This window comes from Nocardia sp. CY15 (genome assembly GCF_009829295.1).
GTDB classification, from domain to species: domain Bacteria; phylum Actinomycetota; class Actinomycetes; order Mycobacteriales; family Mycobacteriaceae; genus Nocardia; species Nocardia sputi.
In genome coordinates, this window is sequence record NZ_VUOT01000039.1 from 1 (window position 1) to 54,156 (window position 54,156).

Annotated in this window: 51 protein-coding genes and 1 pseudogene; 20 read left to right on the plus strand and 32 right to left on the minus strand. The window is 69.4% G+C overall.

Annotation, left to right across the window (positions count from 1 at the left end; translation table 11 throughout):
- The 3 genes from GVY39_RS29155 to GVY39_RS29165 all read left to right on the plus strand — a co-directional run.
- The coding region (locus GVY39_RS29155) for a non-ribosomal peptide synthetase (RefSeq protein ID WP_159930124.1) at nt 1-7,100 on the plus strand (7,100 nt) is incomplete at its 5' end.
- Between the two features lie 134 nt (nt 7,101-7,234).
- The gene (locus GVY39_RS29160) at nt 7,235-7,804 is read left to right on the plus strand and encodes a Uma2 family endonuclease (protein WP_159930170.1); all 570 of its coding nucleotides are present in this window, start codon (nt 7,235-7,237) and stop codon (nt 7,802-7,804) included.
- An 86-nt stretch (nt 7,805-7,890) separates the two neighbouring features.
- Nucleotides 7,891-8,490 (plus strand): Uma2 family endonuclease, encoded by a 600-nt coding sequence (locus GVY39_RS29165; RefSeq protein WP_159930125.1) that lies wholly within the window; start codon nt 7,891-7,893, stop codon nt 8,488-8,490.
- A gap of 28 nt (nt 8,491-8,518) precedes the next feature.
- On the opposite strand, the gene GVY39_RS29170 is transcribed toward GVY39_RS29165, so the two are convergent.
- The 3 genes from GVY39_RS29170 to GVY39_RS29180 are packed head-to-tail and all read right to left on the minus strand — an operon-like array spanning nt 8,519 to nt 10,166.
- Nucleotides 8,519-9,133, minus strand: coding sequence for a YHS domain-containing protein (locus tag GVY39_RS29170; RefSeq protein WP_159930126.1), 615 nt, complete (start codon nt 9,131-9,133; stop codon nt 8,519-8,521).
- Nucleotides 9,130-9,579, minus strand: coding sequence for a DUF1772 domain-containing protein (locus GVY39_RS29175; protein WP_159930127.1), 450 nt, complete (start codon nt 9,577-9,579; stop codon nt 9,130-9,132). The genes GVY39_RS29170 and GVY39_RS29175 overlap by 4 nt, the downstream gene beginning before the upstream one ends.
- Nucleotides 9,580-9,608: 29 nt before the next feature.
- Complete coding sequence (locus GVY39_RS29180; RefSeq protein ID WP_159930128.1) at nt 9,609-10,166, minus strand: peroxiredoxin-like family protein; 558 nt, start codon at nt 10,164-10,166, stop codon at nt 9,609-9,611.
- 128 nt (nt 10,167-10,294) lie between these two features.
- Between GVY39_RS29180 and GVY39_RS29185 the strand changes: the two genes are divergently transcribed.
- Nucleotides 10,295-10,852, plus strand: coding sequence for a TetR/AcrR family transcriptional regulator C-terminal domain-containing protein (locus GVY39_RS29185; RefSeq protein ID WP_370523837.1), 558 nt, complete (start codon nt 10,295-10,297; stop codon nt 10,850-10,852).
- A gap of 36 nt (nt 10,853-10,888) precedes the next feature.
- Here the strand turns inward: GVY39_RS29185 and GVY39_RS29190 are convergent, their stop codons facing one another.
- Nucleotides 10,889-12,025 carry a GDSL-type esterase/lipase family protein gene (locus GVY39_RS29190; protein ID WP_236565735.1) on the minus strand — a complete coding sequence of 379 codons (1,137 nt, stop codon included), beginning with the start codon at nt 12,023-12,025 and terminating at the stop codon, nt 10,889-10,891.
- A 106-nt stretch (nt 12,026-12,131) separates the two neighbouring features.
- Here GVY39_RS29190 and GVY39_RS29195 point away from each other — a divergent pair, with 106 nt between their 5' ends.
- Entirely contained in the window at nt 12,132-12,605 is a 474-nt protein-coding gene (locus GVY39_RS29195; protein WP_159930131.1) for a MarR family winged helix-turn-helix transcriptional regulator, read from the plus strand.
- Nucleotides 12,606-12,608: 3 nt separating this feature from the next.
- On the opposite strand, the gene GVY39_RS29200 is transcribed toward GVY39_RS29195, so the two are convergent.
- Complete coding sequence (locus GVY39_RS29200) at nt 12,609-13,262, minus strand: TetR/AcrR family transcriptional regulator C-terminal domain-containing protein (RefSeq protein WP_159930132.1); 654 nt, start codon at nt 13,260-13,262, stop codon at nt 12,609-12,611.
- Between the two features lie 90 nt (nt 13,263-13,352).
- On the opposite strand from GVY39_RS29200, the gene GVY39_RS29205 reads away from it, so the two are divergent.
- Nucleotides 13,353-14,363: an NAD(P)-dependent alcohol dehydrogenase gene (locus GVY39_RS29205; protein WP_159930133.1), complete on the plus strand. Its 1,011-nt coding sequence runs from the start codon at nt 13,353-13,355 to the stop codon at nt 14,361-14,363.
- A 13-nt stretch (nt 14,364-14,376) separates the two neighbouring features.
- On the opposite strand, the gene GVY39_RS29210 is transcribed toward GVY39_RS29205, so the two are convergent.
- Nucleotides 14,377-15,153, minus strand: coding sequence for an SDR family oxidoreductase (locus GVY39_RS29210; RefSeq protein ID WP_159930134.1), 777 nt, complete (start codon nt 15,151-15,153; stop codon nt 14,377-14,379).
- An 87-nt stretch (nt 15,154-15,240) separates the two neighbouring features.
- Entirely contained in the window at nt 15,241-15,804 is a 564-nt protein-coding gene (locus GVY39_RS29215; protein ID WP_236565737.1) for a CGNR zinc finger domain-containing protein, read from the minus strand.
- Nucleotides 15,805-15,834: 30 nt separating this feature from the next.
- On the opposite strand from GVY39_RS29215, the gene GVY39_RS29220 reads away from it, so the two are divergent.
- The gene (locus GVY39_RS29220; RefSeq protein WP_159930135.1) at nt 15,835-16,236 is read left to right on the plus strand and encodes a RidA family protein; all 402 of its coding nucleotides are present in this window, start codon (nt 15,835-15,837) and stop codon (nt 16,234-16,236) included.
- Nucleotides 16,237-16,242: 6 nt separating this feature from the next.
- On the opposite strand, the gene GVY39_RS29225 is transcribed toward GVY39_RS29220, so the two are convergent.
- Entirely contained in the window at nt 16,243-17,193 is a 951-nt protein-coding gene (locus GVY39_RS29225) for a YafY family protein (RefSeq protein ID WP_159930136.1), read from the minus strand.
- A 62-nt stretch (nt 17,194-17,255) separates the two neighbouring features.
- Between GVY39_RS29225 and GVY39_RS29230 the strand changes: the two genes are divergently transcribed.
- The gene (locus GVY39_RS29230) at nt 17,256-18,410 is read left to right on the plus strand and encodes an epoxide hydrolase family protein (protein ID WP_159930137.1); all 1,155 of its coding nucleotides are present in this window, start codon (nt 17,256-17,258) and stop codon (nt 18,408-18,410) included.
- A 43-nt stretch (nt 18,411-18,453) separates the two neighbouring features.
- Here GVY39_RS29230 and GVY39_RS29235 read toward each other — a convergent pair whose 3' ends face one another.
- The 4 genes from GVY39_RS29235 to GVY39_RS29250 all read right to left on the minus strand — a co-directional run bounded on the left by GVY39_RS29235 (nt 18,454) and on the right by GVY39_RS29250 (nt 23,496).
- On the minus strand, nt 18,454-20,523 hold the full coding sequence (locus GVY39_RS29235; protein ID WP_159930138.1) for a 5-oxoprolinase/urea amidolyase family protein: 2,070 nt from the start codon (nt 20,521-20,523) through the stop codon (nt 18,454-18,456).
- Nucleotides 20,520-21,140, minus strand: coding sequence for an urea amidolyase associated protein UAAP2 (locus tag GVY39_RS29240; protein WP_159930139.1), 621 nt, complete (start codon nt 21,138-21,140; stop codon nt 20,520-20,522). Before GVY39_RS29240 ends, GVY39_RS29235 begins: the two co-directional genes overlap by 4 nt.
- Nucleotides 21,137-21,889: a DUF1989 domain-containing protein gene (locus tag GVY39_RS29245; protein ID WP_159930140.1), complete on the minus strand. Its 753-nt coding sequence runs from the start codon at nt 21,887-21,889 to the stop codon at nt 21,137-21,139. The genes GVY39_RS29240 and GVY39_RS29245 overlap by 4 nt, the downstream gene beginning before the upstream one ends.
- A 71-nt stretch (nt 21,890-21,960) precedes the next feature.
- On the minus strand, nt 21,961-23,496 hold the full coding sequence (locus GVY39_RS29250) for an amino acid permease (protein WP_159930141.1): 1,536 nt from the start codon (nt 23,494-23,496) through the stop codon (nt 21,961-21,963).
- A gap of 220 nt (nt 23,497-23,716) precedes the next feature.
- Here GVY39_RS29250 and GVY39_RS29255 point away from each other — a divergent pair, with 220 nt between their 5' ends.
- Nucleotides 23,717-24,382, plus strand: a complete 666-nt coding sequence (locus GVY39_RS29255) for a TetR/AcrR family transcriptional regulator (protein WP_223520572.1) — start codon at nt 23,717-23,719, stop codon at nt 24,380-24,382.
- A 3-nt stretch (nt 24,383-24,385) separates the two neighbouring features.
- Here the strand turns inward: GVY39_RS29255 and GVY39_RS35150 are convergent, their stop codons facing one another.
- The 4 genes from GVY39_RS35150 to GVY39_RS35405 all read right to left on the minus strand — a co-directional run bounded on the left by GVY39_RS35150 (nt 24,386) and on the right by GVY39_RS35405 (nt 27,432).
- On the minus strand, nt 24,386-25,744 hold the full coding sequence (locus tag GVY39_RS35150; protein WP_159930172.1) for a TerD family protein: 1,359 nt from the start codon (nt 25,742-25,744) through the stop codon (nt 24,386-24,388).
- A gap of 76 nt (nt 25,745-25,820) precedes the next feature.
- Nucleotides 25,821-26,351, minus strand: coding sequence for a hypothetical protein (locus GVY39_RS29265; protein ID WP_159930143.1), 531 nt, complete (start codon nt 26,349-26,351; stop codon nt 25,821-25,823).
- Nucleotides 26,352-26,453: 102 nt separating this feature from the next.
- A complete protein-coding gene (locus GVY39_RS29270; protein ID WP_159930144.1) occupies nt 26,454-27,254 on the minus strand; it encodes a family 1 encapsulin nanocompartment shell protein in 801 nt (266 codons plus the stop codon).
- A gap of 16 nt (nt 27,255-27,270) precedes the next feature.
- Nucleotides 27,271-27,432, minus strand: a complete 162-nt coding sequence (locus GVY39_RS35405; RefSeq protein WP_369412181.1) for a Cys-every-fifth RiPP peptide CefA — start codon at nt 27,430-27,432, stop codon at nt 27,271-27,273.
- Between GVY39_RS35405 and GVY39_RS35410 the strand changes: the two genes are divergently transcribed.
- The gene (locus GVY39_RS35410) at nt 27,373-27,549 is read left to right on the plus strand and encodes a pentapeptide repeat-containing protein (protein ID WP_369412182.1); all 177 of its coding nucleotides are present in this window, start codon (nt 27,373-27,375) and stop codon (nt 27,547-27,549) included. The two genes, GVY39_RS35405 and GVY39_RS35410, sit on opposite strands and share 60 nt — an antisense overlap.
- 22 nt (nt 27,550-27,571) lie before the next feature.
- Here the strand turns inward: GVY39_RS35410 and GVY39_RS29275 are convergent.
- The 4 genes and pseudogenes from GVY39_RS29275 to GVY39_RS29290 form a co-directional block, all read right to left on the minus strand.
- Nucleotides 27,572-28,414: pseudogene (locus GVY39_RS29275) on the minus strand (Dyp-type peroxidase); the annotation flags it as partial.
- Nucleotides 28,415-28,468: 54 nt separating this feature from the next.
- A complete protein-coding gene (locus tag GVY39_RS29280; protein ID WP_159930146.1) occupies nt 28,469-28,795 on the minus strand; it encodes a cupin domain-containing protein in 327 nt (108 codons plus the stop codon).
- A gap of 197 nt (nt 28,796-28,992) precedes the next feature.
- On the minus strand, nt 28,993-29,493 hold the full coding sequence (locus GVY39_RS29285) for a dihydrofolate reductase (RefSeq protein WP_159930147.1): 501 nt from the start codon (nt 29,491-29,493) through the stop codon (nt 28,993-28,995).
- Complete coding sequence (locus GVY39_RS29290) at nt 29,490-30,317, minus strand: thymidylate synthase (protein WP_159930148.1); 828 nt, start codon at nt 30,315-30,317, stop codon at nt 29,490-29,492. The genes GVY39_RS29285 and GVY39_RS29290 overlap by 4 nt, the downstream gene beginning before the upstream one ends.
- Nucleotides 30,318-30,426: 109 nt before the next feature.
- On the opposite strand from GVY39_RS29290, the gene cobF reads away from it, so the two are divergent.
- Nucleotides 30,427-31,170: a precorrin-6A synthase (deacetylating) gene (cobF, locus tag GVY39_RS29295; RefSeq protein ID WP_159930149.1), complete on the plus strand. Its 744-nt coding sequence runs from the start codon at nt 30,427-30,429 to the stop codon at nt 31,168-31,170.
- Nucleotides 31,171-31,231: 61 nt separating this feature from the next.
- Nucleotides 31,232-32,101 (plus strand): Fpg/Nei family DNA glycosylase, encoded by an 870-nt coding sequence (locus GVY39_RS29300; protein WP_159930150.1) that lies wholly within the window; start codon nt 31,232-31,234, stop codon nt 32,099-32,101.
- Nucleotides 32,102-32,110: 9 nt separating this feature from the next.
- Here GVY39_RS29300 and GVY39_RS29305 read toward each other — a convergent pair whose 3' ends face one another.
- Genes GVY39_RS29305 through GVY39_RS29320 form a run of 4 tightly spaced genes read right to left on the minus strand, consistent with a single transcriptional unit; the run spans nt 32,111 to nt 36,704 of the window.
- Entirely contained in the window at nt 32,111-33,619 is a 1,509-nt protein-coding gene (locus GVY39_RS29305) for a carboxylesterase/lipase family protein (protein WP_159930151.1), read from the minus strand.
- A 13-nt stretch (nt 33,620-33,632) separates the two neighbouring features.
- Nucleotides 33,633-35,069, minus strand: a complete 1,437-nt coding sequence (locus GVY39_RS29310; RefSeq protein WP_159930152.1) for an NAD(P)/FAD-dependent oxidoreductase — start codon at nt 35,067-35,069, stop codon at nt 33,633-33,635.
- Between the two features lie 8 nt (nt 35,070-35,077).
- Entirely contained in the window at nt 35,078-35,323 is a 246-nt protein-coding gene (locus tag GVY39_RS29315; RefSeq protein WP_159930153.1) for a DUF2630 family protein, read from the minus strand.
- A gap of 10 nt (nt 35,324-35,333) precedes the next feature.
- On the minus strand, nt 35,334-36,704 hold the full coding sequence (locus GVY39_RS29320; protein ID WP_159930154.1) for a PLP-dependent aminotransferase family protein: 1,371 nt from the start codon (nt 36,702-36,704) through the stop codon (nt 35,334-35,336).
- A gap of 81 nt (nt 36,705-36,785) precedes the next feature.
- On the opposite strand from GVY39_RS29320, the gene GVY39_RS29325 reads away from it, so the two are divergent.
- Nucleotides 36,786-37,460, plus strand: a complete 675-nt coding sequence (locus GVY39_RS29325) for a pyridoxamine 5'-phosphate oxidase family protein (protein ID WP_159930155.1) — start codon at nt 36,786-36,788, stop codon at nt 37,458-37,460.
- A gap of 190 nt (nt 37,461-37,650) precedes the next feature.
- Here GVY39_RS29325 and GVY39_RS29330 read toward each other — a convergent pair whose 3' ends face one another.
- From GVY39_RS29330 to GVY39_RS29340, 3 genes are all read right to left on the minus strand, one after another.
- Nucleotides 37,651-38,388, minus strand: a complete 738-nt coding sequence (locus GVY39_RS29330; protein ID WP_159989373.1) for an MspA family porin — start codon at nt 38,386-38,388, stop codon at nt 37,651-37,653.
- Nucleotides 38,389-38,677: 289 nt separating this feature from the next.
- Nucleotides 38,678-39,919, minus strand: a complete 1,242-nt coding sequence (locus tag GVY39_RS29335; protein ID WP_159930157.1) for a hypothetical protein — start codon at nt 39,917-39,919, stop codon at nt 38,678-38,680.
- A 5-nt stretch (nt 39,920-39,924) separates the two neighbouring features.
- Nucleotides 39,925-40,686, minus strand: a complete 762-nt coding sequence (locus GVY39_RS29340; RefSeq protein ID WP_195070917.1) for a crotonase/enoyl-CoA hydratase family protein — start codon at nt 40,684-40,686, stop codon at nt 39,925-39,927.
- A 65-nt stretch (nt 40,687-40,751) separates the two neighbouring features.
- On the opposite strand from GVY39_RS29340, the gene GVY39_RS29345 reads away from it, so the two are divergent.
- Nucleotides 40,752-41,402: a TetR/AcrR family transcriptional regulator gene (locus GVY39_RS29345; protein WP_159930159.1), complete on the plus strand. Its 651-nt coding sequence runs from the start codon at nt 40,752-40,754 to the stop codon at nt 41,400-41,402.
- Nucleotides 41,389-43,008 (plus strand): acyl-CoA dehydrogenase family protein, encoded by a 1,620-nt coding sequence (locus GVY39_RS29350; RefSeq protein ID WP_159930160.1) that lies wholly within the window; start codon nt 41,389-41,391, stop codon nt 43,006-43,008. The genes GVY39_RS29345 and GVY39_RS29350 overlap by 14 nt, the downstream gene beginning before the upstream one ends.
- 10 nt (nt 43,009-43,018) lie before the next feature.
- Here the strand turns inward: GVY39_RS29350 and GVY39_RS29355 are convergent, their stop codons facing one another.
- On the minus strand, nt 43,019-43,420 hold the full coding sequence (locus GVY39_RS29355) for a nuclear transport factor 2 family protein (RefSeq protein ID WP_159930161.1): 402 nt from the start codon (nt 43,418-43,420) through the stop codon (nt 43,019-43,021).
- 144 nt (nt 43,421-43,564) lie between these two features.
- Between GVY39_RS29355 and GVY39_RS29360 the strand changes: the two genes are divergently transcribed.
- Entirely contained in the window at nt 43,565-44,248 is a 684-nt protein-coding gene (locus tag GVY39_RS29360) for a nucleoside/nucleotide kinase family protein (protein WP_223520610.1), read from the plus strand.
- Between the two features lie 177 nt (nt 44,249-44,425).
- Nucleotides 44,426-45,001, plus strand: a complete 576-nt coding sequence (locus GVY39_RS29365; protein ID WP_159930163.1) for a potassium channel family protein — start codon at nt 44,426-44,428, stop codon at nt 44,999-45,001.
- Here GVY39_RS29365 and pgi read toward each other — a convergent pair.
- Nucleotides 44,973-46,610, minus strand: a complete 1,638-nt coding sequence (gene pgi / locus GVY39_RS29370; protein ID WP_159930164.1) for a glucose-6-phosphate isomerase — start codon at nt 46,608-46,610, stop codon at nt 44,973-44,975. The genes GVY39_RS29365 and pgi overlap by 29 nt on opposite strands.
- A 229-nt stretch (nt 46,611-46,839) precedes the next feature.
- Between pgi and GVY39_RS29375 the strand changes: the two genes are divergently transcribed.
- Complete coding sequence (locus GVY39_RS29375) at nt 46,840-48,297, plus strand: NAD-dependent succinate-semialdehyde dehydrogenase (protein WP_159930165.1); 1,458 nt, start codon at nt 46,840-46,842, stop codon at nt 48,295-48,297.
- A gap of 88 nt (nt 48,298-48,385) precedes the next feature.
- Here the strand turns inward: GVY39_RS29375 and GVY39_RS29380 are convergent, their stop codons facing one another.
- On the minus strand, nt 48,386-48,679 hold the full coding sequence (locus tag GVY39_RS29380; RefSeq protein WP_159930173.1) for a chorismate mutase: 294 nt from the start codon (nt 48,677-48,679) through the stop codon (nt 48,386-48,388).
- A 384-nt stretch (nt 48,680-49,063) separates the two neighbouring features.
- Here GVY39_RS29380 and pcrA point away from each other — a divergent pair, with 384 nt between their 5' ends.
- Both pcrA and GVY39_RS29390 read left to right on the plus strand, forming a co-directional pair.
- Nucleotides 49,064-51,649 carry a DNA helicase PcrA gene (pcrA, locus tag GVY39_RS29385; protein ID WP_159930166.1) on the plus strand — a complete coding sequence of 862 codons (2,586 nt, stop codon included), beginning with the start codon at nt 49,064-49,066 and terminating at the stop codon, nt 51,647-51,649.
- 57 nt (nt 51,650-51,706) lie between these two features.
- A complete protein-coding gene (locus tag GVY39_RS29390; protein WP_159930167.1) occupies nt 51,707-52,132 on the plus strand; it encodes a hypothetical protein in 426 nt (141 codons plus the stop codon).
- A gap of 191 nt (nt 52,133-52,323) precedes the next feature.
- On the opposite strand, the gene GVY39_RS34760 is transcribed toward GVY39_RS29390, so the two are convergent.
- Nucleotides 52,324-52,701 (minus strand): hypothetical protein, encoded by a 378-nt coding sequence (locus GVY39_RS34760; RefSeq protein WP_159930168.1) that lies wholly within the window; start codon nt 52,699-52,701, stop codon nt 52,324-52,326.
- 42 nt (nt 52,702-52,743) lie between these two features.
- On the minus strand, nt 52,744-53,646 hold the full coding sequence (locus GVY39_RS29400; protein ID WP_159930169.1) for a hypothetical protein: 903 nt from the start codon (nt 53,644-53,646) through the stop codon (nt 52,744-52,746).
- Nucleotides 53,647-54,156 lie beyond the last annotated feature (510 nt).

The window sequence follows — 54,156 nt, forward strand, 5'->3', positions numbered from 1 at the left end:
GTGTCGAGCGTGTCGGTGCGGATGATGATTTCTTCGCTTTGGGTGGTAACTCGTTGTTGGCGACGCAGGTCGCGGCGCGTATCGGCGCGGCGCTGGATGCGCGTGTTCCGGTGCGGGTGCTGTTCGAGGCCTCGACTGTGGCTGGATTGGCGGCGAAGGTCGAGCAGCACGCGGGTGCTGGTGGCCGTCGCGAGCTGGTCGCTGGTCCGCGTCCGGAGCGGATTCCGTTGTCGCTGGCCCAGCAGCGCATGTGGTTCCTCAACCAATTCGACACCGCCTCGGCGGTGAACAACATCCCGGTGGCCGTGCGGCTGACCGGCGAGCTGGATGTCGAGGCGCTGCAATCGGCGGTCGGGGACGTCATCGGCAGGCACGAGACGCTGCGCACTATCTACCCCGAACAGAACGGCACGGCGTACCAGGTGATCGTGCCCGCCGAGCGGGCCGTGCCGGATCTGACGCCGGAAGCGGTCGCGCCCGAGGACATCCGTCACCGGATCATCGAGGTGATCTCGGCCGGATTCGACGTGACGACCGAAGTTCCGTTGCGGGCGAAGCTGTTCCGCGTCAGCGAAACCGAATACGTGCTCGTGTTCGTCGCGCATCACATCAGCGCGGACGGCTGGTCCATGAGCCCGCTGACCCGCGACGTGATGCTCGCCTACGCGGCCCGTTCGGCCGGCGTGGAACCGGGCTGGGCGCCACTGCCGGTGCAGTACGCCGACTTCAGCCTCTGGCAGCGCGAGGTGCTCGGCTCCGAGGCCGACCCGGAGAGCCTGATCTCGCAGCAGGCCGATTACTGGCGCACCACCTTGGCCGGGCTGCCCGACGAGCTGAACCTGCCCGCCGACCGTCCGCGTCCGACGACGCAGTCGTTCGCAGGCGGGCGCGTGCTGTTCCCGATCTCCGACGAGCTGCATCGGAACCTGACCGCGATCGCCAGGGAGCAGAACGCGACGCTGTTCATGGTCGTGCACGCCGCGCTGGCGCTGTTCCTGGCGCGCATGTCCGGTACCGACGACATCGCGGTCGGCACCCCCATCGCGGGCCGCGGCGAAGCCGAGCTCGACGACATGATCGGTATGTTCGTCAACACGCTGGTGCTGCGCTCGCACGTGGACGGCAACCTGACGTTCGAGCAGTTCCTCGCCCGGACCAAGGAAACCGACCTCCAGGCCTTCGCGCACGCGGACCTGCCCTTCGAGCGGCTGGTGGAATTGCTCAACCCGGAGCGCTCCACCGCGCGGCACCCGCTGTTCCAGGTGGCGCTGTCGTTCGAGAACCTGCCCGAGAGCAGCTTCGAACTGCCCGGATTGCACGTGGGCGCGGTCGAGTTCGATGTCGACACCGCCAAGTTCGATTTGTCGCTGACCATGCGCGAGGCTGGGGAGAACCCCGACGGCACGGGCATGTACGCGGAGTTCTCGTTCGCTCGCGACCTGTTCGACGAGGAGACGGTGCACGTGTTCGCCGAGCGCTTCACCAGGCTGCTCACCGCGATCACCGCCGACCGCGAGACCCCGATCGGCGACCTGCCCCTGCTGGACGCGGCGGAGCACCATCTGCTCACGCACGTGCAGGGCAAGGACGTCATGACCACCGGCCTGCTGCCGGACCTGTTGCAGCGCGGCGCGCATCTGGACCTGGAACAGGTGGCGGTGCGTTACCAGGGCCGCTCGATCACCTACCGGGAGCTGGACGAGTACTCCTCTCGCCTGGCGCGGGTGCTCATCGAGCGCGGGGTGGGACCGGAGCGAATCGTCGCGCTGTCGTTCCCGCGTTCCTACGAGATGGTCGCCGCGTTCTGGGCGGTGGCGAAGGCCGGCGGCGCGCACGTGCCGATCGACCCGACCTACCCTGAAGACCGCATGCGGCACATGGTCAACGACTCCGGCGCGGTCATCGGCATCACCGCGAGCGAGTACGTGGATCGGCTGCCGCGCGACGTCGAGTGGCTGCTGATCGACGATCCGGAGTTCGGTGCGCTGGTCGAGAGCCGGTCTCCGGCGCCGGTCACCGACGCGGACCGGATCTCGGAGCTGGCCATGCGCCACCCGGCGTACGTCATCTACACCTCCGGTTCGACCGGTATGCCCAAGGGCGTCACCGTGACCCACGCGGGCATGGGCGGGCTGGTCGGCGTCGCGACCGACCTGTACCAGCTGGAATCGCACCACCGGTTCCTGCACATCTGCTCGCCGAGCTTCGACCCGTCGGTGCTGGAATGGCTGTGCGCCGCCCACACCGGCGCGACGCTGGTGGTCGTGCCGTCGACCATCATCGGTGGTCCGGACCTGGCCGAGCTGCTGCGCACCGAGCGGGTGAGCCACACGATCATCACCCCCGCGGTGCTGGGCACAGTCGATCCCGAAGGCATGGAAGCGCTCGAGGTGGCCTCCGTCGGCGGTGACGTCACCACGCCGGAACTGCTGGCCAAGTGGTGGCCGGGCCGCAAGTACTTCAACGCCTACGGCCCGACCGAGGCCACGATCATCTCGTCCTACGCCCAGCTCACCCCCGGCAGGCACATCACCATCGGCCGCCCGGTGCGCGGTATGTCCGCGCTGGTGCTGGACAACCGGCTCAACCCGGTGCCGCCGGGCGTCGCGGGCGAGCTGTACCTGGCCGGTGACGCGCTGGCGCGCGGCTACCACAACCGTCCCGACCTCACCGCGGACCGGTTCGTCGCCAACCCGTGGGGCGACGAGGGCGCGCGGATGTACCGCACCGGTGACGTGGTGCGCTGGTTCGCCGAACCCGGCGAGCGGGCGGGCAACGCCGCGGTGGCGTCGGTGCGCTGGGAGCTGGACTACGTGGGCCGCTCGGACTTCCAGGTGAAGATCCGCGGCTTCCGCATCGAACTCGGCGAGATCGACACCGTGCTGGCGAGCCACGAGGACGTCGAGTACGCGATCACCATCGGTCGCAAGACCGATGCGGGCGCGACGATTCTCGTGTCCTACGTGCTGGCCGCGCCCGGTCGCGCGATCGACACCGCACGGCTGACCGAGTACACCGCGCGCAGCCTGCCGCCGCACATGGTGCCCACGGCGATCGTGGTGATCGATGAGATCCCGCTGACCCCGGTCGGCAAACTGGATCGCAAGGCGCTGCCCGAGCCGGAGCTGGCCCCGCGCGAGTTCCGCGCGCCGGCCAGCGAGATCGAGGCCCTCATCGCCGAAGTGTTCGCCGAGGTTCTCGGCGTCGAGCAGATCGGTTTGGACGACTCGTTCTTCGCGCTCGGCGGCGACAGCATCCTGTCGATCCAGCTGGTCTCGCGGGCCAAGGCGCGCGGCGTGCTGTTCACTCCGCGTGACGTGTTCGAGCGGCGCAGCGTGGCCTCGCTGGCCGAGATCGCCGCGCTCGGCACGGGCACGGAGCAGGTGCGGCTGGAGGAACTGCCCGGCGGCGGTGTCGGCGAGATCCCGCTGACCCCGATCATGCGGCAGATCCTCGCCAGCGGCTCGTCCTACCAGCGGTTCTCGCAGACCATGGCGCTGCGGCTGCCCGAAGGCATCGACCGGGAGACTCTGGTCGGCACCATCGCGGCGGTATACGAGCACCACGACGTGCTCCGGTCACGGCTGCGCCGTACCGGCGCCGACTGGACGTTCGAGGCGCTGCCGCACGGCGCGGTGAACGTCGACGCCCTGGTGCACCGGGTCGACCTGGCCGCCGACATCGACGAGGCGGAGCTGTCCCGTGTCGCCTCCGATGCGCTCGACGGCGCGCTGGGCAGGCTCGATCCGGCTGAGGCCGCGATGGCGCAGTTCGTCTGGTTCGCTTTCTCGGCCGGAGCGAAGGGCGCCACGGAGGGGTCTGCGGAGGCCGACGTCGAGCACCGCGAGCGGCGGGATGTGCTGTTGATCGTCGCGCACCACTTCGTGGTCGACGGCGTGTCCTGGCGCATCCTGATCCCGGATCTCGCGCTCGCCTGGTCGCAGCTGGTCGCCGGTCAGCCGGCGACGCTGCCCGCGGGCGGCACGTCGATGCGGCGCTGGGCGCACAGCCTGGTCGAGGCGGCGAGCGCGCCGGAACGGGTCGCGGAACTGTCTTTCTGGCAGCAGGTCTCGGCCACACCGGACCCGCTGCTCGGTGAGCGCGCGTTCGACCCGGCGGTGGACACGTTCGCCACCGTCGAGCGAGTGGAGATCACCGTGCCCGCCGAGGTCACCGACGCGGTGCTCACCGCGATCCCGGGCCTGTACCGGGGCGGGGTGAACGACGGGTTGCTCTCGGCGCTGGCCATGGCGGTCGCCCGCTGGCGCGGGGACGGCTCGCAGGCCGCGCTGGTCAAGCTGGAAGGCCACGGCCGCGAAGAGGAGGTCGTGCCGGGCGCGGACCTGTCACGCACCGTCGGCTGGTTCACCTCGGCATACCCGGTCCGGCTCGATCTGGCCGACGCCGACCTCACCGACGCCTTCGCCGGTGGAGCCGCGCTGGGCGAGATCGTGAAGTCGATCAAGGAGCAGTTGCTCGCGGTGCCCGACAAGGGTCTGGGCTACGGCCTGCTGCGGCAGCTCAATCCGGAGACGGCGCCGAGCCTCGGTGGCGCGGGCGGGAGCAGGGCGGGATCCGACGCAGCGCAGATCAGCTTCAACTACCTGGGCCGGATGTCGGCGGGGGAGATCCCCGAGCAGCTCGCCGAGATCGGCTGGGCGCCGGTGGCCGATCTAGGGCAGCTGGACGTCGACATGGACCTCGACATGCCCGCCAACGCGACGATCGACATCAACGCGATCGTCACCGACTCCGACGAGGGACCGCGGCTGGGCGCGTCGTTCGCCTTCCCGACCGGTCTGCTGAACCGGGACCGGGTCCAGGAGTTCGCCGAGCTCTGGGTCGAGGCGCTCACCGCGCTGGCCACCCACGCGCGGCGGCCGGACGCGGGCGGCTTCACGCCGTCGGATATGCCGCTGGTGCGGGTGGGGCAGCAGGACATCGAGCAGTGGGAACGGGCCTACCCCGCCTTGACCGAGGTGTGGCCGCTCTCGCCGCTGCAGTCCGGTCTGCTGTTCCACGCGATGATGACCCAGTCCACCGTGGACGTGTACACCATGCAGGCCGTGGTGGACCTGGGCGGCGCGCTGGACGCGGCGCGGTTGCGGTCGGCGGCGCAAGGCATCGTCGACCGGTACCCGAACCTGCGCACCGCGTTCGTCACCGACTCCGACGGGCAGGCCGCGCAGGTGGTGCTGGGTCGGGTCGAGGCGCCGTGGAGCGAGGTGGATCTCACCGATCTGCCCGCCGAGGAGCGGATCGCGGAACTGCGCAGGCAGGTCGCGGCCGAGCAGGCGACGCACTTCGACATGGCGACCCCGCCGCTGATCCGGTTCACGTTGTTCCGCAGCGACGAGACGCAATGGCACCTGGCCATCACCACCCACCACATCCTGTTGGACGGTTGGTCGATGCCGCTGCTCATGCGGGATCTGCTGGTGCTGTACGCGGTGCGCGGCGACCAGACGGCGCTGCCGCGGGTGGCCTCCTACCGCAACTTCCTCGGCTGGCTGGCCGGGCGCGACCGGGACGCCTCGCTGCGCGCTTGGGCCGCGGCGCTGGAGGGCGTCGACGAGCCCACCCAGCTCGCGCCGCAGCCGCGGGCCACGGAGAACTACGAGATCGGCAAGGTCGTCACCGAGCTCGACGCCGACCGCACGCGCCGGATCAGCAAGCATGCCGCCGAGCTCGGCGTCACGGTGAACACGCTGGTGCAGGCGGCCTGGGGCATCCTGCTCGGTCGGCTCACCGGTCGCGGCGACGTGGTGTTCGGCGCGACGGTGTCCGGCCGCCCGGCCGAGCTGCCCGGCGTCGAGTCGATGGTTGGTCTGTTCATCAACACGCTGCCGGTGCGGCTGCGTATCGATGACCGCCAGACCATCGGCGAGCTGCTGGCGCGCCTCCAGGGCGATCAGGCCGGGCTGCTCGAGCACCACTACGTGGGGCTCACCGACATCCAGCGGGTGGCGGGCACCGGCTCGCTGTTCGACACACTGCTGGTGTTCGAGTCGTATCCGATGGACAAGGAAGCGATCTCGGCCGCCAGCTCGATCGACGGCATGTCGGTGACCGGCGTCGGCGTCAACGACGCCACGCACTACCCGATGACGCTGCTGGTGATCGCGGAATCCACGATCGAGCTGACCCTGAAGTACCTGGGCAGCCGGTTCACCGCCGAGGAGGTCGAGACCCTCGCCGAGCGGCTGGTGCGGGTGCTGGAGGCGCTGCTCGGCGATCCGGACGCCCTCGTGGGTGACATCGACATCCTGGACGAGGACGAACGGGCCCGGTTGCTGGTCGAATCCGGTATCGCGGCAACAGGTTCCGCGCCGGAGCCGGTGGGCCGGGTCGGGGCGCGCACGGTGGCCAAGGTGCTCGCCGAGGTCGTGGAAGAGGATCCGGAAGCACCCGCCCTGCTGGCCGGGGACGACGAGGTCGCTTTCCACGCGCTGGATCGGCGCTCCTCGCAGCTGGCTCGGGTGCTCATCGACCGCGGCGCGGGACCGGGCGACATCGTCGCGGTGACGCTGCCGCGTTCGGTGGACGCGGTGGTCGCGGCCTGGGCGGTGCAGAAGGCCGGCGCGGCGTGCCTGTTCGCGGGCGACCTCACGGCCGAGGACCTGACCGCCGCCGGCGCTGCTTACGCGATCACCGCCGAACCGGTCGCCGACAGCGACATCCGCTCGGTGGCGCTCGGGGACGCCCGGGTGAAGCAGGACATCGCCGCGGCGGCGTCGCATCCGGTGTCCTACGCCGACCGGGTCCGCCCGCTCGGCGAGGAACACCCCGCGTTCGTCGTCACCACGGCGGCCGGGGTGGTCGCGATCACCCAGTCCGAGGCGCTCGCCGAAGCCGAACGGATCCGCGAGGAGAACGGGATCGACTTCGAGTCGACCACGTTCACCACCGCTGTGTCCGGCCGCGCCGCAGTCCTGGAGTTCCTGACCTCCGCCACGGCCGGCGCCCTCTCGGTCCTCCCGACCGGCGACCTGGAAACCGACCTGGCCGAGGGCGAGGTCACCCACTGGTTCGCGACGCCCGGCGAAGCGACCGAGGCGGCGGGCGACGAGATCACGATCGTGATCGCGGAGCGGGTATAGCCGAGATCCGCCGGTGAAGTGCGTCGATTCGCACTTTCACCGGCGGGTTCGGATCGGTGGGTCGCCTAGACTCGAACAGAGTCGGCGGCGACTTGACGCCGTCGTTCGCCGAGGTTGGAGGTGGTTTCGTGGCGATGCCAGTTCCGCACGCCGATGGTTGGACGGCTGCCGACCTCGATCACATGCCCGAAGATGAATTGCGCTACGAGGTCTTGAATGGTCAGCTCGTCGTAAATGCCGCACCGAAACCTCGCCATCAGTTGTTGGTCAGATGGCTGGGGCGTGCCCTCGACGCGGTGTTGCCAACAGATCGCTTGGTGTTGGAAGGCGTCGGCGTGCTGATCGGCGATGACGAACCGATCCCCGATCTCATGGTGGTGGCCGAGCCGATTGATCTGGACGCCAGGGGCGTTCCCGCTCACCAAGTCGAACTCGTTGTCGAGGTCGTGTCCGAATCCACGACGTTGCAGGACCGCATGGTCAAACCAGTGGTCTATGCGGAGGCCGGGATCCCGAACTACTGGCGATTCGAGCCCAACCCGTTCAAAGGACAGTTGCCAGGGGAGTCTCTTCCTGTTCTGTTCGCCCACGAGCTCGGCGACGACCATGCTTACGAGCTGACCCACCGGGTGGCCGCGGGCAATGCGGTCACCCTGCGCAGTCCCTTCGAGTTCACGATCGACCCGGTGACGCTGCTGCCCTGACCTCGCTGTAGGGGGATTCTCGGTCGTGGTGATGATCATCAGCCGAGTGCATGGTCCGGTTCGGTTCGAACTGCGATGATGTCGCTATGAGCGCCCCCGACGAGCAACAGATACTGCGTGTGACTGCCGAGCAGTTCGCCGAAGGGGCGACTGCCGGGCTCGGTGACATCGAGATCGTCGACGGGCGTGTGGTGCGGCTGATGGCCCAGAGCCCCGTGCACAGTCGCGTGGTCCGGCGGCTGGCCGGGATGCTGGAGACGGCCCGGCGCGACGGCGGGCCGTGCATGGTTGTGGACTCCGACGTTGCCGCACGATTCGCTGACGCGGAATCCACAGCGGCGGATCGGCGGTTGAACATCCGCTACCCCGACATCTGGATCCGGGACTGCGAACCCTACGACGTCAACACCGTTCGTGCGCACATTCTGCTGGTGGTCGAGGTCACGTCCGAATCCACCATCGATGCCGATATCAATGACAAGCGAATCCAGTACGCGGCCGCCGGTATTCCTCGGTACCTGATCGTCCGGCTCGATCAGAAGGAAGAACGAATCGAAGAGATCGAGGAATACCGTCTCGACTGGTCCGGTCGCCGCTATCGCGCCCACACGGTTCACCGACGTGTATTGCTACTCGATGACCCGGTAGAGGCGACCATTCCCTTCGACGTACTGGAACAGCCCTGACGACCTCGCATGGCAGAGGGAAGCGCGCTCACAGCGGCACGGCGTGCTCCTCGGCGAAGATCTTGCGGCAGACCGGGGCGCAGAAGGCGTAGTCGGTGCCGTCGTGGGTGAGGGTGAAGCGGGCGGTGGACACCTCGACGGTCATGCCGCAGATCGGGTCGATGGCGTAACCCTCGGGGGCCTCGGCTCGGTCGCCGGAGGTCCGGTAGTCCTCGGTCATCAGCTTGGTGATCTCGGTGGCGGTGAGCGTGCGGCCGAAGGCGCCGAGGTTGTTCTCGCGTAGGCCGACGATCTGGACTACGCAGTGCGGATCGCGGGTCAGGCGTCCCGGCTCGGCCTCGGATTCGGCGATGGCTCGGGTGATCAGTGGGATCACGTGGCCGCCGAATTCGCTGTTGTTCGCCCACGATCCGGGGACGGTGAGCCGCGCTAGGTAGCGCGGGGCGTCCTCCAGGGCGGGTCCGCCGGTCGCCCACACGTCGGCGTCGCGCACCAGAACATGGGTCAATTCACGAGCCTTCGCCAGTACCGAATCCGGTGCGGCGGGCTCTGTGGTCAGGTCGCGCAGAATGCGATCGGCGAGAGCACGTTTGCGGTCGGGTGTGAGTGCGTTGTCGGAGACGAAGAGTTCGACGGTCATCATGGGCGTGCTTCTTTCGCGGGGAGCAGGGTGGTCAGCGCGACCAAAAGGAATGCCACCAGCGCGCAGGCCGTGCGCGCGAAGTGGAAGGCCTCCCAACGGCTGAGGGTTTCGGCGTAGTCGGCCGGCGGACCGCTGACCGCCCATACTTTGATCTCCTGGTTGATCGGGACGTTGCCGAGCCGGGTGATGAGGAACGCCGCGATCGCGAGCACGCCCGCGCTACCGGCGAGCAGGCGTGATCGGCCGGTGGAACGGGCGGCGAGCACCAGCGTGCTCAGGACGGTCAGGCCCATCAGCGACTGCATGACCAAGCCGTTGACGCTCATCAGCGCGGTGTGGAAGGTGAAGCGCACCTCCAGCGGAACTTTGCGGAAGGCGTAGAGGACGTTCACCGCTCCATAGCCGAACGCACCGGCGAGCAGTCCGCCGAACAGTAGTGCGAACATCCGGGCCAGGAGCGGTCTTTCGGCAATTCTCACGCGCGCTGCTCCGCCGGGACGAGGGCGAGCAACTCGTCGACCGACCACTGGTCGTAGACATGCGTGCCGTGCTTCGCGGCGAGGACGCGTCCGTCGGGGGAGATCAGGAAGTCGGCGGGCAACCCGAGACTGCCGCCCTCGGGCTTGACGGGCGGGGCGACCTGCCCGCGCCGCAGGGTGGCCCGAGCGGCCTGGGCGACGCCGCGCAGAATGGCGGGCCAGCCGCGCGGGTCGAGCAGGGCGCGAGGCGAGGTCGAGACGCCGAATTCGCGGTAGAGCTCGCGGTACGGATCGGCGATCACGTCCAAGGGCAGTTCGGCGGTGTACTTGCGCAATTCTTCCGCGTTGGAGTGGAAGACGATCACCTCGCGAATGTTCGCCGCGGCGATCTCGTGCCTGCGGGTGACGATCGAGCGCAGGTGCAGGTTGCACACCGGGCATCCGGCGAATCGCCGGAACTGGAGATGGAGCAGGCGATCGGGATCCGGCACCTGGACCCGTGCACCGGAGATGGTGACCAGGGTTCGGCCGGAGACAGCGCTGGGCAGCGACATGGGGAACTCCTTCTAGGTAGGTGTACTTTGTACGCCTACAACCAGTATGCGCGTAGCTTGTACGCTGTCAATCCGTGCCCCGTCCCCGCTCGCTGAGCACTGCCGATCTCGCCGCGGCGGCCCTCGCCGTGCTCGACCGCGACGGGCTGTCCGCGCTGACCATGCGTGCGGTGGCCAAGGAACTGGGCGTGGCCACCATGGCCCTGTACCGCTACGTGCGCGATCGCGATGCGCTCGAGGTGCTGGTGGCAGATCAGGTGTTCGCTTCCATCGACACGTCACTCCCGGCCGAAGGCGAGTGGAAGACGCGCGTGACCGCACTGCTCGAACACATCCGGGACGGGTTCGCGGCTCATCCGGCCGCCGTGCCGCTCGTGCTGCGGCATCGCCAGTCGTCGGTGGAATCGCTACGTGTGATGGAAGCCATGCTCGCGGTGCTGACCGAGGGTGGATTCACCGGCCGCGCGCGGGTCATCGCCCAGCGCACCTTGATCGCCTTCCTGATCGGTTACCTCCAGAACACGCACTATGCGCCGCTGCCGGGGCGGGGGACGATCGTGATGTCCGAACTCCCCGCGCAGGATTACCCGCATCTGACGCAGACCGCGGGCCAGGCCAAGAACATGTCGGCCGACGACGAATTCCGAGGTGGTGTCGAGATCGTGCTGCGCGGGCTCAGGCCCTAGCGGTCACCGGGTGCGTGACCGTCCCGCGCGTGATCTTCAGCCGAAAAGCGCCGCCACATCGACGCTTTCGGCCATCGCCCGAGCCCCTGCGTCGTTGAGATGCATGCCGTCACCGCTGTCGAAGCCGGGTCGGATGAAATCAGGCCGCTGCGGGTCCTCGACCGCACGGGCCACATCGAACACCGAGTCGAAGACCTCGCAGCCGCGCAGCCATTCGTTCACGCGCCGGCGGGTCGCCAGCGTCTCGGCGACGTGCAGACCTTCGTAGATGACGCCGCCGTAGGGGCCGATCGTCGCGGCGTGGATGGTCAGGCCCGCCGCGTGCGCCCGCTGCGCGAGGGTGGTGAAGCCCTCGATCAATTCGTCGGCGGTCGCGGGCGGCTGGCCGACCATGCCGCCCAGGGTGAGGTCGTTGATGCCGAAGTTGACCAGGACGCTGGTCACGCCGGGCACGTCGAGCACGTCGCGGTCGAAGCGCGCCAGGCCCGGTTCACCCACCTCGTCGGTCAGCAGCCGATTTCCGGCGATGCCCTGGTTGACCACCCAGCCGCGCTCCAGGCGTTCGTTGAGGACGTCGACCGAGCGGCGGTTGGCGTCGAGTGTGGTGCCGACGCCTTCGAACCAGGAGTCGCCGAAAGCCACGGCCACCGGCGTGTCCGCGGGCGCGAGCACGTCGACGCCGACGACGAAGAATCGCGCGGGCACCTCCTCGGCGGCTTGGAGGGCTGCTCCGGACGTGACGTCGCCGTCCGCTATGTAGGCGGTTTCCCCGGGTTGGTGTGAGTAGGTCGCCGGACCGGTGGGGCCGGGCAGGTAGAGGCTCAGCGCCAGATCCGCGCCCGCCGAGAAGGCCGACTCCACCGGGTCGCTGAGAACTTCGCCGCCCACCGGGACGACGACCTGCTCCACGCCGTCGAACCGCAGCGCGGTATCGGTCTCGGGGACGATCTCGCTGCCGGTCTTGCGCAGAGCGACTCGCGCCGCGCCGATCGTCAGCGGCGTCGTCCCGTAACGGTTGGTCAGCCTGATCCGCACCTGCGCACCGCCCCCCGCGAGGCGCAGTGCCTGGCGCACCGTCTGGTGGGTGAACGAGCGTGAATCCGCGAATCTGATCCGCTCGTCCGGGCGGATCACCCCGGTGCGGAATCCGGCGATCCAGGCGTTCGGCGACATGAGAACCTCCATTATTTGACGCGAGGAATAATGCGTATGCATAGTTCTACGGTGACTTGTTCCTCCTGTCAACTATCCGCGTGGAAACTTTTGGTAGGTTGCCCTCATGGACGTGAGCGAGCTGTTCGACGATCCACGTCTGACCACGATGGGCCTGCTGTTCGAGGCCCACGGCGGTGTGGTCGCCAAGCTGGAGCCCGTCTGGAAGGCGCACGGTGTGTCCGGGCTGGATCTCAACGCCCTGATGCGGCTGAGCCGCTCCCCGGGGCGTCGGCTGCGCATGTCGGAGCTGGCGGTGCAGACCTCGCTGTCGACCAGTGGCGTCACCCGCTTGGTCGATCGGCTGGCTCGTGCCGAGCTGGTCGAACGGGAGCTGGACCCGGGGGATCGGCGCAGCTCCTATGCGGTGCTCACCGACGCGGGCGCGGCACGGCTCGCGCAGGTGCTGCCGGACTATCTCGCCGCCGTCGACCGCTGGTTCGTCGGATTGCTGAGGCCCGATCAGCTCACTGCGTTGTCCGAGGCGTTGCGAATCGTGCGGGATACGTCCAATCCGGAGGCCACGTTCCGGATGGATTGAACGTCAGTCCGCGCTCTCGGTCAGCAGCCGCTCCAGGCCGTCCAGGATCAGGTCGAGCCCGAAGCCGAAATCGGCTATGCCCGTGTGTTTCCCATCGATGACCAGCTGGGAGAGCGCGTTCATGTGGGGATACTCTTCGGCTGGGATGCGCGGCAGGAACTGTTGTGCGGCGGAGGCATATTCGGACGGCGCCAAGGGAAAATGCAGCTCTTGCAAGGTGAAGCCGTAGAGGTGGCTGTCGAGTGCGTTCCACGCGCGGTCGGCTTGTGGCAGTGAGAATCCCGCCGCGCGCAGGCAGCCCACGGTGGCATCGATGTAGCGCAGCATGGCGGGGCCGACGTTGATCCGGGAGCCGATCAGTCCGGTCGCCCACGGATGGCGCAGCAATACCTCGTGGGCGGAGGCCGACCGGGCGCGCAGGGCGGCCTTCCAATCGCCGCCGGCGGCGGGTGGCGTCATCTCGCCGACCACCAGATCGGCGATGCCGTCGAGCAGGTCGTCCTTGTTGCGCACGTGGTTGTACAGCGACATCGCCTCGACGCCGAGTGCCTGTGCCAGTCGCCGCATGGACAGCGCGGCGAGGCCGTGCTCGTCGGCGAGCCGGACCGCGGCGAGCAGCACCGCGTCCCTGGTGAGCGGCGGGCGAGACTCGGGCATGGTCCCCTCTCTTGACGCACTTACGGTGTAAGCGTAGCGTCGACGGCGTCGCACTTACACTGTAAGTGTCCAATGAAGGCGAGGGATGCCATGTCCGACGGCCAGCAGTCCACCATCGAGCGCGCGACGATGACCGCGATCGTCGCGCCGCGATACGGCTCCAGCGAGGCGCTTCGGACGCAGGCGGTGCCGCGTCCGGTCGCGGCCGCGGGCGAGGTGCTGGTCCGCGTGCGCGCGGCGGCGGTATGCCGCGGCGACGTGCACCTGCTCACCGGCAAGCCCTGCGCGATCCGGCTCGGTTTCGGCCTTCGGCGGCCGAAGTACCCGGTCATCGGGCACGACCTGGCAGGCGATGTCGTCGACGTCGGTCCCGGCGTGAGCGAATTCGACCGTGGGGACTCGGTTTTCGGTGCGGTCGACTCGGGAGCCTTCGCCGAATTCGCGCGCGTGCCGGTCGGGCGGCTCGCGCGCGTTCCCGATGGCCTGACCGTGATCGAGGCCGCGGCCTTGCCGGATTCGGGCATGACGGCGCTGCAAGGTCTGCGCGATGTCGGCGGACTGCGCGCCGGGCAGAAAGTACTCGTCAACGGCGCGTCGGGCGGTGTGGGAACGAGCGCGGTGCAGATCGCCAAGGCGCTCGGCGCCGACGTGACGGCGGTGTGCGGCCCACGCCACGTCGAGACGTTGCGCGCGCTGGGCGCCGATCGCGTGATCGATTACACCACCGCGGATTTCACGCGCGACACGGATCGATACGACGTCCTGCTCGATTTGGTGGGCAATCGGCCGCTGACCGCATGCCGCCGGGTGCTCGCACCGAAAGGGGTCTTCGTCTCTTCGGCGGGCGCGCCTGGCGGAGACTGGCTCGGTCCGGTGCTGTGGGTGGCCAAAGTGGTGCTGACCGGCCTGGTGGTCGGCCAGACCATGCGTCCCCTGCTGATGCGCCCGTTCCGGGCGGACCTCGAGTTCCTGGCGGGGCTGGCCGCCGAGGGGAAACTGCGCCCGGTGATCGAACGGCGCTTTCCGCTCGCCGCGGCCGCCTCGGCGGTGGCCCATGTCGCCGCGGGGCACGCCCAAGGCAAGACGGTGATCGTCGTCTGAGCCGGGCGGCGAGTCATCCGGCCCGGACCGCGCCTTGGTGCTCCGCGAGGTAGTCCGCCCATCTCAGCTTGCCCACCTCGGCGCCTTCGGTCACCAGGTTCTCGCCCGCGCGGTAGACCCGGCCCGCCTTGCCCGGCACCCGGACGGTCAGCAGCGCACGCCGCTTGCCGAGCGTCGCCAGATAGTCGCGGACCAGATCGCGCATCCCGAAGACCTCCGGGCCGACCAGATCCGGCACCCGTCCGGCGGGTGCGCCGCCCGCCAGTTCCACCAGCCGGGCCGCCACCTCACGGGTGTCCACCGGTTGCAGGCGCGCCCCGCCCAGCACCGGCAACACCGGCGATTTCCGCATCTTGTCCACCAGATTCGGCACGAAGTCGTGGAACTGCGCAGCCCGCAGCGTGGTCCAGGGGATGCCCGATTCGGCTACGGCTTGCTCGGCGGCGAATTTCGCGCGGAAGTAGGTCAGCGGAAGCAGGTCGGCGGCTGTGACCGAGATGTACACGAGGTGCCCGACACTCGCGGTTGCCGCTGCGCGCAGGAGATTCGCGGTCGCCACGTCGTCACCCTTGGCGCCGCCGGCCAGATGCAGGATGGTGTCGACACCCGTCACCGCGGCATCGATGCCGTCGCCGCGCAGGAGGTCCCCGGCGACGAACTCGACGCCGCCGTCCGCGGGACGCTCGGTGCGGCTCAGGACACGCACGTCGGCGCCGGTCTCGCGCAGTAGTGGAAGCACCTGGCGGCCCAGGGTGCCGGTGCCGCCGGTGACAAGGATTTTCGTGGTCATGACTGTCTCCGATCGCATCGGTGCCGATGGGGCGTTCCCATCGCTTCACCGAGACGACGACGCGCGGACACGGGCTGTGACATCCGATCACTCCTTGGCGCGGTAGCGGCGCACCTTGCTGAGGTTGCCGCAGCGGTCCATCGAGCACCAGCGGCGACGGCCGGGACGCGAGGCATCGACGAACAGCAAGCCGCAATCCTGGGCGGCGCAGACCCGGATGCGGTCGGCCAGCGGGCTGGTGAACAGGTCGATGGCGTCGCGGGCGAGCGTGGACAGCGCCGCGGACGCCGTCGCGTCGGCGAAGCCGCCGGTGCCGTCGAGCCGGAGTTCCGGGATCAGCGGGGGCTGGGCGGCGACGGCGTTGATCGCCGCGATGTTCCCCGGCGACAACTGCTCGTCCGTCGCGAGGCCGTACGCCGTGCCGGCGATCGCGGCACGCAGCGTCCGCATCGTCGGCAGATCCGATTCCTCGGCTGTCAGCTCGTCCAGTTCGAGGATCACGCCGAGGAACCGGCGCAGATCCTCGACGGTGTGCATGATCTCCCACACCGCGAGCTCGCCTTCGCCGCCGGTGTGCACGAGGTCGAGGGCGGCTCGTCCCGTACGGAAGCGGCGGCGCAGATCGGGTGGCAGACTGGCGCGGGATTGCATGACACTAGTTTAACTGGTTACATTGCTCGCATGACGATCAGCACGCACATCAATCCCGAAACGCTGCACAGCAACCCGGCTTTCACCCAGGTCGTGCGGGTGTCGGCCGCCGCGGACACGATCTACGTGGGCGGGCAGAACGGAGTGGACGCTTCCGGTCGCGTCGTCGGCCCGGACGTCGCCTCGCAGGCCCGCCAGGCTTTCGCGAACCTGCAGACGTGTCTCGCCGCCGCGGGCGCCTCGATCGAGCACGTGGTGAAGTGGACGATCCTGGTCCGCGAGGGCGAGCCGCTGCAGGACGGATTCGCCGCGTTCGGCGAGGTATGGGGCAACCGCCCGAACCCGCCCGCGATCACTGTCGCCCAGGTCGCGGGTTTCGCGGTGCCCGGCGCCGTCTGCGAGATCGAAGCTGTGGCCGCCGTTCCGGCCTGAACCCGGTCACCCGACCGCCGCGGCGAGGCGGGCGGCGAGCTCGCGAATGTGCGTGACGAGTTCTGGTGGTTCGTGCACCCGGAACGGGAAGCCGAAGGTGGCGACGTAGATCGCCAGTTCGTCGAGCGAGTTGGCGCCGGTCCGGAGCACGCAGCTCTCGGCGTCCAGCGCCTCGATGACGCCGACGGTCGGCGCGATGCGCTCGGCGGCCACCTCCGCTGGAACGCTCATGGTGATGCGGGCGGCGTAGCGGTACGGCGCGGTGGTGACGCCGCGGGTGAGGTATCCGGACAGGTCCGCGTCGGGTGCTTCGCGCGGGGTGAAACGGGGTCCGGTCGGGATGCGCGGATGGAGGCGGTCGACGCGATAGGTGCGCCAATCCGCCCGGTCGACGTCCCAGCCGATGAGGTACCACCGCCTGCCCGTGTGCGCCAGGCGGTGCGGCTCCGTGGTGCGCGACGACATGACGCCGTCGTGATCGCGATAGTCGAAGCGCAGACGGTGCTGATCGCGAATGGCGGCGGCGACGGCGGTGAGCACGTCGGGATCGACGGTGGGCCCGCCCGCGGGCACCGTGACCGTCGCGGCCTGGAGTGTGCCGACGCGGTAGCGCAGCCGCGCGGGCAGCACTTGCTCGAATTTGGCGAGAGCGCGCAGCGAACTGTCCTCGATGCCCGCGATGGTGCCGCCCGCCGCGGTGCGCAGGCCGAGCGCCACAGCGACCGCCTCGTCGTCGTCCAGCAGCAACGGAGGCAGTTTCGCCCCCGCGCCGAGCCGGTACCCCGCCACGCCGGGCGTCGCGTCCACCGGATAGCCCAGCGTGCGCAGCTTGTCGATGTCCCGGCGGACGGTGCGCACGTCCACCTCGAGTCGTTCGGCGAGTTCGGCGCCGGTCCAATCGCGGGGCGTCTGCAACAGCGACAGCAGGCGCAGCAGCCGCGCCGAGGTTTCCAGCATAAGAGAAGTCTGTCCGAGAGCTAGGGCGATAGTTGTCCTAGGCAGGCTATAGCGTCGAAGGCATGAGCAACGAGATCAAACCGTTCCGTATCGACATCCCCGAGCAGCAGCTCGACGACCTGCGTTCTCGTCTCGACGCCACCCGCTGGCCCGCCGCACTGCCCGGCGACGGCTGGGACACCGGCGTGCCGACCGTCTGGCTGCGCGAGCTGGTCGAGTACTGGCGCACCGAATACGACTGGCGTGCAGCCGAAGCGCAGCTCAACGAATATCCGCAGTACACGACGGAGATCGACGGGCAGCCCATCCACTTCCTGCATGTCCGCTCGCCCGAGACCGGCGCGCTGCCGCTGCTGCTGACGCACGGCTGGCCGGGTTCGGTGGCGGAATTCCTCGACGTCATCGGACCTTTAACCGACCCGAGCGCGCACGGTGGCGACCCGTCCGACGCGTTCCATCTGGTCATCCCGTCGTTGCCGGGATTCGGATTCTCCGGGCCGGTCGCCGAGGCAGGGTGGACGATCGATCGGATCGCCGCGGCGTGGGCCGAACTCATGCGCAGACTGGGCTACGAGCGCTATGGCGTGCAGGGCGGCGACATCGGAGCGAAGGTGAGCCCGCAGGTCGGCCGGACGGCGCCGGGCCAGGTGATCGGCGTGCACGTCAACGGAGGGCCCGGCCCGCACCCGCCGCTGCCGCTCGCGGAGGAGGAGCTGGCGAGCCTCACCGACCTGGAACGCGACCGCATCGGGCGGATCGAGGCATTCATGCGAGAGGAGTTCGGCTACATCGCCATCCAATCCACGCGCCCGCAGGCGCTGGCATACGGACTGGTCGATTCGCCGGTGGGGCAACTGGCCTGGATCATGGACAAGTTCCGGGAGTGGACGCATCCGCGCGGCGTCGAGCCGGACAAGATCCTCGACCGGGATCGGCTGCTGACCAACGCGATGCTCTACTGGCTCACCGGAACCGCGGGCTCGTCGGCGTATGTCGGCTACGCCCAGGAATCGCCGTGGGGCGCGCTGGCGCAGAACTCCGGCGTGCCGACGGCGGCCTTGGTCTTCGCGCACGACGTCGGCATCCGCCGCTACGCCGAGACCGAGAACACCATCACGCGGTGGACCGACGTCGATCGCGGCGGCCACTTCGCCGCGATGGAGGAACCCCAGCTGCTCACCACCGACATCCGCGAGTTCTTCCGGGACCTACGCTGAACCCGCGGCCCGCATCTGGTTCGAGAAGACACCCTGGCGGCGGCTACCGACTGTCCCGCTGAGCGGTGAGTTCGCCCGCCGATCGCCAGGAATTCCGTTCCGCGTCGAAGGCTTGCGCCTGCTTCGCTCGGAAGGCCTCGATGGACGTGGCGTTGTCGGAGAGGAACGCCCGGTAGTCCGCCAGCCGGAATTCACCGTCCTCGGCTCGAACACGGACGTTGCCCGCGGAGAAGTCGGCGCGCATGTCGAGCAGTTCCTCCGCTTCGACGGGATACCAGCGGATCTGATCGAAATAACGCAGTAACCAGGGCGTTTCTGCTCCTGAAGCGGTGCGGTCGGCGCCTGGCGCAATCGCGGGCGCGCCGCGGGCTCGGTGATTCCACACCTGCGTGGTACGTCCGACGAACTGGTAGCCCCCCGGCCCCTCCATGCCGTAGACACACAGGTAGGCGCCGCCGATGCCCACGGCGTTCTCCGGGGTCCAGGTGCGAGCGGGATTGTATTTCGTGGTGACCAGCCGGTGCCGGGGATCGGTGGGGGTGGCGACCGGCGCGCCGAGGTAGACGTCGCCGAGGCCCAGCACCAGGTACTCGGCTCCGAACACGGTGTCGTAGACCTCGGAGACGGAAGCCAAGCCGTTCATGCGGCGGATGAACTCGATGTTCCACGGGCACCAAGGCGCATCGGCGCGCACGCCGCGCATGTAGCGGGTGATCGCCTCGCGCGTGGACGGGTCGTCCCAGGACAGCGGCAGATGGACGACCCGGCTGGGCACGACGAGCTGATCGGAGGCGGGCAGCTGGGTCTCGGCTTCGGCGAGCAGGTCCAGCAGCGCGGGCACGGACAAGACGTGCGGATCGACCCGAATCTGCAGTGAACGAATGCCGGGGGTCAGCTCGGTCACGCCGCGCACCCCGGCGGCGAGCAGATGCTGATGCAGGGCGTGCACACGGGCGCGCAGGCCCAGATCCAACGTCATGGCGCCGTATTCGACCAGCACTGCGTCGTCGCCCGCGCGGCGGTAGGTCACCGCGGTTTCGTCGTCGACCTCGGCGCGGCGCAGCACGCCGTCGTCACCGTCGCCGCCCGCCGACAGCACCGTCGGCCACGCGGCGCGGCGCGCGGGCCCGAGTTCCCGGATCGAGGCGGCGCGGTCACCGCGGACTGGAACGAACCGCACGCTGTCGCCCGCGGACAGTTGGCCGAGCTTCCAGCGGTCGGCCGCCACGACGGTGACCGGGCAGACGAAACCGCCGAGACTCGGTCCGTCGGGGCCGAGCAGGATGGGGGTGTCGCCCGTGAAGTCCAACGCGCCCACCGAATACGGGGTGTCGTGAATATTGGACGGGTGCAGGCCCGCCTCGCCGCCGTCGGCGCGGGCCCATTGCGGCTTCGGCCCGATCAGCCGGACACCGGTGCGGTCGGAGTTGAAGTGCACCTCGTAGTCGGTGCCGACGATGGTCTCGAAGTCGGCGCGGGTGAGGAACTCCGGAGCGCCGTGCGGGCCCTCGGTGACCGCGAGTTCCCAGCGCCGGGCCAGCACCGGCTGTTCTTCCATCGGCACGGCAGTCGTGATCCGGCCCCGGTGCGGGGCTAACGGAAGCGATTCACCGGCGCGCAAGGCGCCACCCGTGCCGCCGAACCGGCCGAGTGTGAAGGTCGCCGCACTGCCGAGGTATCCGGGCACGTCGATGCCGCCCGCGATCAGCACGTAGCAGCGCATGCCCGGTCCGCGCACGACGCCGACGTCCAATACGCCGCCCGCGGGTACGGCCAGCGTGCGCCACTGCGGCACGGGGATGCCGTCCACCGTCACGTCGGTCGGAGCGCCGGTGACGCAAACCCAAGCGGGCGCGGTGAATCGGAGCGCGGGCCCGCCGAGGGTGCATTCCAGTCCGGCGGCGCCTTCGTCGTTGCCGAGCGCTCGATTGCCCAGGCGGAACGACAGATCGTCCATCGGGCCCGACGGCGGCACGCCGATGTGCCAGTACCCGATGCGGCCGGGCCAGTCCTGGACGGTGGTCAGCATGCCGGGCCGAACGACCTCGACCCGGCCGCGCGCCGGGGGCGTGGCCGGTACAGCCCCGGCCACCGGTAGTGCGGCGACGGTCATCGCGACACCACCATGCGTACGGGAGTCGGGTCGAAGCCGTTGCAGGGATTGTTGATCTGCGGACAGTTGGAAACCAGTACCAGCGTGTCGATCTCGGCGCGCAACGTGACCCGCTTGCCCGGCGCGGACAACCCGTCCACGATGCCCAGAGTGCCGTCCGCCTCGACCGGAACGTTCATGAACCAGTTGATGTTCGAGACCAGGTCCCGTTTGCCCAGGCCCCAGCGCAGGGCTTCGGTGAGGAAGTTCTCCACACAGGCGTGCTGGTGGCGGGTGTGGTGGCCGTAGCGCAGCGTGTTGGACTCCTGCGAGCAGGCGCCCGCGATGGTGTCGTGATTGCCCACTTCGTCGGCCACGACCGTCATCAGCGCCGTGCCCGCGTCGGTGCGCAGCACGCTGCCGGTGGTCAGGAATATGTTGCGCTGGGCGGCCACCGTGGCCTGCGCGCTGTAGCGCTCGCAGTGGTCGGCCGCCGAGTACAGCAGGCAGTCCACCGCTTGGTTGCCGTGCAGATCGATGATCTCCAGGCACTCGCCCGCCCGGATCACGGCCGACCACGGAGCGCGGGCGGGAACGGTCTCGTCGAGCACGACGGTGCGGGCCGCGGCGGAAGTCATGCGGTTACCTCCAGGGTCAGGGCGGCCGTCCAGGCCTGTTCGGTGTTCCGCACGGCACGTCGGTATTCCGGGTCCTCGCCGCCCGGGACAGCGAGGTCTTCCGGCGCGGCCCACGCGACGACGTCGAGGTCTGTCGCGGGCCGATCGTCGAGGGGATGCGCGGTGTTGGCGATCAGCACCGTGACCGGCAGGTGCACGAGCAGATCGACCGAGGCGCCGGCGGCGGCGCTGCCGGTCGCGGTGAGCGCTCCGTCCCGCTCCACCCGCACGCCGCGGAAGAACGCGACCGTCGGCCCGATGTCCCGTGGTCGCAGGCCGTGTTTGGCGCCCGCGAGCCGCAGCAGGTCGCGGGCCCGAGTGGTCGGGCCGCAGAGCGCGTCGTGGTGACCGGAGGTGTCGGCGAGCACGGTGGCCAGGAGGCGGCCCTGGTCCGACAGCAGCGGGTGGCCTTCGCCCAGGTATGCCTGCCACGGAACCTTGAGGGTGTCGGCCACGTTCAAGCGCTCCCACGGCGCTTCGGCACGCACCAGCAGCAGGTGCGCGCAGGCGGCGCCGTCGGGGTCGTGGAGACGGACGCGGGTGCCGCGGCCGAGGACGACGTTCGCGTAACCGCCCGCGGGAACTCGCTGGGCGAAGGTGATCCTCGACGCGGTGACCCCGGCGGGCGCGGCGGGCTCCGCGATGGTCGCCGTGGCGGCCTGCGATCGTGCGTGCGCTCGCGCGCCGGAGGTATTCGCGGTGCTTGTCACGGTGAATCCTTTCGAATGCCGGTTGCGGTGTAGGCGGCCGGGTGCGGCGGTACACCACCGCACCCGATCGATCAGGCGGGTTGCGGTGCGGGCTCGGCGCTCACCACACCGCGCGATGAGCCGACCACGAAGCGGTGCACCAGCACGCCGATCGTGAGCACCAGCAGCACGAAAAGCGGCGCGGCCCAGCGCATCCACCAACCGCCGCCGTCCGGGGCGTAGACCTCCGCCCGCGGCCAGGCGAGGTTGACCACCATCGCGACGCCCCAGACCACGGCGAGCGCGTTGACCGGAATGCCGAAGCGGCCCAGGCGCAACAGCCGCGCGTCGGTGCCCGCGTCGGGCAGGCCGGTGAACCTGCGGACCAGTAGCGGTACCGTCACCAGCAGATAGGCCAGGTACAGCGTGACGATGCAGACGCTGGCCAGCGTCGCGAAGATCGCGGCGTTGCCCAGGTTGAGCACCAGCAGTCCGATGCCGAGCACGCCGATCACCACGGCGGGCAGCGCAGGCGTGCCGTATCGCGGGTGCACGGCGGCGAGCCTGCTCGCGAACGGCAGCTTCCCGTCCCGCGCCATGGAGAACATCAGCCGCGAGCCCGCGGTCTGGATCGCGAGGGTGCACACGGTGATCGCGACCGCGACGCAGCCGAGCAGCACCTTGCCCGCCGGGCTGTCCAGCTTCGCGGTGAGCACGTAGGCCAGGCCTTCGGAGGCCAGCGCGCCGTCGGACAGGCTCGGTGCGGCCATCAGCGCGCCGAGCAGCATCAGCCCGCCACCCAGCGCCGAAACCGACAGCGCGGTGAGAATGGTGCGTGGCGCCACCCGGCGAGGATTCTTGGTCTCCTCGGAAAGCTCACCAGCCGAGTCGAATCCGACCATCACGTACGCCGCCATCAGTCCGGAGACCAGGAACGCGGCCCAGTAGGGGCCAGGTGCGGCCTGATCGGTCCGCAACACCACGCCGGGCCCGCGCTCGGCGGTGGTGAAGAACAGCGCGATGATCGCCAGAACGCCGACGATCTCGATGGTGACGCCGATCGAATTGATCCGCGCCATCAGATCGATGCCGACAACGTTGATCAGCGTGGTCACCGCCAGCAGGATGCTGCCGAGCAGCACGGCGTTGGTCGCGCCGGTCGGCGAGGCGAGCGCGGTGTCGGAGCCGACGAGCTGGAATCCGCTCCAGATCGAGGGCAGTACCACCTGCAGCGCGATCGCCGCCGCGGCGGCCGTGACGATCTGCGCGATGATCATCATCCAGCCCGCGAACCAGCCGACGAGTTCGCCGCCGAGCCGCCGGGACCACTGGTAGATACAGCCCGAAATCGGATAGTGCGCGGCCAGTTCGGCGAAGTTGAGCGCCACGAGGAACTGTCCGGCGAACACGATCGGCCAGGTCCAGAAGAAGGCGGCTCCGCCGAACGAATAGCCGAAGCCGAAGAACTGGAAGATCGTGGTGAGGATGGAGACGAACGAGAACCCGGCCGCGAACGAGGCGTAGCGGCCGAGCTTTCGGTGTAGGACGGGCTGGTAGCCGAACCGGGCGAGGTCGGCGCTGTCACCCGTGAGGTCGGGGGGCGAGGTCGGGGCGAGCGTGGTTGCCATGGGCGGTCCTTCGGCGTGCGACCAATAACTATCAGACGATAGTTTTGCGGGCGCGATCGCGCTTTCGGTGACCTGCGTGTATCGCTTCTGGTGCGTCCGGTAACTTCTGTGTTGCCGTTATTTCTGTCAAATGACAGAAACCGCACCGCTCGTCGTGCCGAAACGACGCGGACGACTACCGCGTCGGAGCGCGCCCGCGGCTACCTGCCAGAATGAGGCGGTGGCGAACGTGGGTCCCGGACGGCCGCGCGTCGAACAGCGGCGACGACGCGGGCAGACGCCGCGTGCGGAAATCCTCGACGCCGCAGGCGAACTGTTCACCACCCAGGGGTACGCCAACACCTCCACCCGGGCGATCGCCGACGCCGTCGGCATCCGCCAGGCCTCGCTGTATCACCACTTCGCGGCCAAGGACGACATCCTCGACGCCTTGCTCGCCGAAACCGTCGCCGCGCCCATCGAACTGGCGCAGCGGCTGCGCGGCGCGACCGACCCGGCGCCGGTCCGGCTGTACGCGCTGGCCCTGTTCGACGTGCGGCAACTGTGCGCGTCGCGCTGGAACCTGGGGGCGCTGTATCTGCTGCCGGAGCTGCGTACCGAGCGCTTCGCCGCGTTCCGCCTGCGACGCGAGCAGTTGCGCGAGCACTACGAGAATGCGGCCGCGCAGGTGTTGGCCGAAGGCGGTTCGGCGAGTGCGCCCGGCACCGAGTCGCTGCCGTTCCGGTTGGTGGAGACCGTGATCAGCATCCGCTCCGACGAGGGCGCCGCACCCCGGCACGCGGAGCGGACCATTCCGGCGGCGGTGCTGCGCACGCTCGGCTGGCCCGGCGACCTGGATGCGACACGGGCCGCGGCGGTCGTATTGCTGGACCGGTTCGCGGCGTGAGATTCAGGACTTGCCGGTGCCCCGGACCCAGTTCAGTCCCCAACCGTAGGCCTTGTCCACTTCTGTCACGCCCCAGCGCGGACGGTTCGGTGGCGGCGCGACGAAGCGGCCTTCACGACGTACCACCAGTCCCGAACCGGTGTTCTCGATGAGCGCCAGCACCACGTCGCGGGAGCCGTCCGGGCAACCTTCGACGCTCAGCTCGATCGGCGGCGCGGCTGCCGGGTACAGCGTCGCGGTCATCCGGACGCCGCGGAGGTCGGCCGCGCCGTCGTAAAGGGTGGCGAAGACGAGGATCCGGCGGAACTCGGTCGCGTGACCGAGGTCGACCTGGAGATTCTCACCGGCGGGGCCCGCTCCGGAGCGGTCGTCGGTGTCCAGGCGGATGAACGGCGGCCGCTCCAGCGATCCGCGATCGCCGACCGGACGGACGTCGCCCTTGCGTCCATCCAGCAGTTCCCAGAAGCAGCACAGATCCAAATCCAGCGCCCCGCCCTGGCCGGACGTGCCCGAGCCCGCCGCAGCGGTCCAAGTCGAGTTGATCCGCATGACGCCTTGCGCGGTCAACGACACCGAGGGGGAGTCCGTCGTCAGGAAGACAGTGCCGAACGGGTGTGCCGTGGACGCGTTGTGGCCAGGCCACGCCGACTGCCCTGCCGCTGGCGGGGGCGCGTATGGGTATTGCCCTAGCGGCGTCGTGTGCTGCGCCGCCGCGGGGTGCTGGCCGGGTGCCGCGTGCCGGCCCGGCTCCGGCGGTACCGGCCCGGAGGGTGGCGGTGGCGGCGTGAACTCGTGCGGCGGGGCAGGCGGCGGGGGTGGTGGTGTGTATTCGTGTGGCGCGGCGGGTTCTCCGTCCACGGAGATCCCGTAATCGGTGGCCAGTCCGGCCAAACCGGAGGCATACCCCTGGCCGACTGCGCGGAATTTCCATCCGCCCTGGCGCCGGTACAGCTCACCGAGCACGACGGCGGTCTCGCTCGTCGCGTCGATGCCGTCGAAACGGGCGACTTCCGCTCCGGTGTCGCTGTCCACGACTCGCACGAACAGTCCGTCGAGCAGCCCGACGGCGGCGCCGTCGGTGGATGCCGCGATGACGATGCCCTCGACCTGCGGCTCCACCCGCGCCAACTCCGCGGACAGCACGTCCAGCACGATCGACCCCGAGCGCTTGCCCTCGTGCCGGACGGCGCGGGACGGGTGGACGGGCTGGTTGTAGAAGACGAAATCGCTGTCGGAGCGCACCCTCCCGGACACGACGAGCAGCGCGGAGGCGTCGGCGTCCGGCGCGCCCGCCCCGGCCCGCCAGCCCACTTCGATCCGGACGTCGGAATTCGGCACGGGCACGTTGGCGCCCTTCGGCATGGACACGTCTGTCAACGTAACCGATACCGGCCCACGGCGTCCCGCATCCGCGCGTTCGCCCGAGGGGCCGCGCGCCTCAGTGGGTCGGCGGCGCGATCTGCCAGTGTTCCTGCAGCGCGCCCGCGATCTGCGGAAGCACGGTCACCGGAATCCGCTTGCGCCGCAAGATCGCCCGGATCTCCGTGACCTGATCGCGTTTGCGCAGGTCGTAGGCGCCCGCGACCGGGCCGACCACCGGCGGGATGGACAGCAGAACCAGCTCGCCGTGCGGTTCGTCCACACCGGCCAGGTCCAGCGCCAGCGACCAGCGGGCACGTTCGTCGAGGGCGAAGCGCCCGGCCACCACCCGGTCCCACGGGATGCTGGAGACCGCCCACGGTTTGCGCCGGTAGATGGCGTGATCGGTGAGCACGATGGCGTCCCTGGTGAACAGCGCGGCCAGCACCGCGACACCGACGACGGTACCGGCCAGCAGGCCGGTGAACACCCGGTTCACCCCGAACGCGGCGACGAACGAGCCGCAGATCGTGACGGTCGCCAGGATGCCGAACACGCTGTAGAGCGCGGCGCGTTGAGTCGGGACCACGCCTGCCCGCACCGTTGTCATCTCACCTACCTGCCTCTGGTGCATTTCCGGCTCACCGTACCGCCTCGTGTACCGGTGCACACCTGGCCGTTTCCCAGATGTGGCCGATGCGGGAGGCGGTGCTCAGACCGTCAGCGGGACCGCGGCCTCGGCGGTGTACACCAGGAACGTCAAGCTCTGCTGGAAGTACAGCTGGATCGACGTGCTGTCGTGCGAGAGGTAGCCGATGGACAGATCCTGGCCGATGCGCAGATCGAAGTCGCCGCCGCGCGTGGTGAGCACGATCGCGCCGTCGATAGCGGGCGCCCAGATGATCTCGCCTTCCGGGATCAGGCGCTCGATGTGCGTGCGGATCATGTGGCCGTGGTCGGAGGTCTCGCTGACCGCCGTGTACAGCTCGGCACTGAGCAGCACCGAGTACGGTCCGTCGACACCGGCCAGCCGCAGGGCGCTCAACGCCTGCGCGATCGCCTCCGGAACCAGCCGGGTGTCGCTGGGCAGCGTGATCGGCTGGTTGGACGAGCTGGCCCGGATACCGGTGATCCGTGCGGCCGGATACCCCTCGAAGATCGCGCGGTCCTCGGCGAACGCGATCTTCTTCGCGGCGTCCTTCACCGGATCCAAGTCGGCGTCCTGGGCGCCGCGCTCGACATTGTCGAGTTCCTCGCGTGAGAGCGTGAACGGCACGCGCAGTTCGACCAGCGGCGCGACCACCCGCTGACGGGCGAAGACACCCGCGTCGGGCGAGTCGATCGGGGTGGTGTGCCCGGTGCCCACCGCGGAGTAGTCGGTGCCGTGCGGGCCGGAGAGATCCACGACGCGCCTGCCCGCGATGTGCCGCTTGAACGTGCGCGTCGCCTCCTCCTCGATGGCCGCCCACGCCTCGGAGGTGATCGGCGCTAGTTCGCGATGGAGGTTGTTCATGACCGGGTGCTCCTTTTCAACGAGCCGATACCGAGGGCGCCGTCGCCCGAGGGCGCGGCGGTGCCGGGCAGATCTGTGCCGGGCAGATCTGTGCCGGGCAGATCTGTGCCGGGCAGATCTGTGCCGGGCAGATCTGTGCCGGGCAGATCTGTGCCGGGCAGATCTGCGCCGGGCAGATCTGCGCGACCGGCGCCGTCGGTGTCCACGGACACCGCGGGTTCCGCCGTGTCCCACGGCGCCGGCGGCAGATCGTCGAGGAAATCGACGGTGGGTGCGAAGAACGACGTGCCGGTGAGGGCGACGGAGAAATCCAGGATGCGGTCGTAGGCTGCCTCGTCGGTGCCGAGGAACATGCGGGTGAGCATGCGTTCGATGACGCTCGGCGTGGCCGCGTAGGCGATGTAGTAGGTGCCGAACACCCCGTCGCGCACGCTGCCGAAGGGCATGTTGCCGCGCAGGATCTGACGTTCGGTGCCGTCCGGATCGATGAGCGTGTTGACCTCGACGTGCGAGTCGGCAGGCTTGATCTCGTCGGGCAGCTCGAAGTCGTCCAGTTTGGTGCGGCCGATCACGCGCTCCTGCTCCTCGACCGACAGCGCGCGCCAGTCCGCCAGCGGGTGGGTGTACTTCTGCACGATCACGTAGCTGCCGCCGGTGAACTGCGGATCCTCCTCGCCCACCAGCGCGGCCGCGGCGGCCGCGCGGCCCTCCGGGTTCTCGGTGCCGTCCACGAAGCCGAGCAGGTCGCGCTGCTCGAAATAGCGGAAGCCGACGGTCTCGTCCACGATGGTCCCCGCGCCCGCCAGCCGGTCGGCGATGGCCATGGCCAGTTCGAAGCAGGCGTCCTGCACCTCGGACTTGATGTGGAACAGCAAGTCGCCCGGTGTGGCCGGTGCGGTGTGGCGGGCGCCGACGAATCCGGGGAACGGATGCAGTTGCGCGGGCCTCGGTCCGGCGAAGAGGCGGTCCCAGGCGTCGGAGCCGATCGACGTCACGCAGGTCAGGTTCGCGCCGGGCAGGCGGAAGCCCACCGAGCGGCGCAGGCCGGTGATGTCGGCGAGCAGGTCGCGGACGGCTGCCTCGCCACCCTCGTCGATCGTGGCGACAAGGAAGATCGCGGACGGCGTGAGCGGTTCGAGAATCGGCTGCGGCTCACCCATGATCGACACCCTAATGCCCGGCTGCGCCGACCGCCCCGCGGACCCGCGCGGTGGCTACATCGCCACCGTCAGCAGGAACGCGACGTCGTCGATCGCTTTGACGCTGTGGCGCGCCTTGGGAACCACGATCAGGTCGCCCCCGGAGCCCTTCCATTCGTTGGCGCCGCTGATCAAGATCAGTGTGCCGCTGAGCACCAGCAGCGTCGCCTCGCCCATGTTGTCGTGCTCGGCCAGGCTCTGCCCGGCCGTCAGGCCGACCACCGTCTGCCGCAGCGTGTGCGCATGGCCGCCATAGATGGTTTGTGAACTGCGTCCGCTCGAGGCGATGGCGGCCAGCTTCAGTTGCTGGCGCGCTACCGCAGTCAGCGATTTCTTTTCCATAGACCGCCTTTCGCAGATCACCACAGCCGATGCCGGGCTGGTGGCAACGGCTCGAGGCGTGCGGACGGACGAAAGTCCGGCCGCCGTATAACGAGGAGTATGCCCCAGTCGGCTGCCGAGCGGGCCGGGTTTCACCTGGCCCGCTCAGGAGGGCGGCGTTCGCGGCTGCCCACGGCGTGGCGCCGCACGGGATCTCCCTAGGCGGGTCGACTCCGGGTGTAGTGCCGGATCCGGAAGCGCAGTCCAGTGGCCGACGTGCGCCATGGCTCCGGGTCGTCTGGCTGCCATTCCGGTCCGATCGACGGCGCGAAAGCGTCGCCCTCGATGTCGGCGTCGATCTCGGTGACGCGCAGGTCGGTCGCGAAATCCAGCGCGGCGCGGTAGATCTCGCCGCCCCCGGCGACCCAGACGGCGTCCGGGGCGCACCGGTCCAGCGCCTCGGACACCGACGACGCGCGCTCGGCGCCTTCGGCCGACCAGTCGGGCTGCCTGGTCACCACGATATTTCGCCGACCGGCCAGCGGCCGGAACCTCGGCGGCAGCGAATCCCAGGTCCGACGGCCCATCACCACGGGGTGGCCCCAGGTGGCGTCCTTGAACTGCGCCATGTCCTCGGGCAGCCGCCAGGGAATGGTGTTGCGCAGCCCGATCACCCCGTCCAGGGTTTGCGCCCAGATCAGGCCGATCGTGCGACTCACACCGCCACCGTGGCCTTGATGGCCGGATGATGCCGGTAGCCGATCACTTCCACATCCTCGTAGCGGTAGTCGAACAGCGTCGGCGCGGGACGCAGCCGCAACGCGGGGAACGGATAGGGGTCGCGGCCGAGCTGCTCGGTGACCTGGTCGAGGTGATTGTCGTAGATGTGACAGTCGCCGCCGGTCCAGATGAAGTCACCGGGCGCCAGCTCGGCCTGCTGGGCGACCATGTGGGTGAGCAGGGCGTAGCTGGCGATGTTGAACGGCACGCCCAGGAAGAGGTCGGCGCTGCGCTGGTAGAGCTGGCAGGACAGTTTCCCGTCGGCCACGTAGAACTGGAAGAACGCGTGGCAGGGCGCCAGCGCCATCTTGTCCAGGTCGGCGACGTTCCACGCCGAGACGATGATGCGCCGGGAGTCCGGGTCGGTGCGCAGGGTGTGCAGCACCTGGGAGATCTGGTCGATGTGGGTGCCGTCCGGTGTCGGCCACGACCGCCACTGCACGCCGTAGACCGGGCCCAGTTCGCCGTCGGCGTCGGCCCACTCGTCCCAGATCGAGACGCCGTGTTCGCGCAGCCAGCCGACGTTGGAGTCGCCGCGCAGGAACCACAGCAACTCGTAGACGATCGACTTCAGGTGGACTTTCTTCGTAGTGATCAGCGGAAACCCGGCCGAGAGGTCATAGCGCAGCTGGTGGCCGAAGATGCTGCGGGTTCCCGTGCCGGTGCGATCGGCTTTCTTCGTCCCGGAGGCCAGTACCAGCCGCAGCAGGTCCTCGTACTGGGTGTCGGGGGCGGAAGCCGGATCGAGCGCGTCATGAGCCACGCCTGGCAACTCTAGTCCTCGTGCTCCAGCGCGTTCGGCGAGTCGGCGGCCGCGCCCAGGGCCGCGCCTGGCGACCGTGGTCTCGCGGCGACCTGGCAAGCTCGAGCCCATGCGCAAGCTCTACGTGATCGGCATCGGCGCCGGTGATCCCGACCAGGTCACCGTGCAGGCGATCAAGGCGATGCGGCAGGTCGAGGCGTTCTTCGTCATCGGCAAGGGGGAGGCCAAACGGGAACTGGCCGACGTGCGCACCGCGATCCTGGAGGCGCACATGGACCGGCCGTACCGGATCGTCCCGATCGCCGACCCGCCGCGCGACCGGACGCCCGCCGACTACCTCGACGTGGTCGAGGACTGGCACGATCGCCGGTCGATGCTGCTGGAATCGGCGTTCGCGGCGGTAGACGGCGTCGGCGGCATCCTGGTCTGGGGCGATCCCGCGCTGTACGACAGCACGCTGCGGATGGTCGAGCGGGTGCTCGCCCGTGGCGTGGTCGGCTTCGAGCACGAGGTCGTCCCGGGCATCACCAGCGCGCAGGCGCTGGCCGCGCGGCATCGCATCGTGCTGCACGGAATCGGCGAACCGGTGCGCATCACCACCGGCCGCCGCCTCCGCGAGGAGGGCCTGGGCGAGGAGAACGCGCTGGTGATGCTGGACGGCGACTGCTCGTTCACCGCGATCCCGGACGCGGGCGTGCACATCTGGTGGGGCGCCTACCTCGGTATGCCGGACGAGACGCTGATCGAGGGCCCGCTGCCGCGGGTGCGTGCGGAAATCGTCCGCCGCCGCGCCGAGTTGCGTGACCGCAAGGGCTGGATCATGGACATCTACCTGCTGCGCCGCAACGGTTGAACCGCCCCGCTCCGGCGCGAGAACCGGCAGGGTGTCGGTGGGGCTGGGTAGTCTGGAGCCCGTGCCAGAGCTACCGGAGGTGGAGGCGTTGGCGCAGTTCCTCCGGGAGCATGCGGTCGCCGCCGTGATCGGCCGTGTCGACGTGGCCGCGCTGAGCGCCGTCAAGACCTTCGAGCCCCCGGTCACCGCGCTGTCGGGTCGCGACGTCACCGGTGCGGCGCGCTGGGGCAAATTCCTCGGGATGGAGTGCGACGGCCTGTGGCTGATCACCCATCTGTCGCGCGGTGGTTGGCTGCGCTGGATCGATGAACCGAGTCCGACGCCGCCCAAGCCGGGCGGCAAGAGCCCGCTGGCGTTGCGGGTGCATTTCTTCACCCCCGAAGGAGCGACGCCCGCGTTCGACCTGACCGAGGCGGGCACGAAGAAGCGGCTGGCGGTGTACGTCGTGGCGGACCCGAAAGCCGTGCCGGGCATCGCCCGGCTCGGCCCCGACGCGCTGGAGGTCACCGAGGCGCAGTTCGCCGACATCCTGCAGGGCACCTCGCAGCGGATCAAGACCGCGCTGGTCGACCAGGTGTTGCTGGCGGGCGTCGGCAACGCCTACTCCGACGAGATCCTGCACACTGCGCGGATCTCGCCGTTCGCGAACACGAAGACCCTTCCGGCCGACAAGGTGGCCGAGTTGTACACGGCCATGCGCGCGGTGCTCACCGACGCGGTACGGCGCTCGGTCGGTCAGGACGCCGCCCGTCTCAAGGGCGAGAAGCGCTCCGGCATGCGGGTGCACGCCAGGACCGGGTCACCCTGCCCGGTCTGCGGCGACACGGTCCGCGAGGTCTCCTACGCCGATCGGTCGTTCCAGTACTGCCCCACCTGTCAGACCGGCGGCAAGGTGCTCGCGGACCGGCGGATGTCGCGCCTGTTGAAGTAGCGGTCCGGCTCAGGTCACCGTGGGCACCCGCACGCCCTGCCACGCAAGTCGTTTCGGCCGGTCCGGGTCGTGTTCCACGCGAGTGGGGTAGTCGATGATCAGGGTGGACCTGCGGGCCTCGGTATACGCGGGCCAGGACGGCAAGGGCGCTCCGGTGCGGGCGAAGGCCAGCCAATTGTCCTGGAACTGGCCGGTGACCGCGCGCAGCCCGCGCCGGCCGCCCGCGGCGGTGAAGGCCCGGCCGATCGGGGTGTCCGCGACGCCGAAGACGGGGATGAGGTCGGTCGCGTGCGTGGCGCCGAGCCCGCTCAGGTGCAGGGCGCGCGGTGCGAAGTCGTAGCGGTAGGCGTATGTCGGCGCATGTCTGCTGTGACCTTCCATAACGGTCAGCGAAGGACGCCAGAAGGTGTAGTCGCCGCCCGCGCGTATCGCGGCCTTCGGCTGGGGATAACCGGGATACGCCGAAGCGATCCTGGCTTCGGCCTCGGCGGAGTGGCCGAGCGCCGAGCGAAGGCGGTCCGGGGTGGTGGGCAGTTCGTCGGCGAATCTGGCGAAGAGCGTGCCCTCGTCCCGGTTCGTGCCGATGATCAGCGGCACCCGATGCGCCGAGCCGTCGGTGATCGCGTCGACCGGGGAGCGCGGCAGGAACTCGCCGTCCACGACCGGACAGGCGGGGAAGACGCCCGGCTGTTCCCGTAGCACCTGGGCGATGGTGCGGTCGACGGCGCGGCGGATGTCGTTGGCGCCCGCGGTGCGCAGCGCGGTGTGCGCGGTGTCGGGTGTGGCGCCCAGCGCGGCGACGCAGCGGCGCGCGAAGCCGCGTGCCTCCTCGGTGGTCATCGACCAGTCGGCGGGCGGGCTCTGCGAGATGGCCCGATGGAACAGGCCCTTGGCCGCCGGTGTGGCCAGGAGACCGAGCACGGCGTGCGCTCCCGCCGACTCGCCGAAGATCGTCACGTTGCCGGGATCGCCGCCGAAGGCCGCGATGTTGGTGCGCACCCACTCCAGCGCGGCGAGTTGGTCGCGCAATCCCAGGTTGGCGTCGAACGGGTGCTGCGAGGTGCCGAACTCGCTGAAATCGACATAGCCGAACGCCCCCAGCCGGTAGTTCAGCGACACCACCACCACGTCGCCGCGCAGCGCCAGGCGCGCCCCGGAATACAGCCCGAGCGCGGAGGTGCCGATGAGATAGCCGCCGCCGTGGATGAAGACCAGCACCGGCCGCGGGCTCGCCGACGCGGACGCGGGTGCGGTGACATTCAGTGTCAGCGCGTCCTCGCTGGTCGGCTGGTAGGCGCGCGGCCCGATTCGCGCCCCGGAGCGGTGCTGCATCGCCGCGGAGGTGAATTCCGTCGCCGCCCGCACGCCCGACCACGGTTCGACCGGCTGTGGAGCGCGAAATCGCAGGTCTCCGATAGGAGGAGCCGCGTAGGGAATGGACCGCCAGCGCAAGACGCGGCGGCCCCGGCGACCACGGACGACTCCGTCGGCGGTCGCGATATCCGTTGTTGCCACCATTGGAAAATGGTAGCTATGTACGCCGCGCCTCCAACAGGCGCAACCAGAACTCGCTGACCGCCGGGAAGGATGGCACGGCGTGCCAGAGAGTGGACAGCGGCACCCGGCCGACCACCGCGATCGTCGCCGCGTGCAATTGCTCGCCCACCTCGGGGCCGACGAAGGTGGCGCCGAGCAGCGTGTCGGTGGCGCTGTCGATCACCAGTTTCGCGTGGCCCGCGTAATTGTCACGGGAGAGCGCCGAGCCGGCCACCTCGATGTCCAGTTCGACGGTCTCGACCGCGTGACCCGCGTCTGCGGCCGCGGCTTCGGTCAGGCCGACAGAGGCCACCTCCGGCGCGGTGAACACCACTTGCGGCACCTTGCCGTGGTCGGAGCTCGCGACGAACCGCGCGTCGTCCAGCGGCCGGCCCTCGGCCCGTGCCGCGATCACGTCGCCGCACACCCGGCCCTGGTACTTGCCCATATGCGTGAGCGCGGCGCGACGGTTGAGGTCGCCGACGACATACAGCCACTCGCCGTCGACACCGCGCGCGGTGAGGTGATCGTCCACCGTGACGTATCCGTCGGGCAGCCCGACCGCGTCCAGACCGAGCCCCGCCGTGGCAGGGGCGCGTCCGGCCGCCACCACGATCTCGTCCACGTCGAGTGCCGACTCCCCGTCGGGACCGCGCAACCGGACCGTGGCCGGACCGCCGTGAATCCACCCTTCGCCGGTGTCCTTCGCGGCTGGGCGCTCGACGGCGACGGGCTCGGTGCCGAAGCGGACTCGCACGCCCGCCTCGGTCAGCGCCGCCGCCACCCGATCGCGCGCGAACGGCTCGGCCGAGCCCAGCAGCGCCGAGCCCCGCACCAGCAGGGTGACCTCGGCGCCGAGCGCGGCCAGCCAGGTCGCCGCCTCGGAGGCGACCACGCCGCCGCCGACCACGGCGACCCGGCGCGGCACCTCGTGCAGATTGGTGGCGTCGCGGGAGATCCACGGCAACGCGGCACGCAGGCCGGGCACGTCGGGGACGTTCGCGGTGGTGCCGGTGGCCAGCACGACCGCGTGCCGGGCGCGCAGCCGCCGTCCGCCGACCTCGACCGAACGGGTACCGGTCAGGCGGCCCGCACCGCGCACGATGTCGATCCGCGTGCTCTCGGCCCAGGCGACCTGCGCGGAATCGTCGTGGTCGTGCACGAAGGCGTCGCGCCGCCGCAGCACCGCCTCGACGTCGAGGCCGGTGGCCGAGACTCCCGGCATCGCCCGCGCGGCCGCAAGGACGTGGCCCGGCCGCAGCAGCGCTTTGCTCGGAATACAAGCCCAATACGAGCATTCGCCACCGATGAGTTCACGCTCGACGATGGCGGCCGTGCGGTCACTGCCCGCGACGGCATAGGCGGCGGCGTTCTCGCCCGCTGGTCCGCCACCGATCACGATGACGTCGTAGTCGGTCGGTGTGCTCGACATCGCCACGCCTACTGCAGGTAACCCTCGACCTGCGACACCGAGTTCGCCTGGACGCCATCCGGGGACCGGCCCTGATCGAGCCGCGCCCGGCGATGGCGGAGCAGGTCCCATGCCTGATCCAGCATCACTTCCAGCTCGGCCAGGCGCTGGCGTTCGGTCTTGGGGTCCAATTCGCCGTGGCTGGCCTGCGAGCGCAGCTGGTGCTCCTGGTCGACCAGTTCTTTGATGCGCGCCAAGATGTCCTGTTCGCTCATGCGGACCATGCTACGGCCGGGTGAGGCACGCGGCGGCCAACGGTACGGCGGCGGCAAGTTCCGGCCAGGGCAGCGCTGTGTAGCCGAGCGCGACGCCGAAGTGCTCACGGCGGGCTCCCAGGTGGTATCGGGCCAGGCCGTCGAGCGCGACACCGCACGCCAGCCCCGCCGCGACCACGCGCCGCTCGGCCCGCGCCGACTCCACCGGCACGACGACGTGCGATCCCGCGTCGTCGCCGAGCACGCCGAGTCCCCGGCGGCGTAGCTCGGTCACCACCAGCGCCCGGCGCGGCGGCAGCGCGCGGCGCAGCCTGCGCAGGTGCCTGGCCAGATCGCCGTGGGCGGCCAAGGCGACCAGCACCCGCTGGCCCGCCGGGCTCGGGCCGGTGCCGGTGCGCTCCCGGTGGGCGAGCACCGCCTCGGCGATCTCGGGGGCGGCGAGCAGCCAGCCGACACCGAGGCTCGGAGACAGGATCTTGCTGGTCGTGCCCAAGTGCACCACGACGTCGGGAGCCATGGTGGCGAGCAACGGCAGCGGTGCGGTGTCGTAGCGCAATTCCCCGTCGTAGTCGTCCTCGATGACGAAGATCCCGGATCGTCGCGCGTGTTCGACCAGTTCGACCCGCCGCGCCGCAGGCATCCGCGCGCCGAGCGGGAACTGATGCGCGGGAGTGCAATACACCGCTTTGATCCGGGGCGGCAGCAGATCGACGCGCAGGCCGTCCCCGTCCACGGGGACCGCGATCACGTCGAGACCGGCCGCCGCGAAGGCCCCGGCGGCGCGCTGGTAACCCGGGTCCTCCATGGCGACGGCATCGCCCGGACGCAGCAGTGCGGCGGCCAATTCGCCTACCGCCGCGCTCGTACCGGCGGTGGCGAGCAGCACGGTGCCGCTGCCCGCGCCGATTCCGCGGTGACGCAACAGATGCTCGGTGACCGCCGTACGGAATTCCGGTTCGCCCGCGCGGTCCTTGCGTACCAGCGGGGCGTGATCCGCGGCGGCGCGCCAGGCGCGCCGCCACGCTGCCGGATCGATGGCCTCGACGCACGGAGCACCCGGGGAGAGGTCGAACAGACGCGGCGCGGCGTCCGTACTGGAGGAAGAAACGGTGCGCGCGGGCATGTCCGCCGGTGCGGTGGTCAGGTAGGTGCCTGAGCCGCGCCTGCCGTTGATCCAGCCCTCCGCGTGCAACTGGTCGTAGGCGGTGGAGACCACGGTCCGGCTCACGCCGAGTCGATCGGCCAGCGCGCGGGTGGACGGCAGCCGGTCGCCGCCGCGCAGCGGTCCGGTGGTCGCGGCGCGCCGCAGTTGGTCGGCGATCTGCACCGACAGTGGTCGCGTCGCGTCGCGATCCAGGTGCAGTGGAAGGTCCTCCAGCATGGGCGGCCCCCGGAAGTGGACTGCTGAAAATCGATCGAATTGGCACTTTGATCATGCCATTCCCGGCTGGATGCTGAGTGCATGACCGCACCAGTCCACCCACGGCCGCCACTGTCCCCGACGCCACGCAGCACACCGACCCGTTCGACCGACCGGGCCCGGACCGATCGCGCCGACTTGGACGCGGTGCTCGACGCCGGGTTGATCTGCCACCTCGGCGTGCTGCTCGGCGGCGCGCCGGTCGTGCTGCCGACCGCCTACGGCCGCGACGGCGACACGCTCTACCTGCACGGCTCGACCGGCGCGGGGAACATGCGCGCGGCACTCGCGAATGACATCTCGGTAGCCGTGACTCTGGTGGACGGCGTGGTCTACGCGCGTTCGGCCATGCATTTCTCCATGAATTACCGCTCCGCCGTCGTGCTCGGCCGTGCTCGCGCCGTGACCGACCCCGCCGAGCGCGTGCACGGGCTGCGCGTGATCGTCGAACACGCCGCGCCCGGCTCCTGGTCGCGCGTGCGCCCGCCGAACAAGAAAGAACTCGCCGCTACCGCGGTGCTCGCTCTCGACCTCACCGAGGCGTCGGTGAAGGTTCGCGAGGGCGGTCCCAAGGACGACGAGGCCGATATCGAGGTGGGCGGCGTCTGGGCGGGCGTCCTTCCCCTGCGCCCGGTGTGGGACGCTCCGGTCGACTCTCCGGACCTAACCCCAGGCATCCCTGTCCCCGCCGACGTCCTCCAGCGCGTCCACTCCTGAGCGCCCTCACCTACTGCGCGAACTCCGTATCGGCCACGGCGGGCGCCGGAAGCCGAGCGGCGGTGCGAAGTAGGAAGAGGGATTCGTGGATGGGCGCGGAATCACTCCGCGCCCGGTCCGAGAATTAGAGATGTGCCGTCCTGATGCCGCTTTATCCGGGTGAGCGACGAGCAGAAGTGCGCAGCCGCGCTCAGAATACGAACTGAGGACCGTAACCCGTCGTTTGCGCGATGCCGTTCCTTGCCTCGGCCCGGACGGTGATGAACGGCATCGCGGAGGCCGGGGAAAGGCATCCGTTGACATTCAACGCGGTGTTGGTATGGGCGAAGGTGAAGGGGAACGTCGACTCCTCGTCCAGGTCCGCCTCGGCGATAACCGCCGCGGTCACACTGCCCGGCGCCAGATTCACCGTGATCTCACCGCCGAGTTCGCCGTTTACGCCGAAGGTGGTGTCCGCGCCGATGGCAATGGTGGGAGCGACGACGACCGGCAACTCCTCGAGCATCCCGTACTCGTTGAATTCCCCGAAATCGATCCCACCCAGCTCGATGACGATCCCGGGTGTGAATTCGACACCGGCGCCCGCGGCCGCGGCGATGGACACCGAGATACCGTCGGAAATGTCCACCGCGCAGCCGATCAGATACCCGGCGACGATCTGCCCCGCACGCAGTGCCGAGGCGCCATCGGAAACAACCGAGAAGTCCCCGGACACTTTGGCGGCGTGCGCGAATGGAATGCCCAATGCGACATCACCGCCGACGGATACGACGTTGTTGTAGTCCACCGACGCGATCAAATGTAGCCCGCCGGTGCCGACCACACCCGGCTCGGCCCCCGCAACGGTATCGGAAACAGCGAAAGAGCCGGTAGCGGCCACGATCACCGCGATGATCGCGGCAAGGGTACGCGAATGCTTGCGGTTCATCATGCTCCAGTCGAGTATCGATCGAATCGGAACTTCGTACGCGAACGGGCCCGCACGGCAGATGCTTCGTCGCGAACTCCATTCGGCGTACGCGGCAGTGGAACTCTATCGGGCGGTGCCGCTCAGACCCGTGATCGCGCCGACACGGCGAGTCGGCCGACGCGACCGGAAAGCGGTCTCGTCGGCATCGCCCGAATTGCCTGGAATGGCGAATAAACTATTGATTCATACCAGATCCGAGTTTGCGGTCGCTGGTCGACGCGGTCTCGCGTCGATTGCGGCCGCTAGTTCACCACGCGTACGCGCGCAGTCCCGCGGATCTCACCGCGCGCCCGGCCAACTCGCGCAACGCGTCGGCGGAACCGATGCGCGCCGGATCGAGGCTCACCAGGCTGAGCACGTAGTCCTCGCCGATGCGGCACAGATAGCCGGAGAGCCGGGTGCGGGGCAGTCGCGCGGTGGTGAGGCCGGGATGGATGGCGCGGGCGGCGACGCCCGTGCAGCGGTGCGGGCCGAGCGTGCGCAAGGAGGCGGGCAGCGTTCCGATGTTGGAGCACAAGATGTCGAGTTCGCCCGCGCCTTTGGACAAGGTGTGCGCCCAGCGGTCCGGGATCACCTGGAGTAGTTCTTCGGGCATGCCGCTCGGGGCGGACATGCGGTGCTCGTACGCCGAACGGGCGAGTGCGCGGATAGTCCCCGGGGTGTCGGTTCGGGTGATCGCGATGCGCGTCATGGCCAGATCGTTGTCGACGCGGGGTTCGTCGCGCGTGTCGACGGGCAGGCTGGCGGCGATCGTCGCACCCGGAAACCCGCTGTCCCACAGCATGGTCGCGACGAGGTGGATGAACAGGCTGTTGGCCGTGCCGCCGTCTCGCGCGGCGACGCGGTCCCAAAGCGCGGCCGGACATTGCAGGATCGCGCTGTGCGTCGTGCTGTCGCCTCCGCGTGGCTGCTCGTCCCGGAGCGCGGCCGCGGGCCGCGGCGGTATCCCGTGCCGGAGTGCCGCCGCGGTTCCGCGCAGGACGACCGACCACTGACGCCGGGCGTCGGACCAGTCCGATTCCCGCGCGGCGGGATTCGGCGGGCGCACCCGTGATCCGCCGAGTGCGTCGTCGACGGCCAGCGCCAGCGCTCGCCCGTCGGCCAGCGCGTGCGAGGACGTGAGGGATACGGCCGAGCCGCCGTCGTCCAGCGCGGCGGTCGACAGCCGCCACCCGGGACCGTATTCCGGATCGAGCCCGGCGCCCTGCGCGTCTGCCCAGTCGAGCAGTTCCGCGACCGGGAGAACGCCCTCGGCGCGCGCGATCGGGTAGGCGCGGACGTTCGGTCGCCAGCTTCGCCGAGCGCCCGGCACGCGCGCGCGAATCACCCTGCGCCCCAGCGGTCCGGCGCGCAGGGCTTCATGCACACCGACCAGGAGCGCTGGGTCCACCCGATCGGCCGTTCGCCACAGCCCTTGCAGGGCGATGGGCGTGCCGAGTCCGCGGTGGGTCCGCAGAAAGATCTCGTCGACGACGCTCAGTCGGCCCATCTGGCTCAGGCGCGAGCGCCGTGGCGTCCCGCGCCCGACGCGAAGCGCTGCGCGCCGTCCAGAGCGCCGCCCGCCAGCGCGGTCAGGCCGTGCCGGAACTCGTTGCGCAGCGCGGACTCCTCGGTCATTCCCTCCTGCTCGAGCAAGGACATGCGGTCCGAGCGCAGGCAGGTCTGCGGCAGCGCGGCCAGTTCCGCGGCGAGCGCCTCCGCGCTGCGGCGGGCTTCGCCGGTGGGCACGACGCGGTTCACCAAACCCATCTGGAGCGCCTCGTCGGCGCCCACCGCGCGTCCGGTGAGCACCAGGTCCATGGCGCGGCCCGTGCCGATGATCCGCGGCAGCCGCACGGTGCCGCCGTCGATCAGCGGGACGCCCCAGCGGCGGCAGAAGACGCCGAAGGTGCTGTCGCGCTCGGCGACGCGCAGATCGCACCACAGCGCGAGTTCCAGCCCGCCTGCCACCGCGTAGCCGGAGACCGCGGCGATCACCGGTTTGGACAGTCGCATCCGGGTCGGCCCCATCGGGCCGTCACCATCCTCCTCGGCGCGGTTGGAGCGCTCGGTACCGAGCGCCTTGAGGTCGGCCCCCGCGCAGAACGTGCCGCCGTCGCCCCACAGCACCGCGACCGCCGCGTCCGGGTCCGCGTCGAACTCACGGAAGGCCTCGGCCAGCGCGGCGGCGGTCGGTCCGTCCACCGCGTTGCGTGCCTCGGGCCGGTGCAGGATCACGGTGGTCACGGGGCCGTTGCGTTCGATCAGTACGGTCACGCGCTCGACCATACGCCGTAAAAGCACCCTTGTGTGAAGAAATGAATCCGTGCTTCACTTCTTGGGTGGCCTACCGCAGAACCCCTGCTGTGCAGGCCCGCCTGGACGCCCAGGCGGGGCTGATCGTGCAGGCCGCGACCAAGGTGCTGTCCAGCGGCGGATACGCCGCGCTGTCCATGGCGGCGGTCGCGGCCGAGGCGGGCGTGGCCACCGGCACCGTCTACAAGAACTTCGACGGCAAGGCCGCCTTGGTACGCGCGGTGTTCCGGAAAGTGGTCGCCCGCGAGGTCGCCGCGGTGGCCGCGGCGGGTGCGCGCGGAACGGCGATCGAACGGGTGACCGCCGCGGTGGAGACGTTCGCCGGCCGCGCGCTGAAGAACCCCAACCTGGCCTACGTGTTGCTCGCCGAGCCGGTCGACGCCGCCGTGGACAGCGAACGCCTGCACTTCCGGCGCGCGTTCGCCGAGACCTTCGAATCCGCGGTGGCCGAGGGTATCGCGGGCGGCGAACTCCCACCGCAGGACCCGAGGATCAGCGCGGCCGCGTTGGTCGGCGCGATCGGCGAGGTTCTGGTGGGCCCGCTCACCGACGCGCCCCACGGCGAATCCGTCGTCCCCGAACTCATCGCTTTCGCGATCCGCGCGCTCGGCGTGCGCGACGACCCGGGCGCAGGCAGCGCTCGGCTGGAATCAGGAGTGTCAGATGCAGACGCATGAAGTCTTCAATCAGGTGCCCGACATCGTGCCGTTCGACGTCGCGCGCAATCCGGCCTTGCTCGAGGGTCTGCACCGGGAAGGCGCGGGCTGGGCCGAAGCCGAAGTGCGGGAGCTGGGCGCGCTCGCGGGCGGTGCGCAGGCGCAGGAGTGGGGCAGGCTGGCCAACGAATACCCGCCGGTGCTGCGCACCCACGACCGCTACGGCCACCGCATCGATGAGGTCGAGTTCCACCCGCACTGGCACGACCTGATGCGCGTCGCCGTTGAGCACGGCCTGCACGGCGCCGCGTGGTTGGACGACCGCCCCGGCGCGCACGTGGCGCGCGCGGCGAAGTTCTACACCTGGGGCGTCGCCGACGCGGGCCACATGTGCCCGATCTCGATGACCTACGCGGTGGTCCCCGCCCTGCGGCACAACCGCGAACTGTCGGCGAAGTACGAACCGCTGCTCGGCTCCCGCGTCTACGACTTCGGCCTGCGCGAGCCGTCGACCAAGGCCGGACTCATCGCGGGCATGTCGATGACCGAGAAGCAGGGCGGCTCGGACGTCCGCGCCAACACCACCACGGCCACGCCGCAGCCGGACGGCTCCTACCGGATCGTCGGGCACAAATGGTTCACCTCCGCCCCGATGTCGGACATGTTCCTCACCCTGGCGCAGGCGCCCGGCGGACTCTCCTGCTTCCTGCTGCCCCGGGTGCTGCCGGACGGCGCCCGCAATCCCATCCGCATCCAGCGGCTCAAGGACAAGCTGGGCAACAAGTCCAACGCCTCCTCGGAGATCGAGTACGACAACGCCGTCGGCTGGCTGGTCGGCGCGGAGGGCGCGGGCGTCAAGACCATCATCGAGATGGTGAACATGACCAGGCTGGACTGCGTGATCGGCTCGGCCACCGGCATGCGTGCGGGCACGGTGTACGCGGTGCACCACGCCAGGCACCGGAAGGCGTTCGGCGCCGAGCTGATCGACCAGCCCGCCATGCGTAACGTGCTCGCCGATCTGGTGATCGAGTCCGACGCCGCGACCACCGTGATGATGCGGCTGGCCGGGGCCACCGACCGGGCGGGCCGGGATCCGGCCGAGGCGGCGCTGCGGCGCATCGCGCTGGCGGTCACCAAGTATTGGGTGTGCAAGCGGGCGCCCGCACACGCGGCCGAGGCGCTGGAATGCCTGGGCGGCAACGGATACGCCGAGGAATCCGGCATGCCGCGGCTGTACCGGGAGGCGCCGCTGATGTCCATCTGGGAAGGGTCGGGCAACGTCGCCGCGCTGGACGCGTTGCGTGCCATGGGACGTCAGCCGGAGACCGTCGAGGCCTACTTCGACGAGGTGTCGTCGGCCAAGGGTGAGCACCCGCGACTGGACGACGCGATCGCCCGGGTCGGCAAGGAGCTGTCGGACTTCGACGACATCGAGTACCGCGCCCGGCGGGTCGTGGAATTGATGGCGCTCGTGCTCCAAGGCGCGCAACTGGTGCGCCACGGTCACCCCGCCGTCGCCGATGCGTTCTGCGCCACCCGGCTCGGCGACGACTGGGGTATCGCGTTCGGCACGCTGCCCACCGGCGTGGACACCGGCGCGATCGTGGAGCGCGCGTTCGTCTGAGCCGCCTGCCTCACGCGGGCCGGGTCAGCACGCGTTCGACCAGCGCGGTGTTGCAGTACTCGACCACTTCGCGCAGCTTGCCTTCGGATACTCGGAAGACGAAGCAGTAGGTCTGATCGTAGGTTTCGCCGCGCGTGGTCACGCCTTGGCCACGCGCCTGCACGACGACGCGATCACCCTCGGCGATGATCGTCTCCGCGGTGTTGCGGTACTCGGTGAACTGAGCCATGAGTGGACGCAGGAGCTGCTCCAGCACGACGCTTTTCGGTTCCCAGATGCCGGCCCAGGACCAGTCGCCGGGAAAGATCCAGCGGAAGTCGTCGGCCATGGCGTCGCTCAGCGCACGGGCATGGCCGAGCGACATCTGCTCGAAGATGTCCGCGAGCAGCTTCTTGTTCTCGATCGCACTCATGGCGACGACGCTATGGCCGTCCGCTCCGAGCGACAAGCGATGGCTCACATGTCCGACCATTCGGGTCATCCTGTGGACGAGTGTGGATCGCGGGATGTCCACGGCAGCGGCGCGAGAGCGGGAAGCGACAGTATTGTGGCGGCGGTGGCAGGGGAGTTCGTGGAAAGACCGGTGAGCTGGTTGGCCCGGCGAGTGCGGGCTCGGGCCGAGCGCGGCCGGTATCTGCTCGGTATCGCGGGTCCGCCGGGCGCGGGCAAGTCCACGTTGTCGGTCGCGTTGCGCGACGCGATCAATGCCGAGGCCGGCGCGATGGTCGCCGAGATCGCGCCCATGGACGGTTATCACCTGAGCAACGACGAACTGCGAACGACCGAAAGCCTCGCGCGCAAGGGCGAGCCGGACACCTTCGACGTGGACGGCTACGTCGCCGGGCTGCGACGCCTGCGCACCACGCCCGTGGGTGAGCCGGTGCCATGGCCCACTTTCGACCGGACCATCGATGCCCCGGTGCCCGGCGGCGTGGTGTTCGACCGGCAATCCATCGTCCTCACCGAGGGCAACTACCTGCTGCTCGACGACTTCGAGGGGCGGCGGTGGTCGGCGGTCCGCGCACTGCTGGACGCGTGCTGGTACCTGGACGCGGCGCGCGACGTGCTCGAGGACCGCCTCTTGGACCGACACATCGGCGGCGGCCGCACGCCGTCCGCCGCGCGCGCCAAAGTCCGCGACAGCGATTTGCGCAATGCGGAGCTGGTCGCGCCGACGAGGGAGCGCGCCGATCTGATCCTGCGTGAGCATGCGGGGCGCTATCGGGTTCTCGAGGGTTGAGTCGGTAGCGCGTCCGGCACACCTTCGGCCTCTCCAGCCGCGGTCGGAAGCGGATCGGCGCTGCCGACCGTCGCGACACCCGCCGTGCCGAAGACGAGCGCCTTGGATGGAAGACGGACCGCGATCGCCCGGCGCGTGCACCTGCCCGCATGTCCTACCTCGGCAGATGATGAAGGGATGACGGAGCGTCGCCGAAACGGCAGGCGGTCGAGCGCCCTGCGCAACGGGCTCACGGTGGGATGCGTCCTGCTGTTCTACTACTTCTTGCCGCTGGATCTCCGGACCGATTTCGGGCGGCCCAGCCGGATACTCGGGCTGATCGCGTTCGTCGTAGGCGTCGCCGGGCTGGTCTGGCTGGCCCGGTGGCGGGTCCGCCGCTACATCACGAACCCGAGGACGGCCGGCGGGCAGATCAACGACGTGCTGCTCGTGGTGTGCGTCGTGGTGACGTTCTTCGCCCTGTACTACTACGTGCTCGAGCTGCGCATCCCCGGGCAGTTCGAGGGCCTGCACACGCGCACCGACGCGCTGTACTACACGATCGTCACCCTCGGGACCGTGGGCTACGGCGACGTGCACGCGGTCGGGCCCGCCGCGAAGGTCGCCACCATGGTTCAGGTCGTGTTCGATCTGGGCATCGTCGGCACGCTGGCCGCCATCTCGACCTCGCACGTCGTCCACCGGCTGGAACAGGCGCGGCGCGGGCAGTCACCCGGACCGGGCACTAGCGATGCGAGCGGTACCAGCGAATGAGCGAGTCTGTCGACGAATCGTCCTGCGGCTGCGGCTCTTCGGTCGAGGTGAGCAGAGGGGCCAAGGCGAGCGCCTGCTGCTTGCCGAGTTCGACACCCCACTGGTCGAAGCTGTCGATGCCCCAGATCGTGCCCTCCACGAAGACTTGGTGCTCGTAGAGCGCGATGAGCTGACCGACCACCGAGGGCGTGAGCCGGGGCGCGAGGATGGTGGTGGACGGGCGGTTGCCCGGCATCACCTTGTGCGGCACGAGTGCGGGATCGGCGCCCTCTGCGGCGATCTCCTCGGCGGTCTTGCCGAACGCGAGCACCTTGGTCTGCGCGAACAGGTTGCTCATCAGGATGTCGTGCATGCTGCCGGTGCCGTCGCTGGTCGCCAGGTCGTCGGTGGGTTGGGCGAACCCGATGAAATCCGCCGGGATCAGCCGGGTGCCCTGGTGCAACAGCTGGTAGAAGGCGTGCTGGCCGTTGGTGCCCGGTTCACCCCAGAAGATCTCACCGGTGGAAGTGGTGACCGGGGTGCCGTCGGCGCGCACCGACTTCCCGTTGGACTCCATGGTCAGCTGCTGCAGATAGGCGGGGAAACGGGCCAGATCGTTCGAATACGGCAGTACCGCACGAGACTCGGCGCCGAAGAAGTTCGAGTACCAGACGCCGAGCATGCCGAGCAGTACCGGGGCGTTCTCCTCCAGCGGCGCCTCGGCGAAGTGCCGGTCCACGGCGTGCATGCCCGCGAGGAATTCCGCGAAGCGCTCCTTGCCGATGGTCGCCATCACCGACAGGCCGATCGCCGAGTCCACCGAGTAGCGGCCGCCGACCCAATCCCAGAAACCGAACATGTTCTCGGTATCGATACCGAACTTCGCGACCCGCTCGGCATTGGTGGACACCGCGACGAAATGCTTGGCCACGGCGTCCTCGCCGAGCGCGGCGACGAGCCAGCGGCGGGCCGCGGTGGCGTTGGTGAGCGTCTCCAGGGTGGAGAAGGTCTTGGAGGCGACGATGAACAGCGTGGTGGCCGGATCGAGCCCGTTCAGCTTCGCGACCAGGTCGGCGGGATCGACGTTCGAGACGAACCTGGCGCCGATGCCCGCGTCCGCGTAGTGACGCAACGCCTGATGCACCATGACCGGCCCCAGGTCCGATCCGCCGATGCCGATGTTGACCACCGTCGTGATGCGCTCGCCGGTCGCCCCGCGCCATGCGCCGGAGCGCAGCGCCTCGGCGAACTCGCCCATCCGTCGCAGCACCTCGCGCACCTCGGCGCCCGCGTCGGCGCCGTCGATGGTCATGCTCGCGCCTTCGGGCAGCCGCAGCGCGACATGGCCGACCGCGCGGTCCTCCGAAGTGTTGATGTGCTCGCCCCCGAACATCGCGTCCCGCCGCTGCGGCACGCCCGCCTCGCGCGCCAATTCCACCAGCAGGTGCAACGTTTCCCGGTTGACGCGGTGCTTGCTGTAGTCGATGTGCAGGTCAGCCACCTGGACGGTCAGCTCGCTGCCCCGGGCCGGGTCGTCGGCGAAGAACTCCCTGAGGTGCCGTCCCGCGACGGTGCCGTGGTGATCGTGCAGTTTCCGCCATGCCGCCGTCGCGGTGATGTCGCTGCTCACGTTCGCCGAGAGTACAAGCAGGCACGGCCGCGCGCACGGATGCGTGCCCGGAGAGCCGGGCGGGCCGACGCCACCGCCGAGGTGAAAACCCGCTGTGCCACACCGCCCTTACCTTGGCCATCCGCACGACCGGCGGTACGGGCGGCGCACGATACCGAGCCCGCGGACCGCCGCGATCCGGCCGCCCGCGTGCGTTCCGGGATGCGCTTGCGCGGCATAGGCTGGCCGCATGGTGTCCGAACGCGAACTTCTCGAATCCGTACCGAAGCAGCTGTGGATCGGAGGGCGGCCCGTCGACGCCACCGGCGCCGGCACCTTCGCGGTGCACAATCCGTCGACCGGGGAGGTGCTGACGCACGTCGCGGACGCGACCCCGGAAGACGCGGTGCGCGCGCTCGACGCGGCCGTCGCGGTGCAGGACGACTGGGCGGCGACCCCGGCCCGCGAGCGAGGGGAGATCCTGCGCTCGGTCTTCGAGCGGATCACCGCCCGCGCGGAGGACTTCGCGCTGCTGATGACCCTGGAAATGGGCAAGGCTCTGCCGGAGAGCCGCAACGAGGTGCGCTACGGCGCCGAGTTCTTCCGGTGGTTCAGCGAGGAGGCCGTCCGGGTGCACGGACGCTACCTGCACGCGCCGTCGGGCGCGGGCCGGATCATGGTGCACAAGCAGCCGGTCGGACCCTGCCTGGCGATCACGCCGTGGAACTTCCCGCTCGCCATGGGCACACGCAAGATCGGTCCCGCGCTGGCCGCGGGCTGCACGATGATCGTCAAGCCCGCCTCGGCGACGCCGCTGACGATGCTGTTGCTGGCCGAGCTGTTCGGCGAGGCGGGGCTGCCCGACGGCGTGCTGTCGGTGCTCACCTCCAGCCGCTCCGGCGCGGTGACCCAGCCGCTGCTCGACGATCCCCGGCTGCGCAAGCTCACCTTCACCGGCTCCACCGAGGTCGGCAAGAAGCTGGTGGAGAAATCCGCGAACCGGCTGCTGCGCACCTCGATGGAACTCGGCGGGAACGCGCCGTTCGTGGTGTTCGACGACGCCGACGTCGATGCCGCCGTGCAGGGCGCGATGCTGGCGAAACTGCGCAACGGCGGCGAGGCGTGCACCGCCGCCAACCGCTTCCACGTGCACAACAGCGTGCTCGAGGAGTTCACGACCAAATTCGTCGAGGCGATCTCGAGCAGCGTGCGGCTCGGACCGGGCGCCGACCCGGACACGACACTCGGCCCGCTGATCAACGAGGAGCAACTTCGGACGGTCGGGGAACTGGTGGACGACGCCGTTGCGGCGGGCGCGCGGGTGCTGATCGGCGGCAAGGCGCCCGAAGGTCCGGGCTGGTTCTACCCGGCCACCGTGCTGCGTGATGTCCCGCCACAGGCGCGGATTCTGCGCGAGGAGGTCTTCGGCCCGGTCGCGCCGATCGTGGGCTTCCAGACCGAGGAGCAAGGGCTGGCCGCCGCCAACGACACCGAATTCGGTCTGGTCAGCTACGTCTACACCCGCGACCTCGACCGCGCCCTGCGGATCGCCGAAGGCTTGGAATCCGGCATGGTGGGCGTCAACCGCGGCGTGATCTCCGATCCCGCCGCCCCGTTCGGTGGCGTCAAGGAGTCCGGTTTCGGCCGGGAAGGCGGCACCGAGGGCATCGAGGAGTACCTGTCCACCAAGTACATCGCCCTCACCTGAATGCGGACATGAAACGACCGCCCCGGGGTGCATTACACCCGGGGCGGCCTATGGGAAGCGGCTCGCGAGCGCGCCGCAGGTTGTCAGCTCAGTGGCCGAGACGACCGCGGCCGAGGCGAAGCAGCAGCATGGCGAGGGTGTGGCCTTCCTGGCCGAGTTCGCTGAAGCGTTCCAGCACCTTCATCTCGCGGCTGTGCACCAGGCGCGGCCCGCCGGACGCCATACGCGTCCGGCCGATGATCCGGGAAATCTCCGTCCGGCGCTTGATCGCGGCCAGGATCTCGGCGTCGAGGTGATCGATCTCCTTGCGGAGCTTGTCGATCTCGGCCTCGGTCTGCGGCAGCGCCGATTCGGACCCGGTCGTCGTGGCAGGGGTGCTCATCATTCATCTCCTCGTGTCAGAACATCGATCGGCGCGTGCTCGAGGCTCGTTACCGATCAGTTCTTTCACCGTGAAACAGACCTGGTGGGGCCTTGTATTGTCCCCCCAGATGGTGCGCTCAGGTACAGGCTCCGCAGTCCCGATGTCCGGCAGGCAGCCGAATCGGATGTCTTGCGAGAGCGCTGAGCATGTGGCCAGTCTGCCACGGGCAGGAAGGTATGCAAAACGTATACGTTTGGCAATCGCGCGAGAAGCGCAGGTCGTTTCGCCCGGGCTTCCCACCAGCGGGAGTTCACGCGCCGTTCAGCCCGCCGGCGCCGAACCGATACCGATGCCGCCCGGGACTTCATCTCTGTCGGTGGCCGCCGGTAGCGTGGATGGACGATGGACATCACGGTGGCTCCCAAGACGCAGGCCGACCGGGTCGTGCACCCGGATCCGACATCGAAACCGCAGTTCGCCGGCGGTGACGCGACGGAGGGGTCGCGGCCTGCCGCCGTGCCCGAGGCGCCGCCGACAGAGGCCGAGCGCGAGCGGCGGCGCGTCGAGCGGGAGCAGCGGCGCGCCGAGGAGGCCGAACGGCTGCTCGACGGCCTCAATCCGCAGCAGCGCGCGGCGGTCGTGCACACCGGCTCCCCGCTGCTCATCGTGGCCGGAGCGGGCTCGGGCAAGACGGCCGTGCTCACCCGCCGTATCGCCTATCTGCTGGCCGCGCGCGGCGTCACGCCGGGCCAAGTGCTGGCCATCACGTTCACCAACAAAGCCGCCGCGGAGATGCGGGAGCGGGTGACGGGGCTGGTCGGCCCGCGCGCGAACGCCATGTGGGTGTCGACATTCCACTCCAGTTGCGTCCGCATCCTGCGTACCCAGGCGGCGCTGCTGCCCGGGCTGAACTCGAACTTCTCGATCTATGACGCGGACGATTCGCGGCGCCTGCTCACCATGATCGGCCGCGACATGGACATCGACCCCAAGAAGTACTCCGCGCGCCTGCTCGCGACCGCCATCTCGAATCTGAAGAACGAACTCATCGACCCTGCCCGCGCCACCGCGGACGCGGAATCCGACGACACTGAGCTGCCCGGCCTGGTGGCCAGGGTCTACACCGAATACCAGCGCAGGTTGCGCTCGGCGAACGCGCTGGACTTCGACGACCTGATCGGCGAGACGGTTGCGCTGCTGCAGAACCACCCCCAGGTCGCCGAGTACTACCGCCGCCGGTTCCGGCACGTGCTGGTGGACGAGTACCAGGACACCAACCACGCGCAATACGTCCTGGTTCGCGAATTGGTCGGCCACCACGTGGCAGACGCCGGCGAGGACCGGGTTCCGCCGAGTGAACTGTGCGTGGTCGGTGACGCCGATCAGTCCATCTACGCCTTCCGCGGCGCGACGATCCGCAATATCGAGGAGTTCGAGCGCGACTTCCCCGACGCCGAGACCATCCTGCTGGAGCAGAACTATCGCTCCACCCAGCACATCCTCTCCGCCGCGAACGCGGTGATCTCCCGCAACGAGAACCGGCGCGACAAGAAGCTGTGGACCGATTCCGGCGAGGGCGACCTGATCACCGGCTACGTCGCCGACAACGAGCACGACGAGGCGTCGTTCGTGGCACGCGAGATCGACCGGCTGGTCGACCAGGGCGAGGCCAACTACGGCGACGTCGCGGTGTTCTACCGCACGAACAACAACTCCCGAGCGCTGGAAGAGATCTTCATCCGGATGGGCCTGCCCTACAAGGTGGTCGGCGGCGTCCGCTTCTACGAGCGCAAAGAGGTGCGCGACATCGTCGCCTACCTGCGGGTGCTGGAGAACCCGGACGACGCGGTGAGCATGCGCCGCATCCTGAACACGCCGCGCCGCGGCATCGGCGACCGCGCCGAAGCGTGCGTGGCGGTGCACGCCGAACAGCGCGGGATCGGTTTCGCCGCCGCGTTGCGCGACGCCGCCGAAGGCAAGGTGGCGCTGCTGAACACACGCGCGCAGCGAGCCATCGCGGGCTTCCTCGATCTGCTCGACGACATCCGGGCCGCGGGCGAGCGCGCCGACTCGGACTTCCCCGATGTGGGCAACGTCGTCGAAGCGGTGCTCGAGCGCACCGGCTATCGCGCCGAGCTGGAGGCCTCCGACGATCCGCAGGACGGCGCGCGGCTGGACAACCTCAACGAATTGGTCAGCGTCGCGCGCGAGTTCAGCTCCGAGGCGCACAACAACGCGGAGGCGGCCCGGCAGGAGGGGCTACTGCCCGAGTTGGGCGAAGGCGAGCCGGATCCCGGTTCGCTCGCGGCGTTCCTGGAGCGGGTCTCGCTTGTGGCCGACACCGACCAGATCCCGGACGAAGGCTCCGGAGTGGTCACGATGATGACGCTGCACACCGCCAAGGGGCTGGAGTTCCCGGTGGTGTTCGTGACCGGGTGGGAGGACGGGCAGTTCCCGCACATGCGGGCGCTCGGCGATCCGACCGAGCTGGCCGAGGAACGCCGCCTGGCCTACGTCGGCATCACCAGGGCCCGGCAGCGGCTGTACCTGACGCGTGCCGTGGTGCGTTCGGGCTGGGGGCAGCCGGTCTCGAACCCGGAATCGCGATTCCTGCAGGAGATCCCCGGTCATCTCATCGACTGGCGGCGGCTCGAGCCGGCCGGATCACCCGGGACGAGGGGCATCCGGCGGCGTGGCGGGGACGACGACGGCTTGGAGCGGGACTGGACGCGCGGCGACGGCTGGTCGGAGCCGCGCCCCGGCTTGCGCGATCGCGGACCGCGCAGGCCCGCTCCGGGCGGAGCGACACGCAACAACACGAACTTGGTGCTCGCCGTGGGCGATCGGGTCAGCGACGACAAGTACGGTCTCGGCCGGGTGATCGCCGCCGAGGGCTTCGGGCCGCTGGCCACGGTGACCATAGATTTCGGCACCGCGGGCAAGATCCGGTTGATCCCGCAGTACAGCCGGACGTTGGTCAAGCTCTGAGCGGCGCGGGCCTTTCGGCCCTGCCCGCCCTCGCGTCGCACCGGTAAGGTCCGCGGCGTGGATACGATCGCCCAGCACATCCTCTGGTTTCTGCCCATGCTCTGGCTCGGCATGGTGCTGGCCATCTCGTTCCTCGAGGCGCCTCTGAAGTTCCGCGCCCCCGGGGTGACGCTGCCGCTCGGTCTCGGCATCGGCCGCTTGGTGTTCCGGGCACTGAACGTCGCCGAGGTCGCGCTCGCCGCGCTGCTGGTGGTCGCCGCACTGATCATCGGGCCCGGCCGGGCGACGTGGTGGTGGCTGGGCGCGGCCGTGATCTTGCTGGCGGTCCAGATCCTGGCGGTGCGCCCGCCGCTGTCCCGCCGCGCCGATCGGGTGCTGGCGGGGGAGGAGCTACCGCGCTCGCACGCTCATTTCTGGTACATCGGCCTGGAGGTCGTCAAGGTCGTCGCGCTGTTGGGTCTCGCGATCGCGGCGACGCCGTAGGCTCGGTCGTCTCACCGATCCGTTCCCGGTCTCGACGGTCCGGTCATCTCGACAGCGCTTCCCTTGCCGGGGCGAGTGCCTGGGCTGCCGCCGCGACCGGTTCGCCGCACCGGAAGAAGGACGTGCCGCCTGCGTGTCTGCCGGCTCGCTATTCCGGTGTCGCTGCGGGCTATCCATCTGCAAATCGGGTTTTATTGAGGTGCGTACAGCTCGGGCTCGAACAGCGCTTCGGCACCGGCGCGGGTATAAAGCTTCCGTTGCAGCGCACGCAGGATCGCGATTCCTTCGGCGTCGCGTACCGCGTTCACGATTTGGAACTCGACGCCCGCGCCGAACAGGTCGCTGCCGAAGGCCAGTTCGCTGAAGAACAGCACCCTGGCGGTCTCGACCTCGGTCAGCATTGCTCCGTCGCGGACCGCGCGACGGAGCCTGGCGGTCTCCTCCTTGAAGCTTTCACGGTCGGGAAATCGCAATGCGCGCACTGGGACCGGCGCGCTCGTCGACACCCCGACCCAGCTGGCAAGCGCTCCGTCCACGAACTCGCGTTCTGCAAGCGTCAGTTTCGACATATCGAATTGCAACGGTATCTCTCCTGAAGTCGTTGTCGCTGCCTAGCGATTACCGCCGGGTTTTCCGGGAGGTGTCCCCCCGGTGCCAGGGGCCCTGCCAGGGTCGAGTGATGGATCCGTGGTCTGGTTGGTGACGCGGATGAACTCACCTAATGGATCATCCGGCCGGTAGACGGTGCCATGATCAGTAGTGCGGGGGTCGACGATGACGATGAACCCATCGAAACTCATCATGACAGGATTGCCATCTTTATCCTTGCCCAGACGCTCCATCTGGGGACCTTGGATGATGTGATAAACCTTTTCCGCGAGCTCGTCCTGCGTCATTCCTTTGAAGTGCTCGCGGTGCTTGCTCCAGGCGTGACCGTAAGCGATTTCCTGAGCCATCCTCATGGCGGGATCGTTGCTCCACCCGCCCGGCGGCTGCGGCAGGCCGTCATTGGCAGCCTGGAACAGGATCTCTGTCGACTCGAATAGTTGAAGTTTCTCGTTGGCCTCGGCGATCTTCGCACCCCACCGGGCATCGGCCGTCGCCAGAGTCGACACCAAGCCGTTCAGTCGTACGAGTTGCGTCCCCCCTTCCGAACTCCAGTCATCGACCCCGGTGATGCTCCAGTCCTCGGCGACGGTGACCGGTGAGATGACGTAGTGCTGGAAGATGGTCTTGATCTCCGCCAGCGGGTATTCCATATCGCGGGCAGCGCCCGCGCATGCCGTACCGAGGTCGTAGAACGCGGTGGCGATGGTGCGCATCTGGGCTTGCTCGCGGTCGGTCTTGTCCTCGGCCATGCCGCGGGCTTGCCCCTGCCACGCGAGGTCGTGGATCACGGTACGCATCGAGTTCGATGTCTTCAGGACCACGTCCGCGATGTGGTTGGACCTGTCTGCGATGCCGACCAGCGCCGAGACGTCCCAGCTCAACACCTCCTCCGGTGTGGGTGTCACTCTAGTTTCCATCGTCGACACCGGTCGGGATCAGATCGGTCACCGCCGCCAGTTGGGCGGCGGCCGCCAAATCGTCGTCGCGGTAGGTATTGGCCGCATGCTCGAGCAGCTCTGAGTGAGCGTCCGGAAACTGTCGTCAGCCGTGGCCGCTTGTGAGTTGTCGGCGGAGTTGGCTGTGCTGGGTTTGGTGGTGCCGGGGTGAGTGAATATTGTTGCGGGTGAATGGCCGTCGGTCTGGTGTGGCATAGCCCGAACATGAAGAACTCCTGGTAGATCACTGGTTGTCGAGACCATGTTCTGCCAGGAGTTCGTGTGCCAGTATTGCCGAGTTGTCTGTGTTCGTCATGCCCAATCCACGGCGAGTCGCCGACACCGTGTCCGGTGTGTCAACGTCGGTCGAATCGTGACCCGGCTTGTTCGCTGGAATCTTGACCCACCCTTTGGTTGGTTTCAGTCGTTGGTTTTGGCCGCGGGGACGCGGCCGAGGTCTCGGTCTTTGAGGCGGTAGCT

What these genes read in the sequence shown, in the direction of transcription:
- GVY39_RS29160 (WP_159930170.1), top strand. Translation starts at nt 7,235, where the DNA reads ATGCCAGTTCCGCACGCCGATGGTTGGACGGCTGCCGACCTCGATCAC.
- GVY39_RS29165 (WP_159930125.1), top strand. Translation starts at nt 7,891, where the DNA reads ATGAGCGCCCCCGACGAGCAACAGATACTGCGTGTGACTGCCGAGCAG.
- GVY39_RS29170 (WP_159930126.1), bottom strand. Translation starts at nt 9,133, where the DNA reads ATGATGACCGTCGAACTCTTCGTCTCCGACAACGCACTCACACCCGAC.
- GVY39_RS29175 (WP_159930127.1), bottom strand. Translation starts at nt 9,579, where the DNA reads ATGTTCGCACTACTGTTCGGCGGACTGCTCGCCGGTGCGTTCGGCTAT.
- GVY39_RS29180 (WP_159930128.1), bottom strand. Translation starts at nt 10,166, where the DNA reads ATGTCGCTGCCCAGCGCTGTCTCCGGCCGAACCCTGGTCACCATCTCC.
- GVY39_RS29190 (WP_236565735.1), bottom strand. Translation starts at nt 12,025, where the DNA reads ATGTCGCCGAACGCCTGGATCGCCGGATTCCGCACCGGGGTGATCCGC.
- GVY39_RS29195 (WP_159930131.1), top strand. Translation starts at nt 12,132, where the DNA reads ATGGACGTGAGCGAGCTGTTCGACGATCCACGTCTGACCACGATGGGC.
- GVY39_RS29200 (WP_159930132.1), bottom strand. Translation starts at nt 13,262, where the DNA reads ATGCCCGAGTCTCGCCCGCCGCTCACCAGGGACGCGGTGCTGCTCGCC.
- GVY39_RS29205 (WP_159930133.1), top strand. Translation starts at nt 13,353, where the DNA reads ATGTCCGACGGCCAGCAGTCCACCATCGAGCGCGCGACGATGACCGCG.
- GVY39_RS29210 (WP_159930134.1), bottom strand. Translation starts at nt 15,153, where the DNA reads ATGACCACGAAAATCCTTGTCACCGGCGGCACCGGCACCCTGGGCCGC.
- GVY39_RS29215 (WP_236565737.1), bottom strand. Translation starts at nt 15,804, where the DNA reads ATGCAATCCCGCGCCAGTCTGCCACCCGATCTGCGCCGCCGCTTCCGT.
- GVY39_RS29220 (WP_159930135.1), top strand. Translation starts at nt 15,835, where the DNA reads ATGACGATCAGCACGCACATCAATCCCGAAACGCTGCACAGCAACCCG.
- GVY39_RS29225 (WP_159930136.1), bottom strand. Translation starts at nt 17,193, where the DNA reads ATGCTGGAAACCTCGGCGCGGCTGCTGCGCCTGCTGTCGCTGTTGCAG.
- GVY39_RS29230 (WP_159930137.1), top strand. Translation starts at nt 17,256, where the DNA reads ATGAGCAACGAGATCAAACCGTTCCGTATCGACATCCCCGAGCAGCAG.
- GVY39_RS29235 (WP_159930138.1), bottom strand. Translation starts at nt 20,523, where the DNA reads ATGACCGTCGCCGCACTACCGGTGGCCGGGGCTGTACCGGCCACGCCC.
- GVY39_RS29240 (WP_159930139.1), bottom strand. Translation starts at nt 21,140, where the DNA reads ATGACTTCCGCCGCGGCCCGCACCGTCGTGCTCGACGAGACCGTTCCC.
- GVY39_RS29250 (WP_159930141.1), bottom strand. Translation starts at nt 23,496, where the DNA reads ATGGCAACCACGCTCGCCCCGACCTCGCCCCCCGACCTCACGGGTGAC.
- GVY39_RS35150 (WP_159930172.1), bottom strand. Translation starts at nt 25,744, where the DNA reads ATGCCGAAGGGCGCCAACGTGCCCGTGCCGAATTCCGACGTCCGGATC.
- GVY39_RS29265 (WP_159930143.1), bottom strand. Translation starts at nt 26,351, where the DNA reads ATGACAACGGTGCGGGCAGGCGTGGTCCCGACTCAACGCGCCGCGCTC.
- GVY39_RS29270 (WP_159930144.1), bottom strand. Translation starts at nt 27,254, where the DNA reads ATGAACAACCTCCATCGCGAACTAGCGCCGATCACCTCCGAGGCGTGG.
- GVY39_RS29280 (WP_159930146.1), bottom strand. Translation starts at nt 28,795, where the DNA reads ATGGAAAAGAAATCGCTGACTGCGGTAGCGCGCCAGCAACTGAAGCTG.
- cobF (WP_159930149.1), top strand. Translation starts at nt 30,427, where the DNA reads ATGCGCAAGCTCTACGTGATCGGCATCGGCGCCGGTGATCCCGACCAG.
- GVY39_RS29305 (WP_159930151.1), bottom strand. Translation starts at nt 33,619, where the DNA reads ATGGTGGCAACAACGGATATCGCGACCGCCGACGGAGTCGTCCGTGGT.
- GVY39_RS29310 (WP_159930152.1), bottom strand. Translation starts at nt 35,069, where the DNA reads ATGTCGAGCACACCGACCGACTACGACGTCATCGTGATCGGTGGCGGA.
- GVY39_RS29315 (WP_159930153.1), bottom strand. Translation starts at nt 35,323, where the DNA reads ATGAGCGAACAGGACATCTTGGCGCGCATCAAAGAACTGGTCGACCAG.
- GVY39_RS29320 (WP_159930154.1), bottom strand. Translation starts at nt 36,704, where the DNA reads ATGCTGGAGGACCTTCCACTGCACCTGGATCGCGACGCGACGCGACCA.
- GVY39_RS29325 (WP_159930155.1), top strand. Translation starts at nt 36,786, where the DNA reads ATGACCGCACCAGTCCACCCACGGCCGCCACTGTCCCCGACGCCACGC.
- GVY39_RS29330 (WP_159989373.1), bottom strand. Translation starts at nt 38,388, where the DNA reads ATGAACCGCAAGCATTCGCGTACCCTTGCCGCGATCATCGCGGTGATC.
- GVY39_RS29335 (WP_159930157.1), bottom strand. Translation starts at nt 39,919, where the DNA reads ATGGGCCGACTGAGCGTCGTCGACGAGATCTTTCTGCGGACCCACCGC.
- GVY39_RS29350 (WP_159930160.1), top strand. Translation starts at nt 41,389, where the DNA reads ATGCAGACGCATGAAGTCTTCAATCAGGTGCCCGACATCGTGCCGTTC.
- GVY39_RS29355 (WP_159930161.1), bottom strand. Translation starts at nt 43,420, where the DNA reads ATGAGTGCGATCGAGAACAAGAAGCTGCTCGCGGACATCTTCGAGCAG.
- GVY39_RS29365 (WP_159930163.1), top strand. Translation starts at nt 44,426, where the DNA reads ATGACGGAGCGTCGCCGAAACGGCAGGCGGTCGAGCGCCCTGCGCAAC.
- GVY39_RS29375 (WP_159930165.1), top strand. Translation starts at nt 46,840, where the DNA reads ATGGTGTCCGAACGCGAACTTCTCGAATCCGTACCGAAGCAGCTGTGG.
- GVY39_RS29380 (WP_159930173.1), bottom strand. Translation starts at nt 48,679, where the DNA reads ATGAGCACCCCTGCCACGACGACCGGGTCCGAATCGGCGCTGCCGCAG.
- pcrA (WP_159930166.1), top strand. Translation starts at nt 49,064, where the DNA reads ATGGACATCACGGTGGCTCCCAAGACGCAGGCCGACCGGGTCGTGCAC.
- GVY39_RS34760 (WP_159930168.1), bottom strand. Translation starts at nt 52,701, where the DNA reads ATGTCGAAACTGACGCTTGCAGAACGCGAGTTCGTGGACGGAGCGCTT.